This window comes from Allobranchiibius sp. GilTou38 (assembly GCF_017565325.1).
GTDB lineage: Bacteria > Actinomycetota > Actinomycetes > Actinomycetales > Dermatophilaceae > Allobranchiibius > Allobranchiibius huperziae.
On sequence record NZ_JAGEKN010000009.1, the window covers coordinates 1 to 56,736 of the forward strand.

A 56,736-nucleotide genomic window follows, 5' to 3' on the forward strand; every position below is an offset into this window, starting at 1 on the left:
CCTCACTTGTAATGAGGATGTCGCAGGTTCGACTCCTGTCTCCGGCTCCCGTTCTACCGAAGACGCCACGAGGGGCTCGGGTCGCGGCCGCGACCCGAGCCCCTCGTGCGTCCCTGGTCAGCCGGTGGCGCCGGCCGGGGTGGTGGTCACCTTGGTGCCCTCCAGCTTGTTCGCCTTCGTCGCGTACGTGTTGGTGAAGGTGCCGGCGAGCGCGACCTTCGCGACGTCGACACCGAGTTGCTTCTCCATGGCGTAGACCGTCTTGGGGCCGCCGGCGGGCATGATGCCGTCAGGGAGGAACTGGCCCTTGTCGGTGGTCAGGCCCGCGATGTACTGCGCCTTGGTGATGGTGGCATTGGAGACGAAGTCCGCGGGCAGCGCGTTCGCGATGTCGGCCGCCGAGTGGGTGTTGATCCAGTGCATCGTCGCCACGAGAGCATCCACCACATCCTGGGTGGCGGCCTGGTGGGATTTCACCCAGCTCGACTGAGCCAGTACGCCGGCCGCCGGCCACGCGCCGCCGAGCGCCTGGGTGGCGCCGGCCGTCGTCGCGAGGTCGAGCGCGGAGTAGCCCAGCTTCTTGGATTCCAACGCTCCGACGGTGGGCTGGGTCGTCATCACGCACTGCGCCGACTTGCGCTGGATCGCGGCGATGGCGGTGGTCCCGGCGCCGACCGCGAGCGTGTGGTATTCGCTGTGCTTGACGCCCTTCTGCGCGGCGAGGAACTGGGTGAGTTCGTCGGTGCCCGACCCGAGGTCGGTGACCCCCAGCGTCTTGCCCTTGAAGTCGGCGGCGCTGTGAACGCCGCTGGAGTTGCCGCACATCTCACGCTCCCCGGGTGCGCCGGACAGCTGGACGACGTCGATCACGTCCTTGCCCTTGGCCTGGAAGTCGATCGTGTGGATGTACCAGGCGCCGGCCATGTCGACCTGGCCCGAGGCCATCGCCTCTTCGGCGCCGACCCCGCCGTTGGTCTCCGTCGACAGCTCCACCTTCACGCCGTACTTCTTGTAGAAGCCGAGACTCTGGGCGAGCTGGTAGGGCAGGTAGATCTGCTTGTCGATGCCGCCGACCATCAGCTTGACGGTGGGCATCGAGCCGCCGTTCGAGCCGCCGGCCGACGTCGAGCCGGAGGCGCTGCCGGCACCCGAGCTGGAGCTACCGCAGGCAGTGACGCCCAGGGCGAGCGCCCCGGCAGCGGCGATCGCGATCGCGGACTTGTACATGGAATGGGTTCCTTTCGTGGGGGACTGCGGGGAGATGTGAGGGTGCGCTCAGATGGCCTGGATCTCCCATCGGCTCGGCGGCCGCCACGACAGGACGCGCCGTTCCAGGAGAGTGATGAGGTACTCCGCGGTGAGCGTGACGACGGCCATGATCGCCATGGAGGCGAAGACGGTGTCCGGGTCGAAGTTGCCCTGCGCCTGGCTGATGATCAGGCCGATCCCGTGCTGCGCGCCGAGTACCTCGGCCACGAGCGCGCCGATGATGGCGAAGCCGAATGCGGTGTGCAGGCTCGCGATGATCCAGGTCAGCGCCGACGGGATCGTGACGTGCCGGGCGACCTGCAACGGTGATGCCCCGAGCACCCGGATGTTCGCGACGAGGTTCTGATCCACCTCGCGCACGCCCTGGAAGGCGTTGAAGAAGACGATGAAGAACACGAGCACCGATGCCAGCAGCACCTTGGGGAAGGTCCCCAGGCCGAAGGCCACGATGAAGATCGAGCCCAGGATGATCCGGGGGATGGAGTTCAGCACCTTGATGTAGGGACCGAGCACATCGGCGAGGAACCTGTTCTGGCCGAGGATGAGACCGACCACGATCCCCGTCACGGTGCCCAGGAGGAAGCCGTAGAGCGCTTCGGAGATGGTGACCCACAGGTTCAACCAGATGGTGCCGAACGCCGTGCCCTTCGTGAACAGGTGCACCAGGCTGTGCCAGATGCCGGTCGGCTGACCGAAGAAGAACTTGTCGAGCCAACCGACGGAGGTGAGCAGTTGCCATCCGCCGATCACGATGACCGGCACCAGGATTCGTGCGATCCAGAGCTTCCGCGTACGACGGCGTCGGGCCCGCAGCGAGGTCACCTGCACGTCGGATTCGGTCTCGACCAGCCCGGTCCGGCCGGGGATCGTCGAACTCATGCCGCACCTGCCGTCTGGGCGTAGGCCCGCTGGACCTCGTCCTTCAGTGACGACCAGATGCGGTCCTGCAGTTCGAGGAATCGCCGCTCATGGCGGATGGTCTGCACGTCCCCCCGCGGGCGGGGTAGATCGATGTCGAACGACTGCTTGATGGACCCCGGGCTGCTGGTCATGATCAGGACCCGATCGGACAGGGCGACGGCCTCGTCCAGATCGTGGGTGATGAAGAGCACCGAGGGACGCGACTGCTCCCACAGCCCGAGCAGTTCGGTCTGCATGATGGCTTTGGTCTGCACGTCCAGCGCACCGAACGGCTCGTCCATCAGCAGGATCTTCGGCTCGTTGATGAGGGCCGCGGCCATCCCGACCCGCTTGCGCATGCCGCCGGAGAGCTGATGGGGGTAGCGGTCCTCGAAACCGGACAGTCCCACCCGTCGCAGCCAGTCGCGGGCGAGCGAGACGGCCTCCTTCTTGCCCATCCCGCGCAGGGTGGGCCCGGTCATCACGTTGGCGAGCACCGTCTTCCACGGGAAGAGCGCGTCGGCCTGGAACATGAAGCTGACGCCCTGGGTCACACCGTTCACGACCTTGCCGCCGACCTTGACCGTCCCCGCGCTCGGGCGCTCGAGTCCGGAGACCTGGCCCAACGTGGTCGACTTGCCGCACCCCGTCGGGCCGACGATCGCGCAGAACTGCCCCGGTTCGATCACGAGGCTGACGTCGTGGATGGCGGTGAAGGCCTCGCCCTTGGGGGTGAGGAAGCGTTTGGTCAGACCTGAGATCTCGATACGCGCCGCGTCGTCGGCTGTCATGGGCGGCTCCTTTCGTTCTGCCGGTGGAGGTGCTGGGCAGAACGTACGGAGGCGGTGTGAGCCAGGTCACGGTTGTGGTCGAATCCCCTATAAACCCTCGTATTCAAGGGTTTTGCGCATTGTGCGCACCCAGCTTGTCGCGGGGCGTGACCGAGGTCACAATGACGGCGTGCGGTCCCGGATGCGCAGGCTCTCCAGCCAGATCCTGATGGCTCAGCTGGTCATCCTTGCTGCGACCATCGGGGTCGGCTTCGTGCTGTTCGCACACGTCGAGCGCGGTCACCTCGACAAGGAGTACGAGGCGCGCGCGGCCTCGATCGCCTCCACGGTGTCGGGGGTGCCGTCGATCCGCAGCTGCATGGAGCACGACGCGCCGGGCTGCGCCACGACGATCCAGACGATCGCGATGTCCATCGGCCGCGAGACCCACGCGTCGTACGTCGTGGTCATCGACATGCATCGGGTGCGTCACTCACATCCGGATCCGGCGCTGATCGGACAGCCGGTGACGGAGCCGATCGTCACGTCGGACGGCCGTGTCCATCTGGGTGCGGACAACGGGAGCACGGGACGTTCGGCGAACGGCAAAGCGCCGCTCTACGGGCTCGACGGCCGGATGGTCGGCGAGGTGTCCGTGGGCATCAGGGAGAGCTCGGTCTCGAGTGCGCTGCGTCAGGAACTCCCCTCGTACGCAACGTGGTTCGCCATCGCGCTCGCCTTCGGCACGATCGCGTCGTTCGGTCTAGCGGCGCACCTCAAACGCCGGACGTTCGGGCTGGAACTGGACGAGATCTCCCAGCTGCTGCAGGAGCGCGAGGGCATGCTGCACGGTGTGCGCGAAGGCGTCATCGCCTTCGACCGGCGTGACCGCGTCAGCGTCGTGAACGACGAGGCGCAGCGGTTGCTGGGCGTCCAGGTGAGCGCGGTGGGGGAGCACCTCAACGACGTACTGCCCGAGGGGCGCCTGCGTGATGCGCTCGCCGGGAGGGACACCAAAGGGGACGACATCGTCCTCACCGACGACGTGATCCTGGTGATCAACCGGATGCCCGTCACGGTGGCCGGGCGCCCGCACGGCTCGATCGTGACGCTGCGGGATCGCACCGAGGTGGCCGGCCTGCGCAGCGAGCTGGACGGTGAGCGCGGCCTCACCGACTCCTTGCGCGCTCAGCAACACGAGTTCGCGAACCGGCTGCACGCCGTCGCCGGACTGCTGCAGCTGGGGTACTCCGACGAGGCGCTCGACTACGTCCTGCAGATCCAGGGGACCGGGGCGGAGTTCGACAACACGCTGCGCACGCACATCGAGGCGCCGCAGGTCGTCGGACTCCTCCTGGGAAAGGCGGCGGAGGCCAGCGAGCGCGGCATCGAGCTGGTGATCGCCCCGGAGACCTGGCTCGGTGAATCGCCCGACAAGGTGCAGGCGCTCACCAGCATCCTCGGCAACCTGATCGACAACGCGTTCGCCGCGCTCGGCACGGTGCCCGCGCCGCGCAGAGTGGTGGTGGCGATCGTCGAGGACGAGAGCGAGGTGACGATCACCGTCGCCGACAACGGTCCCGGCATCCCCGCCGGGAGCGAGCGGATGATCTTCCGCGACGGCTACAGCACCAACGAGCAGGCCGGCGCCCGTCCCCGCGGGCTCGGCCTCGCGCTGGTCGAACGGCTCGTAACCAAGCTGGGCGGTTCGACCGTCGTCTCCGGCGGCCCCGGCGCCCGCTTCACCGTGCGGCTGCCGGTCGCTTCCCCGTCCGTGCCCATCGGCAGCGGCGCGCCCGAATGAGCGAGGCCGTGCTCGGTGTGGTCATCGTCGACGACGACTTCCGTGTCGCCGACATCCACGGCGCCCTCGTGCAGCGCGTCCCGGGGTACCAGGTCGTCGGAAAGGCGCACACCGCCGAGCAGGCGGTGGACCAGGTCCGGACACTGCGCCCGGATCTGGTGCTCATGGATGTCTACCTGCCGGACGGGAACGGGCTGGACGTGCTGCGGACGCTGCTCGACGAGCCCGATCCTCCCGCCGTCATCGTCATCACCGCGGCGCGCGAGATCGCCTCCGTCCGGGCGGCGTTGCAGCTGGGAGCGGTGCACTATCTGGTGAAGCCGTTCGACTTCAGTCTGCTGATCGAGCGGCTCACGACGTACCGGCAGCTGCGTCATCGCCTCGCCGGTCTGCCGGGTGAGCCGGCGCAGTCCGAGGTCGACGAACTCTTCGGGATGCTTCGCGCGACGCCCTCGCCGATGCCTCGCCCCGCGAAGGGACACTCCGCGCCGACGCTGGAGCTGGTCCGCAACGTCGTCCGGTCCACGACCGGTGACGTGTCGGCCGCCGAGGTCGCGGGCGAGGTCGGGATCAGTCGCGCCACGGCACAGCGCTACCTCAACTACCTCGAGCAGCAGGGCCTCGTGCAGCTACGACTGAAGTACGGCGCCGCCGGCAGGCCCGAACATCGCTACCACCCGCGCGCCTGAGCGACCGGCGACGTGGGCCGCACGCCTGAGCGACCCGGCGACGTGGGCCGCGCGCCTGAGCGACCCGGCGACGTGGGCCGCGCGCCTGAGCGACCCGGCGACGTGGGCCGCGCGCCTGAGCGACCCGGCGACGTGGGCCGCCGGGTCGAGGTCAGCCGCGCGCGGTCTGCAGCCGGGCGCGCAGAACGGCCTGATGTGTCGAGGCCGAGACGAGCCCGATCGGACCGGACAGGTAGGTGTAGTCGTAACCGAGGGCGTCCATCATGGCGAACGAATTGTTGACGGTGGTGCCGACCAGTTGGACGGTGTCACCGCGGACGGCGGCCATCCCCAGCGCGGGGGCGGAGTAGAAGACGCTGTACCCCACGACGCCACGCCCGGAGGAGCACTCCTGCGAGAAGAGCAGCCGCAGCGACGCGCGCGAGCGCACAGTCGACGCCGTGCCGTTCGCGTACTTGTTGCACGTCGCTACGCTCCAGTACGCGGCGGGGTGGGTGGCCGTGTGCTCGTAGAGGTAGACGCGTTCGTCGTCCTGCGGGAAGCCGGGGTCGAAGCGGTTGTCGAGGTTCACATAGTGGTCGTACTTCGAGAGCGGCACCCCGTTCTTGGCGAAGTAGGCGATGAGGTAGGACCAGTGTCCGGAGGCAACGGGATAGCACGACGTGCGCAGCTCCGGCCCGGTGACGCCGGGTGCGGACGCCGCGGGGATCACCACGGCCTGCGACGGGTGGGCCTGCACCAGCTTCACTTCGGCCCGGGCGTGCGCGTCACAGGTGGCGCGGCTGGTGAACTGAGCCTCTCGGGTCGTGCCGTGGTAGTAGACCGAGTTCTTCTCGGTGGCCGCCGACGCACGGACCGGTGAGCCTCCCCACCCGGTGAGCGCACTGCCGGCCGCCACGACGGCGAGGGCCGCTCCCCATGCCTTCTTCATCGATGTGTTCCTCCTGGGTAGTGGGCCGCGTGACCCGGGTGACGGCTGTGGACGACCGAGATGGTCGTCACCGGTGCGAAGTGGGACTGGTGGTGCCCCACACGTACTGCGCCTCGCCGTACACCACGCGATAGTCGCGGGCGGCCGACGAGGTGTAGGAGTACGACGCGACGCCGGCCGCGTTGCTCCGGACATTCTTCAACGCGGTCCACTTCGTCGCACCGGACGCGCGGTACTGGATGACGCCGACCTGGCCGGCCCATGGGATGTTCTCGTCGCGGCCGGTGGAGTAGCGGATCACTCGGGTGCGCAGCGTCACCGTGTTGCCCTTGCGGCTCGTCGACAGCCCGGCCCAGGACCCGACCTTGACCGTCGTACGGGGAGCGTTCTGCGCGTAGCCCGCGTCGTCGCCGGAGCTGCCCCCCGAGGTCGGGTCGGACCCCTCGCCGGGCGCGGACGCGGCGTCGGCGTCGAGGGCCCCGTCGCCCCGCCAGGTGCGAGTGCCGAGCGGCGTGAAGGAGTACAGCTCCCAGGTGGCCCGGTTGGAGAAGTCGAAGAAGATGTAGTCGCTCGGGTTGTCGGACGTGCCGACATACCAGCCCGCGAGCGTGCTGGAGTCGGCGTGCAGGGCGCACCCGCCGGTGACCCGGACGGGCACCGCGGTACCCGGCCGCACGACGCGCGCGGTGGCGGGGACGACGAGGCGGCAGGTGCCGTACGGGGATTGACCGGACGCCTTGTGGCTGTGCAGGTGTGACCGGACCGAAGGACTCGGCACGGAAGGACGCGCCCCGGCAGCGCCCGCAGGAGCGGCGAGGGAGACACCCAGCGCCGCGATGGCTGGAACGGTGGCGATGGCGATGCGACGGATCATGGGTGACTCGGCTCTCTTGTCGGCTTCGCCCCCTGTGAGCGCCGGCGTGAGCCAGATCGTAGGGCTCCCGGTGGCGTGGTGGGGGCTGAACAGCGCGGACACGCTCGGCGTCATCACGCGGCGGGCTCCATCCGCCCTGCGACGGGCCCTCAGCCGCCCGCGTCGCGTCGGGCTGTGTCGTCGAGCGCGGCCTGCAGCAACCGGGCCAGAGTGGCGCGCTCCGATGCCGTCAGCGACGCGAAGTGCTCGTCGCTGACCGTCGTGCGAGCGCGGTCGAGGGTGCGGCGCAAGGCCCTGCCGGCGGGCGTGAGGCGGATGTCGACGGCACGGCGGTCCTGCGCGCTCGGGCTGCGTTCGACGAGGCCGTGCTCCTCCAGGGCATCCACCACGTCGGTCGCCGACCGAGGCGCGATGCCGAGTTGTGCCGCCAGGTCGGACAGGCGCAGGCCCTCGCCGTCCTCCGTGCCCGACCGCACGATGACGCCCATCGCGCGGGACTGGTGGGGTGAGAGACCGTACGGACCGAGCGCCTCCCTGTGCGCCCGTCGCAGCACGCGGGCGGTGCGCAGCACCAGTTCTCCGAGTCCCGCCGCGTCCGTTGTCATCCGGGAATGCTACGCCGAATGCTGTTGTTACTTCATTGTGAGGTAACCTCAGCAATAGGACGAGTCGCCTCCCCATCGGAAGGAGGGTCGTATGACGACACCCACCACAGCTCGTGCCCGCACCGGCATGACCGGTCGCCCCGGACCCGGCCAGCGCGCGTCCCTGCAGGTCAGCGCCGCCGACACCGCGCAGTTGCAGGACTACCCGGTCGGCGCCCGCAGGGTGCTCGGCCTCTTCGCGCCGTACCGCCGTCCCCTGCTCGGCGTCACCTCGATCATCGTGATCAGTGCGCTGCTCGGACTGGCCGGGCCGTTCATACTGCGCGCCCTGATCGACACGGCGATCCCGCAGCAGAACGTGCGGCTGCTCGTCCTGCTCGTCGGGGCGATGCTGGGGATCACCGCGGTCACCCAGCTGCTCGGGGTGGTGCAGACGTACGTCTCCACCCGTATCGGCCAGCAGGTGATGCACACCCTTCGCACGCGCCTCTTCACCCATCTGCAACGGCTGCCGCTGGGCTTCTTCACCCGCACCCGCGGTGGGGAGCTGCAGTCACGGATCACCAACGACGTCAACGCGATGCAGTCGGTCGTCACCGATACCGCCACCTCGATCGCCACCAACGTCACGACCACCGTCGGCGTCACCGTCGCGATGGTCGCCCTGTCGTGGCGCCTGTCCCTGATCAGCCTGGTGATCCTGCCCCCGGCGATCTACCTGACCCGCCGCGTCGCCCGGCTGCGCCGGTCGATCCAGACCCGCGCGCAGCGCTCACTGGCCGACATGCAGACCCAGATCGAGGAGTCGCTGTCGATCTCCGGCGTACAGCTGGCCAAGACCCTGGGCTCCGGCCCGATGCTGTCGCGACGGTTCACCCAGACCTCGCAGGAGCTGACCGAGCAGGAGCTGCAGTCCCAGATGGCCGGCCGCTGGCGGATGGGCTCGATGGCACTGATCTTCTCGGCGATCCCGGCGTTCATCTATCTGGCCGCGGGTCTGCCGGCCACCGGCCGCGGGATGACGATCGGCACGCTCGTCGCCTTCACCGCGCTGCAGACTTCGCTCTTCCGCCCGGTGATGGGTGTGCTCAACGTGGGAATCCAGGTCACCACCTCGATGGCGCTCTTCAGCAGGGTCTTCGAGTTCCTCGACGCGCTCATCGAGATCGACGACCCGGTCGTGCCCGCCGCGGTGCATGCATCGACCTTGAGCGGCGAGGTGCGGTTCGAGGGGGTTGGCTTCCGTTACCCCGGCTCGTCCGAGGATGCACTGCAGGACATCGACCTGCAGTTGCCCGCCGGTGCGCGGGTGGCCGTCGTCGGCAGCACCGGCTCCGGCAAGTCCACGCTGGCCGCGCTCGTCTCGCGCCTCTACGACCCGAGCGTCGGGCGCGTGCTCATCGACGGGCACGACGTACGCGACCTGCCGCTCGCGGCCGTCGCCTCCGCCGTCGGTGTGGTCTCGCAGGACACCTATCTGCTGCATGCCTCGATCGCGGACAACCTGCGCTACGCCAAGCCCGACGCCACCGACGCCGACCTCGTCCGGGCGGCCCGGGCCGCGCAGGTGCACGAGCTGGTCGCAGCACTGCCCGACGGGTACGACACGGTGGTGGGCGCGCGGGGGTACCGCTTCTCCGGTGGTGAGAAGCAGCGGATCGCGCTGGCACGCACCATCCTTCGCAATCCGCCGATCCTGGTGCTCGACGAGGCCACGAGCGCCCTGGACAACACGACCGAACGAGCCGTGCAGGAGGCTCTCGACGAGCTGAGCGTCGGACGGACGACCCTGACGATCGCCCACCGGCTGTCGACCGTGCGGCACGCGGACCAGATCGTGGTGCTGGACCACGGCCGGATCGTGCAGCGCGGCAGGCACGAGGAGCTGCTCGCCGAGGGCGGACGGTACGCCGAGCTGGTCCGCGACGCCGAGGCCGGCGAGCAGGCGAGGGACGACCTCATCGACGCGGCGGGCTGACCGCCGCGGGACAAAGCAGGTCCCCGGTCCGTTATGCGAAGCACGGGGCGGGTACTGCATCTGCAGGCCGTCGGCGAGACGACCGATGCCGGGAGTCGGGCCGCCGTGCGAGATGCCGGGGGCTCGCGGCTTACTGTGAGCACCTGCGGACAGGAAGGACGCACAGATGGCGGTTCGGTCTCGGGTCACACCCCCAGACACTGTGCTGCCCCTGCTGCGCGCCGCCCACCTCGGACCCGGCCTCGCCGTGACCACCCTGACCGCGCTGCTCGGCTCATCGGCCCGGCTGCGTCCGCGCGAGATCGCCGCGAGCACCGCGGCCGTCTTCCTGGGCCAGCTGTCCATCGGCTGGGGCAACGACCTGGTCGACGCCGCACGTGACCGCGCCGTCGCGCGCGCCGACAAACCACTGGCGACCGGCGAGGTCGGGGCGCCCGTGGTCGCAGGAGCGTTGGCGACCGCCCTCCTCGGATGCGTCGCCGCCTCAGCGAGCCTCGGCCGACGCAGTGCGCTGACCCATCTCGCGCTCGGGGTCGGCCCGGCCCATGCCTACAACCTGGGGCTGAAGAGCACCGCCTGGTCGTGGGCGCCGTACGCCGTCGCGTTCGGAGCGCTGCCCTCCGTGGTGAGTCAGGCCGGTGGCGACCGGCGTCGCTCGCCCGCATGGATCACGGCGCCGGCAGCTGCTCTCGGGGTGTGCGCGCACATCCTCAACGCCCTGCCGGATCTCGCGCAGGACGACGCCACCGGTGTCCGCGGTCTGCCGCACCGGCTGGGCGCGGAGCGCGGACGACAGCTGGCGACCGGCCTGCTCGGTCTCGCCTCGGTGGCGATCGTGCTGGGCCCCAACGCAACTCCCTCTCCCGTCGCGTGGTCGGCACTCGCCGCCAACGGCGCCCTCGGCGCAGTGGCGTTGCGAGGGACCGGCCGTACCCCGTTCCGGGCCGCGGTCGCCATCGCCCTGATCGACGCCGGCCTGCTGGTGTCGGGCGCCCGATGACCAGCCACGACCTGGTCGTCGTGGGCGGCGGTCCTGCCGGCGCGGCGGTCGCGCTCGGTGCGCTGCAGGCCAGGCCCGGGATATCCGTCGCCCTGCTCGACCGGGCCGACTTCCCGCGCGACAAGACCTGCGGCGACGGGATCGCACCCGAGGTGTTCGACCTTCTGACGGACGCCGGCGTGCCCGGGGTCGCCGACGGTTGGGCCCCGGTCGACCGCCTGTCCATGCGACGCGGGGAGCGGGTCGTCGAGCGCACGATGGTCCGGTCCACCTGGGTGATTCCGCGGGCCGTCTTCGACGAACGGCTGCACCAGGCCGCCGTGCGCGCCGGGGCGCAACCGCACACGCACCGCGTGTCCCAGGTGACGGTCGGCGCCGACGACGTGCGGGTCGACGACCGCTTCAGCGCGCCGCTCGCGGTCGGCGCCGACGGCGCGCACTCCGTCGTCCGCCGGGCGATCGGGCTGCCGCCGGGGCCGACGGCGTTCGCGCTGCGGGGCTACGCGCCCACCACCGACCGCCGCGTCGGCACCCAGGCCATGGTCTTCGGCACCTCGCGCCAGCCGTCGTACGCGTGGTCCTTCGACCGCGGCGACGGCCTCGCGAACGTCGGATACGGCGAGGTGCAGGCACCCGGTGCGCCGCGGCTCTCGCGGCCTCAACTGCTCGCGCAGATCGAGCAGCTGCTGCCGGGCTCGACCGCCGACGGCACGCAGTGGAAGGGCGCCCACCTGCCGTTGTCGGGGTGGGGCGCGCGGGTCGCCAGCGGGCGGGTGGCGCTGACGGGCGACGCCGCCGGGATGGTGAATCCGATGACCGGAGAAGGCATCTACTACGCCGTGCTGACCGGTCTGCTCGCCGGTCGCGCCGCCGCGGCGGCCCTCGACACCGGTGACCCGCACCTCTTCGGCCGCGACTACACCCGCCGCGTGCGGACCGAGCTGGGACCGCACCTGCGGCACAGCGCTCTGGCCGCGAGACTGTGTCGTAGCGGTCGACTGCTGGACGCCGGGGTCCGGGCCGCGCAGTCGGATCAACGCGTCTTCGACGACCTCGTCGACCTCGGACTGGCGAACGGCAGGATCACCCCGGTGGTCCTGCGGCGCCTTGCTCGCCACCTCCTCGGAACGGCCACCCAGCGGACGGAGCACATCGGATGACGGTGCAGATACTGAGCTCACGGGGTGCGCTGCCACCCCACCGCTACCCCCAGCAGCACATCACCGACACGTTCCTGGAGTCGATGGTGCCGGGCACCGATGAGCGTCTCGTGCGCCGCTTCCACGGCAATGCCGGTGTCGCGTATCGGCATACGGCCGTCCCGTTGGAGGAGTACGCCGGGCTGGCGGACTTCGGCGCGGCCAACGACACCTTCATCCGGGTCGCCGTCGAGCTGGGGTCGCAGGCCGTGCTCGACGCGTTGAAGGCTGCGGGTCTCGAGCCCAGCGACGTCGACGTGATCATCTCCGCGACGGTCACCGGGCTGGCGGTACCTTCGCTGGACGCCCGGATCGCGGCGACCATCGGGCTGCGCCCGGACGTCGTGCGGGTGCCGCTGGTGGGCCTGGGCTGCGTGGCCGGGGCCGCGGGCGTGGCGCGGCTGGACGACTACCTGCGCGGACGGCCGGACGCCGTCGGGGTCCTCGTGGCCGTCGAGCTGTGCTCGCTGACCCTGCAGCGCACCGACCGGTCGCTGCCGAACCTGGTGGCCAGCGGCCTCTTCGGTGACGGCGCGGGCGCCGTGGTCGCGGCCGGCACCCACCGCGCCGCGTCGCTCGCCGACCGGATCACGCGCGAGCCCGTGCAGCCGCGCATCCTCGCCACCCGCAGCCATCTCTACCCCGACTCCGAGCGCACCATGGGCTTCGACGTCACCAGCTCCGGGCTGCGCATCGTGCTCGACGCGGCCGTGCCCGACGTGGTGCGCACCTATCTCGGCGACGATGTCGACGCATTCGTCGCCGACCACGGCCTGACGCGCGCCGACATCGGCTGGTACGTCGCGCACCCCGGCGGACCGAAGGTGCTCGAAGCCATGCAGGACACGCTGGGTGTGTCCGCGGATGCGCTTGCCGTCACCTGGGATTCGCTGTCGCGAGTCGGAAACATGTCGTCGGTCTCGGTGTTGCACGTGCTGACCGACACGCTCGCCGACCGGCCGCCGGAGCCGGGCAGCTACGGGCTGATGATCGCGATGGGCCCAGGGTTCTGCTCCGAGCTGGTGCTGCTGCAGGCGCCGGAGATCGCGGCATGAGCAGCGAGATCGCCTACACCGTCCTGGTGCTGCTCGTCGGCCTGGAGCGCGTGGCCGAGCTCGTGGTGTCCAAGCGCAACGAGGCCTGGTCGATGGGCCGTGGCGGACGTGAGTTCGGTGCGCGGCACTATCCGCCGATGGTCGTGCTGCACACCGGTCTGCTGGCCGGCGCGCTCATCGAGGTGTGGGTGCGACGTCCGCACGTCGACGCCTGGTTCGCCGTGCTCATGGTGCTGGTGCTGCTGGCCTCCCAGGGCCTGCGCTGGTGGTGCATCACGACCCTGGGGCATCGCTGGAACACCCGGGTGATCATCGTGCCCGGGCTGGCACCGGTCACGGCCGGGCCGTACCGCTTCTTGTCCCACCCCAACTACGTGGCGGTCGTCGCGGAGGGCATCGCGCTGCCACTGGTGCACGCCGCCTGGATCACCGCCGTCGCCTTCACCGTCCTCAACGCGTGGCTGCTCACGGTCCGCATCCGCTGCGAGAATGCGGCGCTGGCCCAGCTTCCCTCTCCCGCATCGGTTCCCGTGACGAGCCCATGAGCGATCGCAGAGACCTCCTGATCGCGGGTGGCGGGCCCACCGGTCTGGCCACGGCCCTGTACGCCGCCCGCGCCGGTCTCGACGTCACCATCTGGGAGCCGCGCGCGGGCAGCATCGAGAAGGCGTGCGGCGAGGGCCTGATGCCGGCCGCACTCGCGGCGCTGCTCGACCTCGGCGTAGATCCCTTGGGGCACGACCTGACGGGCATCCGATACATCGCCGGCGGGTCCGCGGCGCAGGCGTCGTTCGCCGCCGGCAGCGGGCGCGGGGTGCGTCGTACGACCTTGCACGACGCCCTGCGCTCGGCCGTTCAGGCGGCGGGCGTGCCGATCGAGCAGCGCGCCGTCAAAGACATCCGCCAGGACGACCGGCAGGTGCTGGTCGACGGTGTGCCGTTCGGGCATCTGATCGCAGCGGACGGACTGCACTCCGGCATCCGGCGGTCGCTGGGCCTGGACCGGCAGGCGCGCGGCCCGGTGCGGTTCGGGTTGCGCACCCACTTCGAGATGGCGCCGTGGAGCTCGTTCGTGGAGGTGCACTGGTCGCCGCGGTGCGAGGCCTACATCACCCCCGTCGCGGACGGTGTCGTCGGCGTCGCTGTGCTCACCTCGGAGCGCGGCCCGTACGCCGATCATCTGGCTCAGTTCCCGCAGATCGCCGAGCGGGTGGCCACCGTCACGCACGACAAGATCAGCGGCGCCGGTCCGCTGCGGCAGCGCAGCACGGCACGGGTCGCGGGGCGGGTGCTGCTGGTCGGGGACGCCTCGGGCTACATCGACGCGCTCACCGGGGAGGGCATCGCCCTCGGGATGGCGCATGCGAAGGCGGCGGTCGAGGCCGTCGCCGCCGGGCGATCGCAGGACTACGAACGCACCTGGCGTATCGCGAGTTGGCGCTACCAGGCGCTCACCGCCGGCCTGCTGCGAGCGACCCGGGTGGGCGTCGTACGCCGCACCATCGTGCCCGCCGCACGACGCGCGCCGTGGCTGTTCGACGCCGCCGTCAACGCCCTGGCGGGCTCCCCGTCCTGACCGCTGGCGACCTGCTCACCACTCCAGAGAACCGGCCGCGCGCACGTTTCCGCCCCAGACGCCGACGCGCTCGAACTCACTGGCCTCCACGCACTGCACCCGCACCGGGCAGGACCGGCAGCGGTAGCCCGCGGCCTCGCGTTCGGAGCGGATGTTGCTCGTCCATAGCTGCGGCGTGACTTCGCACGGCACCTGCCGATCCGCGCTCCGGACGGCGCGCAAGGCGTCGTGCAGTCGCCGTCGTGCGCCTTCTGCCTCGATCGAGTCGCTAGGCATGGGTCCAACTCCCTCCGCGGGTGCCGCCGGGTTCGAGCCCCGGCGCGCGCCGTGCGTGTACCCGGCACGGGCCGGGTTGAATCACGGGGCGGGCATCGGATTCCCGCCGGTGGGCGGACCGTTCGGGGGAGGGCCGGTTCGAGCGGGCGCGTGGGGGATCATGACGGGGTGAATCCCACGGCCGCGTTCGCGAGCACCTTGGTCGATGAGCTGGTCCGCCACGGGATCCGCGACGCCGTCCTGTCGCCAGGGTCGCGCTCCGCACCGCTGGCGTACGCGCTGCAGGAGGCCGACCGTGCCGGACGGCTGCGGCTGCACGTGCGGGTCGACGAGCGGACGGCGGCGTTCCTGGCGCTCGGCCTGGCCAAGACCACCCGCGTGCCCGTGCCTGTCGTCGTCACCAGCGGCACGGCCGTGGCCAACCTGCATCCCGCGGTGCTCGAGGCCTCGCACGCCCAGGTGCCGATGCTGATCCTGTCGGCGGACCGGCCGCCCGAGCTGCGCGGCACCGGCGCCAACCAGACCACCGATCAGGTGCGCATCTTCGGTGGCGCGACACGCTGGTTCCACGACCTGGGGACGCCCGACGAACGACCCGGGCAGGGCGATCTCTGGCGATCCGTCACCTCACGCGCGGTCGCCATCTCTCGCGGCCTGCCGTCCGGGGACGCCGGCCCCGTGCATCTCAACATGCCGCTCCGGGCACCGCTGGTCCCCACCGGCGGCGACGAGTGGATCGACTCCCTGGAGGGCCGTCCCGGCGGCGCGCCGTGGTCCGTGACGACCCCGGCAGCCCCCGACGGCGGCGACACGATCGCGGCGGTGCCGCGCACGTTGGCGGTGCTCGGCCACCTCCCCGATCCCGCGCAGGCCGCACGCTTCACCCGATTCGCCGAATCGGCCGGATGGCCGCTGCTGGCAGAGCCGTTCGGCACCTTCGACAGCTCGCGGACCCTGCCGCACGGACCGCTGCTGTTGCAGGCCACGGACTGGGTGCGAGCGCATCTGCCCGATCGCGTCCTGGTCGGCGGTCGCGTGACCCTGGACCGCGGCGTCGCCCAGTTGCTGCGCCACCCGGACGTCGAGGTGGAGGTGGTCGCACCCGGCGGGGTGTGGGCCGACCCGTCGCACGCCGCGCGTCGCGTGCACGCGTGGGGAGCACTGGACGCCGGTCACGGGTCGGTCGCCGGTTGTGCCGACCGGGTGTGGGCCGACGCCTGGATGTCGGCCGGCGAACTGCTCGCCACAGAAGCGGGACCGGTCATCGACCGATCGTGGCCGAGCGGTCTGGCGGCGGCACGGGTGATCGCCCACGCCCTGCCGGAGGGGTCCGGGTTCTTCGTCGGGTCCTCGAGCGCGGCCCGCTACCTGGACCTGGCCCGAGACTCCCGCGAGGTGGCCCGTGACGTGGTGTCCGTCGCCAACCGCGGACTCGCCGGAATCGACGGATCGGTCTCCAGCGCCATCGGATTCGCACTCACCCGCGGCGGCCGACCGTCGTACGCCGTGCTCGGCGACCTGACCTTCGCCCACGACGCCAACGGGCTGCTCATCGGCCGCGGCGAGCCGCGACCGGACCTGACGATCGTGGTGCTCAACGACGACGGCGGGGGCATCTTCGGCACGCTGGAGCCGGGTGCCGGCGCCTCCGGCGACTCCCTCGCCGGTGTCGACGCGTCGTACGAACGCGTCTTCGGCACGCCTACGGGGGTGTCGATCGCGACGCTCTGCGCGGCGTACGGCGTGCCGTGGGAGCTGGTCGACGACGCGGACGGTCTGGCCGAGCGGATCGGCAACCCCGGCGCAGGGATTCGCGTCGTCGAGGTGCACTTCGATCGTGCGCAGCAACGTGCCCTGCAGGAGCGGCTCTTCGAGGTGGCAGCCGATGTACTCCCCTGAACACAACCGGGTCGACGAGCAGGAGGCGCGCGACTTCGTGGCGGCCGCCGCTGCCGGCACGCTGATCACGGTGGGCGCCGACGGCACGCCCGACGCGACGTTCGTGCCGCTGCTGTGGGAGGGCGACCGGGTGCTCGCGCACCTCGCCCGGGCCGGCGAACAGTGGGCACGGGTGGTCGACGGATCGCAGGCGCTGCTGGTCGTGCAGGGACCGCACCGCTACATCACGCCGAGCTGGTACGTGTCCAAGCGCGAGCACGGCCGCGTGGTGCCGACCTGGAACTACTCCGTCGTGCAGTTGCGCGGCACCGTGCAACTGCACGACGACGCCGCCTGGACCCTCGACATGGTCACCCGGCTCACGCAGGCCCACGAGTCGCCCCGCGAGCGGCCCTGGGCGGTCGACGACGCCCCGGCGAAGTGGGTCGACGGGCGGCTGCGCGCCATCGTCGGCATCGAGATCGCGGTGGAGTCGGTGCAGGCGCGGGCCAAGTGGAGCCAGGATAAGGACGCCGCCGACCGCGCCGGCGTGCTCGAAGGGCTGGCCGGCCAGGGTGACGAGGAGTCAGCCGACCGCGTACGCCGCGGTCGCCTGTGACATCTCGGTTGTCAGCGGATCTCTGGTGTCGGCGCCACGACGACGCTGACAACCGAGGGGGTCAGGCGGGGGTGGCCAGCGCCGCTTCGATGTCGGAGGCGATGTCGGCGGGCTTGGTCGTGGGCCCGTAGCGCTTGATGACCTGGCCGTCGCGACCCACCAGGAACTTGGTGAAGTTCCACTTGATACGGCTGCCGAGCAGGCCGCCCTTCTGTTTGCGCAGCCACTGGTAGAGCGGGTGCGCGCCGTCGCCGTTGACCTCGATCTTGTCGAACATCGGGAAGCTCACGCCGTAGTTGGCCTGGCAGAACTCGCCGATCTGCGCAGCGTCACCGGGATCCTGGGAGTTGAACTGGTTGCAGGGGAAGCCCAGCACGACCAGACCCTCGCTGCCGAACCGCCGCCACAGCGTCTCCAGTCCCTCGAACTGCGGCGTGAAACCGCACTTGCTCGCGGTGTTGACCACCAGCGCCACCTTGCCGTCGTAGAGCGACAGGGGCTGCTCCTGACCGGCGAGGGTGTCGGCGGTGAAGTCGTGCAGTGTGGTCATCGAGGCGTCCTTCGTGAGGGGAGTACAGGGGCTTGTACGACGTTCGGTGCGGGGACGATCCCGGATGCCGCGGGCGGGGGCCGGGTCAGTCCGCGAGAGCCTCGCGCATCGGCAGCAGCTTGGATTCGGACTCGGCCAACTCGGCGTCCGGCTCGGAGCCGGCCACGATCCCGCAGCCTGCGTAGAGCCGCATCCGGGTGGGATCGTCCGGGTCGAGCTGTCCGCTGCGCAGGGCGATGCCCCACTCGCCGTCGCCGCTCGCGTCGAGCCATCCGACCGGCCCGGCGTAGCGGCCGCGGTCGAGGTGCTCCAGCGAAGCGATCACCGCCGCTGCGGCGTCGGTGGGCGTGCCGCAGACCGCGGCCGACGGGTGCAGCGACTCGGCCAGTGTGAGCGAGGTGGTGTAGTCCGCGAGCACCCCGACCACGTCGGTCGCCAGGTGCATGACGTTGGGCAGGTGCAGCACGAACGGCGACTCGGGCACGTTCATCGAGGAACAGTGCGGGCGTAGGGCGTCGGCGACCGACCGCACGGCGTACTCGTGCTCCTCGAGGTCCTTCGAGGAGCGCGCGAGCGAGCCGGCGAGCGCCAGGTCGTGCGTGTCGTTGCCGGTGCGCTGGATCGTGCCGGCCAGGACCCGTGAGGTGACCAGGCCCTTCTCACGGCGTACGAGCATCTCCGGGGTGGCGCCGACGAGACCGTCGACGGCGAAGCTCCAGGTGTTCGCGTAGCGGGCCGCGAGGCGGCCGATCAGCCACCGCGGATCGATCGGCGCCTCGGTCTGCGCGATGACGTCGCGGGCCATCACGACCTTGTCGACCTCGCCGGCGAGAATCCCGCGTACGGCGTGCGCGACCGCCTGCGTCCACTGCTCGCCGCTCAGGGCGCCGTCGGCGAACCGGGCCGCACCCGGTCCGATCGGTGCGGGGGCCACAGCGGGTGCCGGGTTGGGTTCGAGGCGGTCGCTGATCCGGGTGACCCACGCGATGCCGCTGCGCCGTCCGATCACGGTCGAGGGCACGATGAGCGACCCGCCGGACGGGGAGTCGGGTGCGAAGGCGAACGACCCGAACGCCACCAGGCCCGCTCCGGGCAGGTCGACCTCGGAGCGGCAGATCGCACTGGTGGTGACCTCCTGCCACCAGTCGGCCGCGTCCCGGAAGCGCTGCGTCCCGCTGGTGTCGATCTCGGCGGCGCGGCCCCAGCCCACCAGCCCGTCGCCGCTGCGGATCCAGCTGACCACGTCGCGGGATGGCACGCCGTCGGGGATGAGGCGGGCCAGGTCACCGGGGTCCGGGATGCGGGTGGTGCGGACCACCAGATCCGGGATGCCGAAGGGTCCACCGGCCACGAGCGACGTCACGACCGACCACCTTAACCGGGAGGTCGCGCGCGCCTGCAGGCGCCGAGGACGAACGGGCCCCGGCCGTCGCCGCGGGCCCGCTCTCTTCGATCGTGGATCAATTCGCGGTCGGGGCCTGCGGGGTGAGCGGGTTGCCGGCGGGGATGGAACCGCAGCTGCTCGGAGCCTTCAGTCCGGCGAACCGGGCATCCAGCCACGCCAGCGCGGTCGGTGCCCAGAGCGCCGCCGTCGGGATGTGGCTGGTCAGGGGGTACGGCGTCCACTGCACCGAGCTGTTGCCGGTCGAGCAGTACTGGCGCGCGAGGGTGCGCACGTCGCCGGCGATCATCACGCCGTCGCCCTTGCCGATGCCCGGCTTGTCACCGGGGGTGCCCTCCGCCCAGCCGCCCTCGCCCTGCGAGATCGACAGCGGGACGGTCGGCGTGCGCCGCGAGCCCAGGTTGAGCTTGTTGACCACCTTGACGAACTCCGGGATCGAGTTCGGGTCGGCGTACTGCGGCTTGACCAGCTGCTGGTAGGTCAGCCCCGGGTACTGCCCGAGCACGTTCGCGAACGAGGCGTTCTGCAGCTTGGTGAAGACCGCGGCACCGTAGGCACTGAGGTACGGCGACAGGTCCAGCCCGTAGGCCCGCGCAGCGCCGATGATCGCCATCGGTGAGACGCCGGCCCAGAACGACGAGCCACTGACGTACTTCAGGTTGTGCGCGGGGTCCACGAGCAGGCCGCCCTCGGTGGCGCCGATGAGGTTCTTGTTGACGTCGGGGGCGTAGCTGGGTGCGAGCGCAGCCGCCCAGTCGGTGGCGATCGCGCCGCCGGAGTAGCCCAGCAGTCCGACCTCGGCCGACGGGGAGACACCGGTCGCAGAGGAGGCCGTGACCGCCCGGATGGAGTCCAGGGTGTTGGTGCCGTACTCGGGGCCGGCCGCGAAGTCGGCCTTCTGGCCCTGGGTGTCGGCCACGATCACCGGGTACCCCTGGAGCAGCTCCGGGGCTATGAAGAGCGCCTCGGCGTCGTTGACCGCGCCCCCCAGGGAGACGTCGCCCGCGATGGAGCGCGAGGGAGAGTCCTCGGGGTCGAGCGAGTCGTAGAACGACTGATAGGACACGACCTTGTTCGGGTTCGCGGTGACGTCGGGCTCGAGCACGGAGGTCACGTTGGCAGCGGGGCGGCCCTGGGCGTCCGTGGTGCGGTAGAGCAGCTGCACGGCCTTGACGGGGGTGGGAATGCCCGCCACGTGGTAGGAGAGGGTGCGCGTCTTGAGCACGGTTCCCGGTGCGTACGAAGACAACGGCGCCCTGCCGTCGTAGCTGTAGAACCCGTCGGTGCCGCTGGCGTGAGCGCTCGGCATGCTCACGCCGGCCCCTCCCGCGACGGCTGCTGCAGCCACGAGGACGGCGAGGGTTGCTCGGGTCGGACGGCGGGTCTCCATGAACGCTCCAGGTGATCGGTGTCACGCAATGAGCCCGAGGTTACCGCAGGGTAAGTAGACGTGCTACCTGTCGGTAACGTCACGAGGCGCCGTCACAGGACCGGCTCGGCGGTACGGACGACGAGTCGCTCACCGGCGTGCGGAAGGATGCGGGCATGAACCGCGCCAGCCTGGACAAGCAGCCGGCCGACGTCGCCCGGATGTTCGACGACGTCGCCAAGCGCTACGACCTGACCAACGACGTGCTGTCGCTCGGACAGGACCGACGCTGGCGCAAGGTCGTGCTGGGCTCGGTCGATCCGCAGCCGGGCGAGACCGTGCTGGACATCGCCGCCGGGACCGGCACCAGCAGCGTGCCCTTCAAGAACCGCGGCGCCCACGTCGTCCCGGCCGACTTCTCCCTCGGCATGCTGCGCCAGGGGGTGCGCACCTACCCCGATCTCGCGTTCGCCGCCGCCGACGCCATGCGACTGCCCTTCGCGGACGCTGTCTTCGACGCGGTCACGATGTCCTTCGGCCTGCGCAACGTCTCCGACCCGGTCGTCGCGCTGCGGGAGTTCCTGCGGGTGACCAAGCCGGGCGGGCGCCTGGTCGTGTGCGAGTTCTCCACGCCGACCAACCCGGTCTTCCGCAAGGTCTACTCGGAGTACCTGATGCAGGCGCTGCCCAAGATCGCCCGTCGCGTGGGGTCGAACGCCGAGTCCTACGTCTATCTGGCCGAGTCGATCCAGTCCTGGCCGGACCAGGCGGGACTGGCCGGCCTGTTGCAGGACGCGGGCTGGACCAGCGTCGAGTGGCGCAACTCCACCGGCGGCATCGTCGCGATGCACCGCGGGCACAAGACGCCCTGACCGGGTCGTGTACTCCGGTGAGCGCCGTCCTCAGGTGGTTCTTAGGGGGCCCTCAGTTCGCGAACGAACGACGCGGTCGTAGAGTTCAGACGCTCGTGAAAACTGTCACAAGACCTCCCAAGGACGCCCCGTGAGCCAGTCACTGTCGGGCGGCGCGCTCACCACGTCCGCTCCGGAAACCGCCGATGTCATCGTCGTCGGCGCCGGTCCGGGTGGATCGTCGGTCGCCGCCTACCTCGCGATGGCCGGGCTCGACGTCCTGCTGCTGGAGAAGACGCACTTCCCGCGGGAGAAGGTCTGCGGCGACGGACTCACTCCGCGCGCGGTGCGCGAGCTCGTCAGCCTGGGCATCCCGATGCCCGAGGACGACGGCTGGATCAAGAACAAGGGCCTGCGGATCATCGGCGGCGGCATGCGCCTGCAGCTGGACTGGCCCGACAACGCGAGCTTCCCGCCGTACGGCCTGGTGCGCACCCGCCAGGACTTCGACGACATCCTGGCCCGGCACGCGGTCAAGCAGGGCGCGCAGCTGCGACAGGGCGTGAACGTCGTCGCACCGGTCCGCGGCGCGAACGGGCACATCGTCGGGGTCGAGGCCAAGGAGATGGGCGTCGACGGGCGCGCCACCGGCGCCACCATGAGCTACCGCGCGCCGCTGGTCATCGCCGCGGACGGCAACTCCAGCCGCCTCTCGCTGGCAATGGGCCGCGAGAAGCGCGAGGACCGCCCGATGGGCGTGGCCGTCCGCGCGTACTACACCAGCCCCCGGCACGACGACGACTACCTGGAGTCCTGGCTGGAGCTGTGGTCCAAGGACGCGCAGGGCAAGCGCGTGCTGCTGCCCGGTTACGGCTGGATCTTCGGCGTCGGCGACGGCACCTCCAACGTGGGCCTCGGCATCCTCAACACCTCCTCGGCGTTCGGCAAGACCGACTACAAAGAGGTCATGCGGCAGTGGGTCGCCACCATGCCGGAGGAGTGGACCTACAACGAGGAGACCATCACCGGCCCCATCAAGGGGGCCGCGCTGCCGATGGGCTTCAACCGCCAGCCGCACTACGCCGACGGGCTGCTGCTGGTCGGCGACGCCGGCGGGATGGTCAACCCGTTCAACGGCGAGGGCATCGCGTATGCGATGGAATCGGCCCGTCTCGCCGCGGAAGTGGTGGCCCAGGCGTTCGCCCGCACCGACGACGCGAGTCGCGAGCGCGTGCTCCTCAGCTACCCGCAGGTGATGCGTGACGCGCTCGGCGGCTACTACACGCTGGGCCGGATGTTCGCCAAGATGATCGGCAACCCCGACGTCATGCGACTGGCGGTCAAGTACGGCCTGCCGCGCAAGACGATGATGCAGTTCCTGCTGAAGGTGATGGCCAACCTGGGGGACACCACGGGTGGCCGGATCGACGACAGGGCCCTCGCCCTGCTGTCCCGGATGACACCGGCGGCATGATGGACCCCAGTGCGCCCGTCGTCGGGTGGATCGGTCGTAACCTCGGGCTGGCCCGGGACTTGGTGAAGGAGCCCGTATGAACCACTACTCCTACTACCCGCTGCTGATCTTCGCCGCCCTCGGCACCGGCTTCGCGGTCTTCTCCGTGCTCGGCGCCGCGGGACTCGCGGGACCCAAGCGCTACAACCGTGCCAAGGCCGACGCCTACGAGTGCGGCATCCAGCCGAGCCCGCACGCCGACGGCGGCGGCCGAGTGCCGATCAAGTACTACCTGACCGCGATGCTCTTCATTGTCTTCGACATCGAGAGCGTCTTCCTCTACCCGTTCGCGGTGAACTTCGACCGGATGGGTCTGTTCGCGCTGGTCGAGATGGTGCTCTTCGTGATCACCGTCTTCGTGGCCTACGCGTACGTGTGGCGTCGCGGTGGCCTCGAGTGGGACTAGCGGGCGCAGCAGACAGCATCCTTGAGACGTCGGGCACGACAATGCGAATCGAAGTGTGAACATGGGTATCGAAGAGAAGCTCCCAGCCGGGTTCCTGCTCAGCACGGTCGAGCAGGTGGCGGGCTACATGCGCAAGGGCTCGGTGTGGCCGGCGACCTTCGGCCTCGCCTGCTGCGCGATCGAGATGATGGCGGTCGGCACCCCCGACTACGACATCGCCCGATTCGGGATGGAGCGCTTCAGCGCCACCCCGCGCCAGGCCGACCTGATGATCGTGGCGGGCCGGGTGAGCCAGAAGATGGCGCCGGTCGTGCGCCAGGTCTACGACCAGATGCCCGAGCCCAAGTGGGTCATCTCGATGGGTGTCTGCGCGAGCTCTGGCGGCATGTTCAACAACTACGCGATCGTGCAGGGTGTGGACCACATCATTCCGGTCGACATCTTCCTGCCGGGCTGTCCGCCCCGCCCGCAGATGCTGCTCAACGCGATCCTGGAGCTGCACAAGCAGATCCAGGGCATGAAATTCGGTGTCAACCGGGTCGCTGCCGCCCGCGCCGCGGAGGCCGCAGCGCTCGAGGCGACGCCCACGCACGCGATGAAGGGGCTATTGGCGTGATGACAGCGAGCGGGTACGCCGGGTTCGCCGCGCTGGAAGGCGCGAATGGAGTGAGCGCGGAATCGCGCCCAGGGGGTACGGCCTGATGAGTGACGACGCGAAGCCGGTCGCCGGCAACCCCGCGACCGGACCGGTGAAGGAGCCGTCCGGCGGCCCCGTCGACCGGACGACGGCCGACCAGGAGGGCGCGGTCCAGCCGCGCGAGCAGCACGACGACGATCCGGTGGTCGTGGCCCAGCGCGAGGGCATGTTCGGCTCGTCGCTCGGCAACGACACGACCGGGTACGGCGGCCTGCAACGGCCGGTGCTCTTCCCGGGCAACACCGAGCGACCGTTCGGCGGCTACTTCGACCTGGTGGCCGACGCGCTGGGCACAGCGTTGCGGGACGTGGACTCGTCGTACGACGCGGCGGTCGAGCGCACCGTGGTCTCGCACGGCGAACTGACGCTGTACGTACGTCGGGAGCACCTGCCCGCGGTCGCCCGCGCACTGCGCGACGAACCCCGGCTGCGCTTCGAGATGTGCCTCAGCGTCTCCGGGGTGCACTACCCGCAGGAGATCGGCGCCGAGCTGCACGCCGTTTACCACTTCCTGTCGATCACCAACAACAGCAGACGCATCCGTATCGAGGTCGGCGTCGCCGACGGCGACCCGCACATCCCCAGCATCGTCTCGACCTACCCCAGTGCCGACTGGCACGAACGCGAGGCCTGGGACATGTTCGGCATCATCTTCGATGGTCACCCCGCTCTCACCCGGATCCTGATGCCGGACGACTGGCCGGGTCACCCGCAACGCAAGGACTACCCGCTGGGCGGAATCCCGGTGGAGTACAAGGGCGCCACCGTGCCGCCCCCGGACACGCGGAGGTCCTACCGATGAGTACCACCACCGAGCAAGACGCCTTCGGCGCGACGACTCCCGACGACGGAGTCGACGACACCACGCCCGTGCTCAACGCGGTCGGCGGCGACTGGGACGACCTGGTCGACGAGGCCGCGGCGCTGCACGAGGAGCGCATCGTGGTCAACATGGGTCCGCAGCACCCGTCGACCCACGGCGTGCTTCGGCTCATCCTCGAACTGGACGGCGAGACCGTCACCGAGGCGCGGGCCGGCATCGGATACCTGCACACGGGCATCGAGAAGAACATGGAGTTCCGCACCTGGACCCAGGGCGTGACCTTCTGCACCCGGATGGACTACCTGGTGCCGATCCACAACGAGACGGCCTACTGCCTCGCGGTGGAGAAGGCGCTCGGCATCACCGATCAGATCCCGGCCCGGGCCAGCGTCATCCGCGTGATGATGATGGAACTGAACCGGATGGGCTCACACCTCGTGGCCCTCGCGACCGGCGGCATGGAGATGGGCGCGACCACGGTCATGACCATCGGCTTCCGTGAGCGCGAGCGCATCCTGCAGGTCTTCGAGGCCGTCACCGGACTGCGTATGAACCACGCCTACGTCCGCCCCGGCGGCGTGGCACAGGACATCCCCGCCGGCACCACGGACCAGGTGCGGGCGATGATCCCCGACATCCGGCGCGGCATCGGCGAGCTCGAGGCGTTGATCAACGAGAACCCGATCCTCAAGGGCCGCACCGTCGGCGTCGGATACCTCGACCTCACCGGGTGCATCGCCCTGGGCGCCACCGGTCCGATCCTGCGCGCGGCCGGTCTGCCCTACGACCTGCGCAAGGCCGATCCGTACTGCGGCTACGAGACCTACGACTTCGACATCCCGACGCGCGACACCTGCGACGCCTACGGCCGACTGCGGGTGCGTATCGACGAGATGCACCAGTCGCTGCGGATCGTCGAACAGTGCTTGGAACGCCTCGATGCGGAGCCGGGGCCCGTCATGGTCGCGGACAAGAAGATCGCGTGGCCGGCGCAGCTCTCGGTCGGCTCGGACGGCCAGGGCAACAGCCTTGATCACATCCGCGAGATCATGGGCGAGTCGATGGAGTCGCTCATCCACCACTTCAAGCTGGTGACCGAGGGATTCCGCGTCCCGCCGGGTCAGACGTACGCCGCGATCGAGAGCGCCAAGGGCGAGCTCGGCTGCCACATCGTCTCCGACGGCGCGACCCGTCCCTACCGGGCTCACTTCCGCGACCCGTCGTTCAACAACCTGCAGGCGGTCGCCGTGATGGCGGAAGGCGGCTCGGTCGCCGACGTCATCGTGGCCGTCGCCTCCATCGATCCTGTGATGGGAGGCGTGGACAGATGAGAATCACTGCGGTCCAGGCATATCAGGGTCCCCGCGAAGTATCGGGGGAGCGCAGCGGAGGAGAACTTCGTGGGGAATCAGTGATGGGTGGTGTCGATAGATGACCGACGCACATGTGGAGGCTCCGTTCCACGAGCTGACGCCGCTGCACGCCAGTGAGACGCCGTACGACGAGGAGACGCTGCGCTCCCTGCACGCCGACGCCGACCTGGTGGTGGCGCGCTACCCGCAGAAGCGCTCGGCGCTGCTGCCGCTGCTGCACCTGATCCAGAGCGTCGACGGCTACGTGACCGGCCGCGGCGTGACGTTCTGCGCCGAGAAGCTGGAGCTGACCGATGCCGAGGTCAGCGGCGTGGCGACGTTCTACACCCAGTACAAGCGCCACCCGAACGGCGAGTACACCGTAGGCGTCTGCACCAACACGCTCTGCGCGGTGATGGGCGGCGACCTGATCTTCGACACGCTGAGCGAGCACCTCGGGATCGGGCACGACGAGACGACCCCGGACGGCAAGGTCACCCTTGAGCGGGTCGAGTGCAACGCCGCGTGCGACTACGCGCCCGTGGTGATGGCCAACTGGGAGTTCATCGACAACCAGACGCCCGCCTCGGCGACGCAGCTGGTCGACGACCTGCGCGCCGGCAAGGAGGTGCGCCCCACCCGGGGAGCCTCGAAGGTGTGCAGCTTTAAGCACGTCTCCCGGGTGCTGGCAGGCTTCAACGACGGACTGGCCGACGAGGGTGTCGGCGCCGGCGGGCCGTCCCTGGAGGGACTGCGCCTCGCCAAGGCCGACGGCTTCGACCCGTACGCGTCCTCCGGTGAGATCCGGGGCGACTCAGATGCCGAGAGCCCCGCCGACGCACCGGCACCGGGCCTGGCAGGCTCCACCGACACCCCAGCGAACCCCGCCGACAGCAAGGCCGGCGAGAAGGCGGGCGACAAATGAGTACTCCGCTGACACCGATCCTGACCCGCTTCTGGGATGAGCCCCAGAGCTGGACGATGGACACCTACCTGCGCTACGAGGGCTACCAGGCGCTCGACAAGGCCCTGACGATGACCCAGGAGGAGCTGGTCGACGCGACCAAGTCCTCCGGTCTGCGCGGCCGTGGCGGCGCGGGCTTCCCGACCGGCATGAAGTGGGGCTTCCTGCCCAAGCCGGACGGCGGACCCCGCTACCTCGTGGTCAACGCCGACGAGTCAGAGCCGGGCACCTGCAAGGACACCCCGCTGATGCTCGCGGCGCCGCACTTCCTCATCGAGGGTGTCGCGATCACGTCGTTCGCGATCGGCTGCCACCACGCGTTCATCTACCTGCGCGGTGAGCTCGTGCACGTCTACCGCCGGCTGCTGAAGGCGGTCGAGGAGGCGTACGCCGCGGGTCACCTGGGCAAGGACATCCACGGCACCGGTTACGACCTGGACGTCACCGTGCACGCCGGCGCCGGCGCGTACATCTGCGGCGAGGAGACCGCGCTGCTGGACTCCCTGGAGGGCCGGCGCGGTCAGCCGCGTCTCAAGCCGCCGTTCCCCGCCGTCGAGGGCCTCTACGCCCGCCCGACCGTGGTCAACAACGTGGAGTCCATCGCCTCGGTGCCCTCGATCGTGCTGCACGGCGCCGACTGGTTCTCCGCGATGGGCACCGACAAGTCCAAGGGCTACGGCATCTTCAGCCTCTCCGGGCACGTCACCCGGCCGGGCCAGTACGAGGCGCCGCTCGGCATCACGCTGCGCGAGCTGCTCGACATGGCCGGCGGTATGCGGAACGGCGCGAAGCTGAAGTTCTGGACCCCCGGCGGCTCGTCCACGCCGATCTTCACCGACGAGCACCTCGACGTGCCGCTGGACTTCGAGTCGGTCGCGGCCGCGGGCTCCATGCTCGGCACCCGCGCGCTGCAGATCTTCGACGAGTCGGTGTCGGTGGTCCGCGCCGTCAGCCGGTGGATCGACTTCTACGCGCACGAGTCCTGCGGCAAGTGCACGCCGTGCCGTGAGGGCACCTTCTGGCTGAAGCAGATCCTTACGCGCCTGGAGCACGGGCAGGGCACGACCGAGGACATCGACAAGCTGGTCGACATCTGTGACAACATCCTGGGCCGCAGCTTCTGCGCGCTCGGCGACGGTGCCACCAGCCCGGTGACCTCCGCGGTGCACTACTTCCGCGAGGAGTTCGAAGCCGGCACGCACACCCCCTGGTGGGAGGCCTTCCCGCCGGAGCGCTCCGTCCTGTTCGACGTTCCCGCCCGAGAGATCAAGGAGGCCGTGTCCGTATGACGACACTCACCTCGCCCGCCGGCGGCGGCAACGCCGTCGACAAGGGTGGGAACGCCAGCCCTGCGCCCACGGCGCCCGACGCTGTCAGCCTGACGGTCGACGGCGTCCCCGTGAGCGTGCCCAAGGGCACCCTGGTGATCCGCGCGGCGGAGCAGGTCGGCATCCAGGTGCCGCGCTTCTGCGACCACCCGCTGCTGGACCCGGTCGGCGCCTGCCGCCAGTGCCTGGTCGACGTGTCCACCAAGGGCCCGGACGGCTCGATGCGCCCGATGCCCAAGCCGCAGGCCTCCTGCACGCTCGAGGCGACCGAGGGCATGGACGTGCGCACCCAGCACACCTCCCAGGTCGCCGACAAGGCGCAGCAGGGCGTGATGGAGCTGCTGCTCATCAACCACCCGCTGGACTGCCCGGTCTGCGACAAGGGTGGGGAGTGCCCGCTGCAGAACCAGGCCATCAGCAACGGTCGCCCGCGCAGCCGCTTCGACGACGTCAAGCGCACCTACCCCAAGCCGATCAACATCTCCTCCCAGGTGCTGCTGGACCGTGAGCGCTGCGTGCTGTGCGCCCGGTGCACCCGGTTCTCCGACCAGATCGCCGGCGACCCGTTCATCGCGTTGATCGAGCGCGGCGCGCTGCAGCAGGTCGGCATCTACGAGGAGAAGCCGTTCGAGTCCTACTTCTCCGGCAACACCGTCCAGATCTGCCCGGTCGGCGCGCTCACCGGCGCGGCGTACCGCTTCCGGTCCCGCCCGTTCGACCTGGTCTCGACGCCGAGCGTCTGCGAGCACTGCGCCAGCGGTTGCGCGACCCGCACCGACACCCGCCGCGGCCACGTGCTGCGCCGGATGGCGCTGCTCGACCCGGCCGTCAACGAGGAGTGGAACTGCGACAAGGGCCGCTGGGCGTTCACATACGCCGACGCCGCCGACCGTCTGCAGTCGCCGCTCGTGCGTGGAGCCGACGGTGAGCTGCGGGTCGCCGGATGGCCCGAGGCCCTCGAAGCCGCTGCCGCGGGACTGTCCGCGGCACGTGAGCACGGCGGTGTCGGTGTCCTCACCGGCGGCCGCATCAGTGCCGAGGATGCCTATGCCTACGGCAAGTTCGCGCGTCTCGTGCTCGGCACCAACGACGTCGACTTCCGTGCCCGACCGCACTCGGCCGAGGAGGCGGCGTTCCTCGCTCACGGTGTCGCCACTACCGGACCGGGTGCGCCCGGTGCCGTGACGTACGAGGACCTGGAGCACGCGTCGTCCGTCCTCCTGCTCGGGCTGGAGCCCGAGGAGGAGTCGCCGATGATCTTCCTGCGGCTGCGCAAGGCCTCCCGCAAGGGCATGGCCGCCGTGCTGTCGGTGGCGCCGTTCGCGACCCGCGGCCTGGCCAAGATGGGCGGCGTGCTGATCCAGGCCGCCCCCGGCACCGAGGCCGAGGTCGTCGAGGCGCTGAGCGCCACGACCGGTGAGCTCGCCGAGCACGGCGCACAGCTGACTGGTGACTCGATCATCCTGGTGGGTGAACGACTGGCAACCGTCCCAGGTGCCCTCTCGGCCGCACTGCGGCTCGCCGACCGCAAGGGTGCCCGCATCGCATGGGTGCCCCGTCGCGCCGGTGAGCGCGGCGCGCTCGAGGTCGGCGCACTGTCCAACCTGCTCCCCGGCGGTCGCCCGGTCGACGACGAGGCCGCGCGGTCCCAGGTCGGCACGGTGTGGGGCGCCGACCTCCCGGCCGGTGCCGGCCGCGACACGGCCGCCATGCTCGCCGCGGCAGCGTCCGGTGAGCTGGCCGGTCTGGTCATCGGCGGTGTCGACACCGGCGACCTGCCCGACCCGGCCCTCGCGACCGAAGCGGTCCGCCGGGCCTTCACGGTGAGCCTGGAGATCCGCGCCAGCGCGGTGACGCAGGACGCCGACGTGGTCTTCCCGGTCGCTCCGCAGCAGGAGAAGACCGGCATGTACGTCGACTGGGAAGGTCGCGTGCGGCCCTTCGAGCGCGCCATCGAGAGCCTGGCGATGAGCGACTACCGCGTGCTCGACCTGCTCGCCGGCGAGCTGGGGGAGTTCCTCGGCACCCGCACCACCGAGCAGATCCGCGAGGAGATGCAGGAGCTCGGTCCGTGGACCGGCGCCCGCCCCGCAGCCCCGCGCGTCCGCGCCGCCGGCGTGCCGCGACCGCTCGTCGGACAGGCCGTGCTCGCGACCTGGTCGCACCTGCTGGACCGCGGCCGGATGCAGGACGGTGAGCCGTTCCTGGCCGGCACCGCGCCCATCGCGACGGCGCGCCTGTCCGCGGCCACCGCGGAGGCGGTCGGCGTACACGAGGGTGACCAGCTCACGGTGAGCACCCGCGCGGGCGCGATCAGCGCCCCCGTCGCCGTGACCGACATGCCCGACCACGTCGTCTGGCTGCCCACCAACTCGGCCGGCAGCGCCGTGCGTGCAACGCTGCACGCCGATGCGGGCGACCTGGTCTCCCTCGGACGCCGCACGGAGGTGCAGGTATGACGCAGCTGGGTCATCTCTCGGGTCTGGCGGCCGCCACCGGCACGCCGGCCGCGGACTTCAGCGACACGCCCTGGTGGCTGTCGCTGATCAAGGCGGTGCTCCTCTTCGTCTTCCTGCTCGTCCAGACGCTGCTGGTGATCTGGTTCGAACGACGCGTCATCGGCCGCATGCAGCAGCGCCCCGGCCCCAACCGGGTCGGCCCGTTCGGGTTGCTGCAGACGCTGGCGGACGGGGTGAAGCTGGCCCTCAAGGAGGACCTGACCCCCAAGAACGCCGACAAGCTGATGTTCATCATCGCGCCGATCATCGCCGGCGCCATGGCGTTCGTCTCGTTCGCGATCATCCCCGTCTCGGGCAACGTGTGGATGTTCGGCCACTACACGCCGCTGCAGCTGACCGACACCCCCGTCGCGGTGCTGCTGGTGCTCGCGGTCGCCGGCGTCGGCGTCTACGGCATCGTGCTCGCCGGCTGGTCCAGCGGCTCGACCTACCCCCTGCTCGGCGGGCTGCGCTCCAGCGCCCAGGTGATCTCATACGAGATCGCCATGGGCCTCGCGCTCGTCGCGGTCTTCCTCTACGCGGGCTCGATGTCGACCAGCCAGATCGTGCTGGCCCAGGGCCACGGGGTCTGGTACATCATCCCGGCGTTCTTCTCCTTCATCATCTACGTGGTGACGATGGTCGGCGAGACCAACCGACTGCCGTTCGACCTCGCCGAGGGCGAGGGCGAGCTCACCGGTGGTTTCCACACCGAGTACTCCTCGCTGAAGTTCGCGATGTTCTTCCTCGGCGAGTACGTCAACATGTTCACCGTCTCCGCGCTCGCCACCACCCTCTTCCTGGGCGGCTGGCAGGCCCCTCCGGGGATCGCGGCCATCGACGGCGGCCTGTTCAACCACGGCTGGTGGGGCGTCCTCTGGTTCGTCATCAAGCTGTGGATCTTCATGTTCTTCTTCGTGTGGCTGCGCGGCTCCCTGCCGCGGGTGCGCTACGACCAGTTCATGAAGCTGGGCTGGAAACTGATGATCCCGAGCACCCTGGTCTGGGTGGTCGTCATCGCCTTCATCCGCGCCTCGAACGCCGGTTTCCTCGGTGAGACGCAGGTGAGCCTGTTCGGCCGCAACATCCACCGCGCGACCCTGATCGTGATCGCGGCGACCGCCGTGCTCGTGCTCGCGGCGGCGTGGATCTGGGACGCCGGCGCCGCACGACGGCAGGAAGCCGCCGACCGTACGCAGGTGCCCGACGAGGTCGACCCGTTCGCGGGTGGGCACCCGGTGCCACCGCTCCCCGGGCAGCGCCTGGTCGAGCCGATGCCTGTCCTCACCGCCGCGTCCGGCCCCCGGGTGACGCGCGAGTCCAGCCGAGAAGACGACGTACGTCAGAAGGAACCCCGTGGCTGACAAGAAGACCCACGGCGCGCACGCGAGCGCGCCGCCCTCCAAGCCCGAACGGCCCGGCATCTTCGCCGGGGTCGCCGGTTTCGGTGTCACCTTCTCGACGATGTTCCGCAAGGTGGCGACCGAGGAGTACCCCGAGGAGAAGCGGCCCACCCAGCCGCGCTTCCACGGCCGCCATCAGCTGAACAGGCACCCGGACGGGCTGGAGAAGTGCGTCGGCTGCGAGCTGTGCGCCTGGGCCTGCCCGGCGGACGCGATCCTCGTCGAGGGCGCGAACAACGTGGACGCCACGGGGGAGCGCTTCTCACCCGGTGAGCGGTACGGCCGCCTCTACCAGATCAACTACCTGCGCTGCATCTTCTGCGGGCTGTGCATCGAGGCGTGCCCGACGCGCGCGCTCACGATGACCAACGAGTACGAACTGGCCGACAACAACCGCGCCGACCTGATCTTCACCAAGGACCAGCTTCTCGCCCCGATCCAGCAGGGGATGCTGCCCGCGCCCCACCCGATGGTCGAAGGCATGGAGGAGCGCGACTACTACCAGGGCAAGGTCGACGGGGCCACCCCCGCGCAGCGCGACTGGGTCGAGCAGAACGCCGACCACCACGCCGCCGCCCGGCAGGACGAGTTCGACCCGGCGACGCGCGACGAGGGCACCCCGTCGGAGTCCGGCTCCGTCACCGGCGAGCCCAACGTCGCGTTCGAGGACCGCGGCCCCGACCAGACCCACGGTCCGGGGGGCGGACCGCGTCGGCCGGTGGCTCAGGGCGGACCCGACAAGGGACCGGACGGCGACGGTCCGATGGACCGCGCCCTGCTCGACTCGGAGACCAAGAAATGATGCACCTGGGCGGGGCTGAGTCCACGCTGTTCTTCTTCGGCGCACCGCTGTCCGTGGTCGGCGCCCTCGCACTGCTCTTCGCGCGCAAGGCTGTGCACGCAGCCATGGGCATGGCGCTGTGCATGATCATGCTCGGCGTCTTCTACATCGCCGAGCAGGCCGAGTTCCTGGGGATCATCCAGATCTTCGTCTACTCCGGCGCGGTGATGATGCTCTTCCTCTTCGTCGTCATGCTCGTCGGCGTCGACTCCTCCGACTCCCTCGTGGAGACCATCCGAGGACAGAAAGCGGCCGGGCTGCTGCTGTCCCTCGCGCTCATCGCGCTGCTGGTCTCCGGTGTCAGCAGGGCGACGTTCGCCAGTAGCAAGGGCCTGGACGCCGCGAACGCCGCGCAGGGCGGCAACGTCGGCGGTATCGCGCAACTGATCTTCGGCCGGTACGTGTGGGCCTTCGAGGTCACCTCCGCGCTGCTCATCACCGCGGCGATCGGCGCGATGCTGCTCGCCCACCGCGAGCGGCTCACCCCGAAGGCCAGCCAGGCCGACTGGTCGCGCCGACGCGTCCGCGAGGGCGTCAACGTGGCCGGTCTGCCGGCGCCCGGTGTCTACGCGCAGCACAACGCCGTGGACACCCCGGCGCTGCTGCCCGACGGCAGCCCCAGCGACCTGTCGATCAACCGGGTGCTCAAGGCCCGCGGCCAGGTCCTCGGCGCCGGCAAGCAGGTCGCGGTCAGCAAGGAGATCGCGACCGAGGCCGGCGACATGTCCGAGGCCAACCGAGGGGAGCAGCGATGAGTGTCGAGGTCTACCTGTACCTGTCGGTGGTGCTCTTCAGCATCGGCTCCGCAACGGTGCTGCTGCGGCGTAACGCCATCATCGTCTTCATGGGCGTTGAGCTGATGCTCAACGCCGCCAACCTGATGTTCGTGACCTTCGCCCGGATGTACGGCTCGCTGGAGGGTCAGGTCATCGCGTTGTTCGTGATGGTCGTGGCCGCCGCCGAGGTCGTCGTCGGTCTGGCGATCATCATGTCCATCTTCCGTGCTCGCCGGTCGGCCTCGGTCGACGACGCGAACCTGTTGAAGTTGTAAGGGAGCCTGCTCTTGCTGTCCTTGGTGGGGAGTCTTCCCTCGTCCGATCCCGGCGCGGTCACAACCGCCGCCACCGGGATCAACCAGTACGCGTGGCTGGTCATCGCGCTGCCGCTGCTCGGTGCCGCTCTGCTGATGGTCGGCGGCAAGGCGCTGGACAAGGTCGGACCGCTGCTCGCGGTCTGCCTGTCCGGGGCCTCGTTCGTGCTCGGCCTGATCATGCTGCTGCACACCCGCGGCATGTCGACGCAGGACCGCGGGCTGAAGAGCGACGTGCACCTCTTCGACTGGATCGACACCAGCTCGCTGCACCTCGCGGCCGGGCTGCGCGTCGACCAGCTGTCGCTGACCTTCGTCATGCTGATCACCTTCGTCGGCACGTTGATCCACGTGTACTCCCTGGGTTACATGGAGCACGATCCGGATCGCCGCAGGTTCTTCGCCTACCTGAACCTGTTCGTCGCCGCGATGCTGACGCTGGTGCTGGCGGACTCCTTCGTGGGCCTCTTCGTCGGCTGGGAGGGTGTCGGCCTCGCGTCGTACCTGCTCATCGGCTTCTGGAACTGGAACCCGGCCTACGCGACGGCCGCCAACAAGGCGTTCGTGGTCAACCGCGTCGGCGACCTCGGCATGCTGCTGGCGCTCTTCACCATGTACCTGACCTTCGGTCGGCTCGACTTCAACGGCGTCTTCGCCGCGGCGCCGCACGCCAGCCAGACCTCGCTGACCTGGATGGGCCTCTTCCTGCTCGTCGGGGCCTGCGGCAAGTCCGCGCAGTTCCCGCTGCAGTCCTGGCTGGGCGACGCGATGGCGGGCCCCACGCCGGTGTCCGCGCTGATCCACGCCGCGACGATGGTCACCGCCGGCGTCTACCTGATCGTGCGCAGCCACGTCATCTTCGACGCGGCGCCGAACGCGCGCCTCGCGGTCTGCATCGTCGGGGCGATCACGCTGATGTTCGGTGCGATCGTCGGGTGCGCCAAGGACGACATGAAGAAGGCGCTCGCCGCCTCCACGATGAGCCAGATCGGCTACATGATCCTGGCCGCCGGGCTCGGCCCGGTCGGCTACGTCTTCGCGATCTTCCACCTGTTGACCCACGGCTTCTTCAAGGCCGGCATGTTCCTCGGCGCCGGATCGGTGATGCACGGGATGAACGACCAGGTCGACATGCGCCGCTTCGGCGGACTTTCAGCGGTCATGAGGATCACCTGGGTGACCTTCGGGCTCGGCTTTCTCGCGATCATCGGCTTCCCGCTGCTGTCGGGGTTCTGGTCGAAGGACAAGATCATCGAAGCGGCATTCGTCGGAGACGGCTGGCGCCCCTGGGTGTTCGGCCTCACAGCGTTGATCGCCGCCGGCATCACCGCGTTCTACATGTCGCGGCTGTTCTTCATGGTCTTCCACGGCAAGCGCCGCTGGACCGACGACGTGCACCCGCATGAGTCCCCGCTGACGATGACCGTCCCGATGATGATTCTGGCCGTCGGGTCGGCGTTCCTCGGCCTCATCCTCGGTCCGACCGGCATCATCCAGCACTGGCTGGAGCCGGTCACCGGCCACACCGAAGGAGACCCCAAGATCCCCTCCGCCCTGTTGATGGTGATCACCTTCCTGCTGGTCGCCGCCGGTGTCGCGCTCGCCTGGTTGCGCTACTGGCGTGACGAGGTGCCGGTCACTCCACCGGTCGGGTCGCTCGTGACCCAGGCCGCGCGGCGCGACCTCGGACAGGACGACCTCAACGAGGCGGTGTTCCAGCGCCCGGGCCTGTACCTGACGCGCGCCCTGGTCTTCGCCGACAACCGCGGCGTCGACGGCGCCTCGGGTGGTCTGGCGGCCGCGATCGGCGGTACGTCGGCCCGGGTCAAGCGGGCACAGAACGGTTTCGTGCGGTCGTACGCCCTCACCATGCTGGTGGGCGTCGTCGCGATCCTCGGCGTGGTCTGGGTGGTGCAGTGATGACTTCGAGCTTTCCCTGGCTGACGGTGCTCGGCCTGATCCCGCTGGTGACCGCGGTCGTCGTGTTCGCGCTGCCCACGGGCGTCGCGGGTCGGGCGGCTCGTCCGGTCGCCCTGGTCGGCTCGCTGGCCGCGCTCGTGGTCGGCATCGCGATGTGGACGCAGTTCAAGACCGGGACTACCGACCACCAGTTCCAGTTCGTCGAGACGCACGAGTGGATCCGCCAGTTCGGTGTCTCCTACCAGGTCGGCATCGACGGGCTCGCGCTCGCGCTGATCCTGATGAGCCTGGTGCTCGTGCCCGTCTCGCTGCTCGCGGCGTGGCGCGACGTGCCCGCCGACGGCACCCGCCGGATGCAGAACTACTTCGCGCTGATGCTGGTGCTGGAGACGTTCATGGTCGGGGTCTTCTCCGCTACCGACGTCTTCCTCTTCTACGTCTTCTTCGAGGCGATGCTGATCCCGGTCTACTTCCTGATCGGGTCCTACGGCGGCGCCCGCCGGCAGTACGCCGCGGTGAAGTTCCTGCTCTTCAGCCTGCTCGGCGGCTTCGTGATGCTGATCGCCGTCATCGCGCTCTACAACTACGGTCCGGGCGGGCACCAGGGCTTCCTGCTGTCCAACCTCACCGGGCTGCACCTCGGCACCTGGCCCGGTCGCTGGCTCTTCCTCGGCTTCTTCTTCGCGTTCGCGGTGAAGGCGCCGATGTGGCCGGTGCACACCTGGCTGCCCGACGCCGCGTCCGAGAGCCGCCCCGCGACCGCCGTACTCCTCGTCGGCGTGCTCGACAAGGTCGGCACCTTCGGGATGATCCGGTTCTGCCTGCAGCTGTTCCCCGAGGCCAGCAAGTGGGCCACGCCGGTGATCATCGTGCTGGCGCTGATCTCGATCATCTACGGCGCGCTGGTCGCGATCGGGCAGACCGACATCATGCGGTTGATCGCCTACACCTCGATCAGCCACTTCGGCTTCATCGTGCTCGGCATCTTCGCGATGACGAGCACGTCCGAGGCCGGGTCGGACCTCTACATGGTCAACCACGGCTTCACCACCGCGGCGCTCTTCCTCTTCGGCGGCTTCCTCGTCGTGCGCGGCAAGAGCCGCGACATCCGCGACTACGGCGGCTGGCAGCGGGTCACCCCGGTGCTCGCCGGCGTGATGCTGATCGCCGGACTGTCCGCGCTGTCGCTGCCCGGTATGAACTCGTTCATCTCCGAGTTCCTGGTGATGGTCGGCACCTTCCAGCGCTACAAGGTCGCCGGTGGTGTCGCCGCCGTCGGCGTCATCCTGGCCGCGCTCTACGTGCTGCTGCTCTACAAGAACATCTTCACCGGACCGGCGCCGCTGGCGCACGAGGCGGGAGAGGGTGAGCCTGGAGAACACGGCGGAGGCGACGGTCGCTCAGGCGAACTCGTGCCCGCCGGTGGCGGCAGCGTCGCGACCCAGGCCGGTCAGGCCGACGGCCCGCACGCCTCGGTGCACAGTGAGCACGGCGAGTACGCCGCGTCCGACGAGGGCGACGACCAGCACGGTGCCCACGCCGCCGGCCACGCGTCGACGGGTCACACCGCTGCGCGTGGGCGGGTGCTCGTCGTACCCGACCTCGACCTGCGGGAGCGGGTCGTCGCGGGTGTCCTCGTGGCGATCATCGTCGCGCTGGGCTTCTACCCCAAGCCGGTGCTCGACGTGCTGCGTCCCGCCACGAACGCCACGATGAATCTGGTCCAGATGCACGACCCGGCGCCCAGCGTCCCGACTAGTCAGGTGAACTCGAAGTGATCGCCGCCGCCACCGGCTTCTCCCAGACCAAGATCGAGTACGCCGCCGTCGTACCGATGCTGGTGATCTTCGGCGTCGCCATGCTCGGCGTGGTCATCGAGGCGTTCGTGCCGCGCAGGTCGCGGTACGTCGTCCAGGTGGCCGTCACGCTGCTCGGGCTGCTTGCCGCGTTCCTCACGCTGATCTTCAGCGCGCGCGACCACAAGGCGATCACCGCCGGGGGATCGGTCGTCATCGACGGCCCGGCCCTGATGTTCCAGGGCACCGTCCTGGTGCTGTCCTTCCTCGCCGTGCTGGTGATGGCGGAGCGCTTCGACGGTTCCTCGATCGACGCCTTCACCCAGTCCGGTGCGTCCGTGCCCGGGTCGCCCATGGAGACCAACGCGGTGCGCCTCGGCGCGACCTCCACCGAGGTCTTTCCGCTGGTGCTCTTCGCGGTCGGCGGCATGATGCTCTTCCCCGCCGCAGGTGACCTCCTGACGGTCTTCATCGCGCTCGAGGTGCTCTCGCTGCCGCTCTACATCCTCACCGGGCTCGCCCGGCGCCGCCGCCTGCTGTCGCAGGAGGCGTCCATGAAGTACTTCCTGCTCGGCGCGTTCTCCTCGGCGTTCTTCCTGTTCGGTGCCGCCCTCGTCTTCGGGTACGCGGGGTCGCTGAACTTCAGCACGATCGCGTCGGCCGTCTCGACCGGTAGCGGCCGGGACGGGATCCTGATCCCCGGCATCTTCCTCGTCGCGGTCGGCCTGCTCTTCAAGATCGGCGCGGTGCCCTTCCACTCCTGGACCCCGGACGCCTACCAGGGCGCGCCGACCCCGGTGGCCGGTTTCATGGCCGCCTGCACCAAGGTCGCGGCGTTCGGCGCGTTCCTGCGTGTCTTCTACGTGGCGTTCCCCGGGATGAAGTGGAACTGGCAGCCGATCGTCGTGGTCGTCGCCATCCTGACGATGGTCGTCGGCGCGGTGCTCTCGGTGACCCAGACCGACATCAAGCGACTGCTCGCGTACAGCTCGATCACCCAGGCGGGCTTCATCCTCGTCGGTGTCGTCGCGCTCGACCGGCAGGCGGTGTCCGGCACGATCGTCTACGTCATCACCTACGGGTTCGCCACGATCGCCGCCTTCGCCCTGGTCGCGATGGTGCGCTCGGGCGGTAACGAGGCGACTCACCTGTCGCAGTGGGCCGGCCTGGGCAAGACGAGTCCGGTCGTCGCGGCGCTGATGGCGCTGATGATGATCGCCTTCGCCGGAATCCCGCTGACCTCGCTCTTCACCGCGAAGTACGCGATCTTCTCCGCTGCCGTCGGCCACGGCGGCACCTGGCTGGCGCTGATCGGTGTGATCTTCAGCGCCGTCGCCGCCTTCGTCTACGTGCGGGTCATCGTGCTCATGTACTTCTCCGAGCCCACCGGCGACACCGTCGTGCTCACCCCGTCGGCGCTCACCGGCATCGCCGTGACCGTCGCGGCCGTGCTCACCGTGGCCCTCGGCGTCTTCCCGACGCCGCTGCTCGACATGGCGCACAACTACTCGCAGTTCATGCGATGAGGTCATCGGAGTGACCGTCGTACCCGGCCTCGACAGCGCCTTCGACCAACGGTTGAGCGACGGGCTGGAGCTGGTCGACCAACGACTGCGCGAGGTGCTGCGGCACGACGAGCCTTTCATCGCCGGCGCTTCCCGGCACCTGCTGGACGCGGGGGGCAAGCGGTTCCGGCCGTTGCTGACCCTGCTCGTGAGCGAGCTCGGCACCGGGTGCAACGAGCGCGTTATCGACGCCGCTGCCGGGGTCGAGCTGACCCACCTCGCCTCGCTGTACCACGACGACGTGATGGACGAGGCGACGCTGCGGCGCGGGGTGACCGCGGCCAATGTCGTCTACGACAACTCCACCGCGATCCTCATCGGCGACCTGCTCTTCGGGCGGGCCTCCCAGCTGGTCGCCGGTCTCGGTGCCGAAGCCGTGCGGATCCAGGCCGACACCTTCGTGCGGCTGTGCGCAGGACAGATCGAGGACGACCGGCAGGCGCCCGAGGGTCAGGACCCGATGGCCTACTACCTGCGGGTGCTGGAGGACAAGACGGGCTCGTTGATCTCCCTGGCAGCGCGCTACGGCGGGATCTTCAGCGGCCTCCCGGCCGCGACGATCGAGCGTGTGGTGCGGTACGGCGAGCTGCTCGGCATGGTCTTCCAACTGTCCGACGACCTGATCGACATCACCTCCGACCAGGAGGAGTCCGGCAAGAAGGCCGGCACCGACCTGCGCGAGGGCGTCACCACGCTGCCGGTCCTCTACGTGCGATCCTCGGCCGACCCCGACGACGCGCGCCTGCAGCAGCTGCTGTCGCGCCCGATCGCCGATCCCGCCGAGTTGGACGAGGCGCTGGGTCTGCTGCGGGCGCACAAGGCCATGCAGCAGGCACGCGACCACACGATGTCCGTCGCGAACCAGGCGGCCGACCTGCTCGCGGACCTGCCCGACGGCGACGCCGTACAGGCCCTGCGGGCCCTGCCGATCTCCGTGGCCGAGCGCACGGTCTGACCCGGTGTCCACGCACGAACCCTCCCGACCGCGGGTGGGCCGTGTCCGGACGGAGTCGGGCGTGCCGGGCGGCGACCTGTGGTCGTCGGTGCCGGTGCCCGCGGCTCCGACCGCGGTGGTCGACCTCGACGCGTTCGACGCCAACCTCGCCGCCATGGTGGCGAGGGCGCAAGGGCGGCCGCTGCGGCTGGCCTCCAAGTCGGTGCGCTGCCGTGCGCTGATCGAGCGGGCGCTGGAGTCGCCCGGCTTCTCCGGGGTGCTCGCCTACTCCGCCGCCGAGGCCGCCTGGCTGGTGTCGTGCGGTGTGCGCGACGTGGTGGTCGGCTATCCCACGGTCGACACCGAGACCATCGCCGATACGGCGGCGGCGCCGTCGCTGGCGGAACAGGTCACCTTCATGGTGGATCTGCCCGAGCACGTGGCGATGCTCGCGGCCGCCGCGGGCACGACCCCGTTGCGGGTGTGCATCGACGTGGACGCCTCGCTGCGGATCGGTCGCCTGCACCTCGGCGTGCACCGCTCCAGCGTGCACACCACGCAGGAGGTGTGCCGAATGGCCCGGCTGGTGGCGAACACCCCCGGAGTGACGCTGGTCGGGCTGATGTTCTACGAGGCCCAGGTGGCGGGCGTGCCCGACAGCAGCCGTGTCGTCCGCGCGATGAAGCTCCGCTCGATGGCGCAGTTGCTGCCGCGGCGCACGGAGATCGTGCGGGCCGTCGCAGAGATCTCGTCGCTGGAGTTCGTCAACGGCGGGGGAACCGGCAGCATCGCCGCCACCCGGCGAGACCCGTCGGTGACCGAGATCGCCGCGGGGTCGGGCCTCTTCACGCCGACCCTCTTCGACTCGTACGACGACAGCGGCCTGACGCCGGCCGCGTACTTCGTGTCGCCCGTGGTGCGCAAGCCGTCGCCCGCCGTCGCCGTCACCTTCGCGGGCGGGTACGTCGCGTCCGGTCCGGCGTCGAAGTCTCGCGTACCGAAACCGGTGCACCCGCAGGGTCTCTCGTACTTCGGGCAGGAGGGCGCGGGGGAGGTGCAGACCCCGCTGCGCGGGCCGGGCGCCCGGTCGCTGCGGGTGGGCGATCCCGTGTGGTTCCGCTACGCCAAGGCCGGTGAGATGTGCGAGCGGTTCGACGAGCTGCTGCTGGTGCGCGCCGGTGCTGTGGTGCAGCGCGCGCCGACCTACCGAGGTGAGGGGCGCACTTTCGGCTGACAGCTGTCGCCCCCGGGGTGCACGCTGACGGCGTTCGCGTTCATCGACGGCGTTCGAACGGCGTCAATGAACGCGAACACCGTCAGCTCAGCCGGGTCAGCAGGTCCGGGACGGGTCGAGGAGCACAGGAGGTACCGGTGGCGGAGTGGACGAACTGGGCGGGCACCGTGCGTGCAACGCCGCGTGCCGAGGTGATGGTGCGCGACGTGCCGCACGCGCAGGAGCTGTGCCGGACGACGGCGGCCTCCGGGGGCGCACTCAAGGTGGTCGGCTCGGGCCACTCCTTCACCGCGATCGCCGAGGCGACGGACGTGCTCGTGCGGGTAGACCGCCTGAGCGGAGTGCGGGCGGTCGACCGCGAGACGGCGCGGGTGTGGGTCGGTGCCGGTACGCCGCTGCACGTGCTCGGGCAGCTGCTCGCCAGGGAGGGCCTCGCGCTCACGAACATGGGCGACATCGACCGACAGACCGTCGCCGGGGCGGTCTCGACCGGCACTCACGGGACCGGGGCGGCGTACACCGGGCTGGCCGGTCAGCTCACCGGAGTGGAGCTGGTGACGGCCGACGGTGAGGTGCGGCGATACGACCACGACGACCCCGAGTGGGGCGGTGTCGCGCTGTCGCTCGGCGCGCTCGGGATCGTGACGGCGTTGCAGATCCAATGCGTCCCGTCGTTCCTGTTGCAGGCACACGAGCAGCCGGATGTGCTCGACTGCGTGTTGGCGTCACTGGACGAGACCGTCGATGCCGCCGACCATTTCGAGTTCTACTGGTTCCCGCATACCGATCGGGTGCAGACCAAGACCAACACCAGGGTCGCCGACGTCGCGCGCCGCGACCCCCTGCCCGCGTGGCGCGCGCGGCTGGACGACGACCTGCTGTCCAACACCGTCTTCGAGGGCGTCAACCGCCTGCTCACCCGCGTGCCGCGGCTGACCCCGGCCGCCAACCAGGTCGCCGCCCGGGCGCTCTCGGCGCGCACCTACACCGACACCTCGTACGACGTCTTCGTGACCCGCCGCACGGTGCGCTTCCGGGAGAGTGAGTACAGCGTGCCGCGCGCTGCGGTGCCGGACCTGCTGCGGCAGCTGCGCACCTGGTGCGACCGGCACGACGCGCGGATCCCGTTCCCCGTCGAGGTGCGGTTCACGGCGGCCGACGACCTGTGGCTGTCGACGGCGTACGGGCGGGAGACGGGGTACGTCGCGGTGCACCAGTACCACCGACGTGACCACCGCGCGTACTTCGAGGCGTTCTGGTCGATGCTGCGCGACCACGACGCGCGGCCGCACTGGGGCAAGATGCACGACTTGGATGTTGCTGAACTGCGTTCGCGCTACGAACGATTCGATGACTTCGTCGCGCTGCGCGACGCGCTCGATCCGAGTCGCGTCTTCGGCAACCCCTACCTCGAGCGCGTCCTCGGCTGAGTCTTCAACGTCCGCCGATCGGTGGACGCCGAGTAGACCGTTCGGGTGTCGCGCGGGCATCGGACGGATCGCGATGCTGACGATATGGCTGACCCGACGGCGCCGGCAAGACCACGACCGTGAGAGATGCTGGAGGGGTACACGACGCCGGACGGCGGGCAGACGGCGGTCCTGGGCGCCGTCCCGATCTCCCGCCGGTCCTGGCGGGCTCGACTGACCGCACGATCGTCAGCATCCTGGTGGTGCCGGCGCCACAGATCCGCTGACAACCGGGGTTTCGGCGAGGCGCTCGCGCAGGCCCGCCGCCATGACCGCGATGGTCGACGCGTCGAAGAATCCTCCGGCGGTCTGCATCAGACGCTTCCTGCGCAGCCGCGCGTTCGGCGTCAGTGGGAGTAGTGCTCGCGAACACGTCGGCCCCTACGTCGAGGAGTAGGACGGGCGAGCAACCCTGTGCCTCAACGCGATTCCTGCAGGCCGTCCCAGGTCCACTGCGGAATCTCCAAACCGTCGGGGACGTCGTCCGCGCTGCGCGGGTATTTCGCCATGGACGTGGTGGTGGCCCACGCGAAGTAGTCGTGCAAGGCACCGGCGAGGCGCGGGTCCCCGGCGAGACCGGTGTCGGCGAGTGCCTGATCGAAGCAGGCGATCGCTCGCTGGTCCATGTCTTCGTGCTCGCCCTCGCCCGCGTGCAGGCGGACGACGGAGGTCTCGTCGCCGTACGTCCCGGTGTACGCACGGGGGCCACCGAGCGCCTCCACCCAGTACGCCGCGAGTCGCTCGCTGTGGTCGGGCCGGAATCCGTGGTGGAAGGCATGCGCCACGACCTCGTCGGCCATCACGCGCTCGTGCCAGGCATGTGCCAACCGGGTCAGCCCCACCGTCCCGCCGGCGGCGTCGTACAGAGTCTCCATCGCCACAGGGTGCCACCGCACCTGGGCGGGGACCACCCCCATTCAGCGGGTCGAAGACGGGTCAGCTCGCGCGGTGCCGGGCCGGGCGTAGTCGGGCGGGCAGCCACCAGTTCGCGGCGCCCAGACCCGCCACCAGAGCCGGCGCCAGCACCCCGCGCACGATGGTCGCGTCGATGATGATGCCGAGTGCGAGGGCAGTGGCCATGATCTTCACATCGGTCGTGGGCACTCGCGAGAGCGAGATGAACGCCAGGAAGAGGATGAGCGCCGCCGAGGAGACGAGACGCCCGGTGCGCGCCACGCCGTAGACCGTCGCGGCGTCCGTGTCATGCCCCGCGTCGTACTCCTCGCGGATCCGTGAGAGGAGGAACACCTCGTAGTCCATCGACAGGCCGAAGAGGAATGCGAACACGGCGATGGGCACCCACACGGTGATCGCCCCGGACGCCTGCTGGTCGAAGAGCAGGTGCACACCCACCCCTCGCTGCCAGATCAGGACGGTGACGCCGTACGCCGCGCCGAGCGAGATCACGTTGAGCAGCAACGCTTTCAGCGGGAGGACGATGGAGCGCAGCGCCCTCGCGAGCAGCAGGAACGTGACGACCACGATGATGAGCACGATCCACCAGGCGTTGCCGTAGACGGCGTCGATGAAGTCGGCGTTCTGCGCAGGCTGACCCCCGACCCGCGCGCCAGCACCCCGCGCTGCGGAGCGGATGTCGTGCGCCACCGACGATCCGCCGGTCGATGCGTCGGCACGGGTCCACGCGTCGACGACGGTGACGTCGCCTCGCGTCCAGGACGACGGTGAGACCACTCCGGCGACCCCGTCGACATCGGACACCGCTGCGCGCACCCCGGCGGCCCCGCCCGGCGTGGTGAGGATCTCGACCGGTTGGGTGAGTCCGGCGCCGAGCCCAGCAGCTTCGAGGCGGCTGACGGCCGCGCCCGCGGGCCCGCCTGTGGAGGCCAGCGAGTCGTTGGTGGGCGAGCCCAGATGCAGCCCGAGCACGGGCGCGGCCAGCGCGAGCAGCACGACGACCGCGCCGAGGGCGCTCCACCAGCGGTGGCGTACGACGCCCGCTCCGACGGTGTGCCACAGCCGGCTCGCCGGGTCCGTGCTCGCACGGTGCGGCCAGGTGAGTCGCGACCCCGCGACCAGCAGCACCGCCGGCAGCAGGGTGAGCGCCGCAGCGACGCTGATGACAGGGATGAGCAGACCGGTGAATCCCACACTGCGCAGGAACGGCACCGGCAGAGCGATCAGCGCGGCCAGGCTCACCGCCACCGTCACGCCCGAGAAGAGCACCGACCGTCCCGCGGTCTGCAGCGCTCGCTGCACCGCCTCGTCGTTGGACAGCCCGTTGCCGGTCTCCTCGCGCCACCGGGTGACGATGAGCAGCGCGTAATCGATGGCCACACCGAGCCCGATCAACGCCAGCAGGTACTGCACGATGAACGAGACCTCGGTGAACTGGGTCAGCCCCCACACGATCAGGAATGTCGTGAGGATCGACCCCGCCGCAATGATGAGCGGCGTGAGGGCGAGTAACGACCGGAACACGAGCACCAGCACGATCAGCGCGCCGACCGCACCGAAGAGGGTCTCGGCGAGTACGCCGGCGCCTCCGCCCCCACCGCCCTGGCTGAGCGCGTCCTGGCCCGTGACGGTCACCCTCACGGCGGACGTGGAGGTCTTCGCGGCGACGCCCTGCAGGGTGGGCAGCGCCGCGACGTACGGCTCGGGCGCCCCGATCCGCGGGCGGGGATAGGCGAGGACGACGCCGGTGTGCCCGTCGCGCGAGAGCAGACGGGGCGACTCGGCGAATGAGGTGAGGCGCACGCCGGGGCTCGCCGCGCGTACGGCGCTCGCGACCCGTTGAGCGTCAGCTGCGGTCAACCTCTGCGAATCTCCTTGCAGCACCAACAGGATCGGCGCGTTGTCACCACCGTTGCCGACCGTCTGCACGATCTGCTCGTTCGTCTGGTAACCCGCCTGACCCGGCAGCCCGAAGTCGAAACTGAGATTGGCGGTCGCCCTCGAGGCGCCGAACCCGCCGGCGATCACCAGCAGGATCCAGGCTCCGATGACCCACCATCGTCGAGCGATCACCACGCGCGCCAGAGTCACCACGGGACCATCCTGCAGTGCCTGCTCGAGCGCTGGTGCCGCCGCCGTCTGCCCGAGCGGTCCAGGATGGGGTGGTGGACATCCGGCCGGCGACCGCCGGCGACGTGGCGGCGGCGCCTGACTGGCTGGCGGGCATCGACCTGCGCGCGGACCGGTGGCGCGACGATGCCACGCGGGCGGTCGTGGGGACGGAGGACGGCATGGTCGTGGCCGCGGGTCGTCTCTTCACCAGCCGTGTCCACGACGATCGGTACTGGGTGGAGGTCATGGTCGCGCCGCAGCGCCGCCGCCGTGGCCACGGTCGCAGCATCGCGAGGTACCTGGCGGACCTGCGAACCGATCCCAAGCCGATGTGCTCACGCGGCTTCGTCTCTTCCGAGGCTGTGCAATTCGCACGAGGCCTGGGCGCGCACGCGTACCAGACCTGCCCGCCGGAACGGGTGCAGACGGTCGATGCAGCGCGGCTCACGAAATCGCCCGTCGCGACCGTCGCGGGCACCGCCGTGGACCTTTCCGAGTTGCAGCGTGCCTGGACCGACATCTACGAGTGGATGCACGCCGACTGGGCTCCCGTGGCACCAGGGTCCGAAGAGCCCCTGCTCGAGGACTTCGCCGATGAGCTCGATCTCGTGCACACCAGGGTCGTCGGTGAGGGTCGTGTCAGGGCCGCGGCGTTCGTCTTCGCCGATGCGCCGGAGCCGGTGGTGGTGGCCGAGTGTCGTGAGCGTGATGAGACTGACGGGCTCGCACTCCTGCGCGCGTGCGTGCGGGACAGTCTGCTGTCGCTCGCCGAGGACGGCATCGCCGCCATCAGCTTCGACGGGCACGACACCGACCCGCACTTCCGGCCGCTGCTGGACGAGTTGCCGGTCAGCGGCGAGGCTTCCGAACTCCTGGAGTGGGGGTGACGGAGGGCGGCGCTAGCCGGTCGCTGCCGCGAGCGACGCGCGGCTCCAGGTGGGTTGCACACCGGGGCAGTCGAGCAGGTAGCCGCAGATCTGCTCCGCCGACCAGCCGTGCGCCTCGCGCAGACCGTCCGCGATCCGGCGCAGGTATGCCGCGCTGGGTGCGTTGAGCGGTGCGGTCTCGATCGTCCAGGGCGCGGAGAACGTCACGACCGCCAACCCCTCGAGTTCGCCGACCTGGTGCAACGTCTCGTACCGGCCGGGGCCGAGCGTCGCCATCGGTGCGTGCGCGAGCAGGCCGGCGACGTCCACCTCGTCCCCGGGCGGTCTGTGCATCTCCTGGGCGGCGACATCGCTGAACTGCTGCACCGTGAGCAGGTACGCGCGTGCCGCGACCGTCGGCGCCCCTTCCCGTACCGTCGGGTCGTAGAACGCGACACCGCCGGTCCAGGTCGGGGACTTCCACGCGAAGTAGAGCCGGCCGGGTAACAGCAGCGGGTGGTCTCCGGTGGGTGGCGTACGGTCGCGGGCGCCAGGGTAGGTGCGGGCGGCACCGTCCGGCCGGCCACCGGACAGGTAGTGCTCGAAACGGTCCCGCGACAGATTGGAGCCGTACGCGGCGTACCAGACCCGCTCCATCAGGCGGCGAGACCGGCCGCCGACCGACTCGGACGCCGCCCGCGGCTCGCGCTCACGACCGAGTCGATCACGAGCAGCACCAGCGCGATCCACACGATCCCGAAGCCGATCCAGCGCGCCGACGACATGTGCTCGCCCAGCAGGGCGACCCCGCAGATGAGCTGCAGGATCGGGGTGAGGAACTGCAGCAGCCCGATCGTCACGAGCGGCACCCGACGTGCGGCGGCGGCGAAGAGCAGGAGCGGCACCGCGGTGACGATGCCGGACACCGCGAGGAGAACGGCGTGGCCGGTGCCTTCCGTGGTGAAGGTCGAATCACCGCGGATCGTCAGCACCGCCAACAGGATCACGGCGATCGGCGCGAGCACCGCCGTCTCGAACGACAGGCTCTCCAACGCGGTCAGGCGGCCGCCGACGCGCTTCTTCATCAACCCGTAGCCGGCGAACGACAGAGCGAGGCTGACGGCGATCCACGGCGGTTTGCCGTAGTCGACGGCGAGGTAGACGCACGCGGCGACACCGATCGCGACGGCCACCCACTGCAGCACCCGCAACCGTTCCTTCAACACCACGACACCGAGCGCGACGGTGACCAGTGGATTCAGGAAGTAACCGAGGGCTGCCTCGGTGACGTGGCCGGTGACGACCGCCTGCACGTAGATCGTCCAGTTCGCGGCGATCAGCAGGCTGGCGATGCTCAGTGCGACGAGGCGGCGCGGCTCGGCCAGCACCTCGCGTACGAAGCCCATCCGCCGACGCACCGCCAGGATCACCGCGCACACGAGCAGCGTCCACAGCACCCGGTGCGCCAGGACCTCCCACGCGCCGACGGGCTCGATGGCGTGGAAGTAGAGCGGGAACACGCCCCACAGCAGGTAGGCGACGAACCCGTACGCCGTGCCCGTGCTCGTCTCGGAGCGGGCCGGCTTGCCGTTCGCCATCGGGCGGTCCCTCGATCGGTCGGTGGAGGCTTTGAAATCGAAGGCTATCGGGCCGACGGACGCCGCCGAACGGGGTGGGGGTTGTGCGTCCGTGGCCAGTGCTGCAGCCCTGGCCACGGACGCAAACCGGCCACCTGGCCGCGCACGACCCACGGCCGGGCGGAGATCAGTTGGAGACGGTCCAGGTGTCGTGGCCGTGCAGCAGCTGCTCCAGTGCCCGGTCGTCGGCGGGACCACCGGCCGTGTCGATCGCGGCGGCGACCTGGCTGCGGACCCCGTCGTCGTACGTCGGGCGCGACACCGATCGGAAGACCCCCATCGGCAGCTGCGCGAACGACGGATCGTCCAGGCGGCTCAGTGCGAACGCCTGGCTCGGGTCGTTGTCGTTCACCCGGTGCCGCACGACGCGTGCCGGATCCGCGGTGGCCTCCGGCTCGACGGCCAGGTGGCCTTCGGGGCCGCGTACGACGACGCGCGCCGTCTCGCCCTCGCCGGCCCGGATCGGTTCGCCGTCGACCAGCTGCATGATGCGCGCGCTGGCCTCGTCACGGTCCTTGACCAGCTGGAAGGCGCCGTCGTTGAAGATCGGGCAGTTCTGATAGATCTCGACCAGGGCGCTGCCCCGGTGCTCGGCGGCCGCGCGCAGAGTCGCGGTCAGGTGCTTTCGGTCCGAATCCATGGTGCGGGCAACGAAACTGGCCTCCGCGCCGAGCGCCAGCGACACCGGGTCGAACGGCTGATCCACCGATCCCAGCGGCGAGGACTTGGTCACCGCGCCGATATCGGAGGTGGGGGAGTACTGGCCCTTGGTGAGGCCGTAGATCTTGTTGTTGAAGAGCAGGATCTTGATGTTGACGTTGCGGCGCAGGGCGTGGATCAGGTGGTTGCCGCCGATCGACAGCGCGTCGCCGTCACCGGTCACGACCCACACCGACAGGTCCTCGCGGGACGTGGCGAGGCCGGTCGCGATCGCGGGCGCGCGCCCGTGGATCGAGTGCATGCCGAAGGTGTCCAGGTAGTACGGGAAGCGAGCAGCGCAGCCGATGCCGGAGATGAAGACGATGTTCTCGCGGCGCAGCCCCAGGTCGGGCAGGAAGCCCTGCATCGCGGCGAGGATCGCGTAGTCGCCGCACCCGGGGCACCAGCGCACCTCCTGGTCGGAGGTGAAGTCCTTCTTCGTCTGCGCTTCGTCGTCGCCGAGCCGGGGGACTCCGGAGGTGCCGAGCGTCGGCATACCGAGGTCGAGGCTCATCGAAGTTCCTCCAGGTGCTCGTGGATGACGGCTGCGATCTCCGTCGAGGTGAAGGGCAGGCCGCGGACGGCGGTGTGGCTGCGCACGTCGACCAGGTACTTCCCGCGCAACAGCAGTGCGAGCTGGCCGAGGTTCATCTCCGGCAGCACCACGCGGTCGTACGCGCGCAGCACCTCGCCGAGATTCCCAGGGAACGGCGCCAGGTGGCGCAGGTGGGCCCGCGCGACCTTGGAACCTGCGGAGCGGCACAGTCGGGTGGCCTCCGCGATCGGGCCGTACGTCGAACCCCACCCCAGGATCAGCACGCGGGCGTCGCCGGACGGGTCGTCGACCACGACGTCGGGCACGTCGATGCCGTCGATCTTGGCTTGGCGGGTGCGGACCATGTGGTCGTGGTTGTCCGGGTCGTAGCTGATGTTGCCGGTGACGTCGGCCTTCTCGATGCCGCCGACGCGATGCTCCAGCCCCGGCGTGCCCGGCACGGCCCACGGCCGCGCCAGCGTGTTCGGATCGCGCAGGTAGGGCGCGAATACCGGGTTGCCCTTGTCGTCGACGGAATTGGGCTCGGTCGGGGCATCGACGTGGAGATTTGGCAGGTCGCCGATCTGCGGCAGCCGCCACGGCTCGGAGCCGTTCGCGAGCGAGCCGTCCGAGAGCACGATCACCGGCGTCCGGTAGGTCGTCGCGATGCGCACTGCCTCGAGCGCCGCGTCGAAGCAGTCGACCGGTGTCGCAGGGGCGATCACGGCGACCGGCGATTCGCCGTTGCGGCCGTACATCGCCTGCAGCAGATCGGACTGCTCGGTCTTGGTGGGCAACCCGGTGGACGGACCGCCGCGCTGCACGTCGACGATCACGAGTGGCAGCTCCAGGGAGACGGCGAGCCCGATGGTCTCCGCCTTGAGGGCGAGGCCCGGCCCCGACGTCGTGGTGAGGCCGATCGCGCCACCGAACGCCGCGCCGAGCGCGGCACCCACGCCGGCGATCTCGTCCTCGGCCTGGATGGTCGTCACGCCGAACCGCTTCAGGCCGGACAGCGTGTGCAGGATGTCCGAGGCCGGGGTGATCGGGTAGCTGCCCAGCACCAGGGGTCGGTCCGCGCGGTGTGCCGCGGCCACGAAACCGTAGGCGATGGCGAGGTTTCCGGTGATGTTGCGGTAGGTGCCGGTTGCCTTGGGCGCACGCCGCACGGTGTAGGAGACCGCGAACGACTCGGTCGTCTCGCCGTACGCGTGTCCCGCGTGCAGAGCCGCCAGGTTGGCGGCGAGGATGGCGGGCTTGCCCGCGAACTTGCGCTTGAGGAACGACTCGGTGCCGCTGGTCGGGCGGGAGTACATCCACGACAGCAGCCCGAGCGCGAACATGTTCTTCGCGCGTTCCTTCTCCTTGCGGGTGAGCTCGAAGTCGGCCAGCGCCGCGACCGTGATGGAGGTGAGCGGGACGGCGTGCAGCGCCCACGACTCGAGGCTGTCGTCCTCGAGCGGGTTGCTGGGATAGCCGACCTTGGCCAGGTTGCGCTTCGTGAACTCGTCGGCGTCGGCGATGATTACGCCGCCACGAGGCAGGTCGCCGAGGTTGGCACGCAGGGCGGCCGGGTTCATCGCGACCAGCACGTCGGGCGCGTCGCCGGGGGTCAGCACCTCGTGGTCGGCGAAGTGCAGCTGGAACGAGGAGACGCCCGGCAGTGTGCCCTGGGGCGCTCTGATCTCGGCGGGGAAGTTGGGCAGCGTCGACAGGTCGTTGCCGAGACTCGCGGTCTCGGCGGTGAACCTGTCACCGGTCAACTGCATCCCGTCGCCGGAATCGCCGGCGAATCGGATGACGACACGATCGAGGGTCTGCTGGGACTTGCTGCTCATGTGGCGAGTGCTCCCGTGGGGTCGGTCTAACCTCCTCCAACCTAGGCCGCGGGCGATTTCGTCCCGCCCGTACCCCCCGGTTTCACAGGATTTCCTGCTGCTTCGCGACAGCACGCTTTCAGAATGTGCTCGTGCGAGAAGGAGCAATCGCCCAGACGGGCGGCATACGCTCGCGGTTGTGACCTGGTGGCAGGACCGGATCGTGGAGGCCGGCAAGGAGCCCGTGGCGCTGTGCCTCGTGGCGTTCATCGCGACGTTCCTGCTGACCCGCCTCGTGACCCGGACCATCCGCAGCGGCCGTGGCCCGTTCCGAAACAACGTCAGCTCCACCGGACTGCACATCCACCACGCCGTGCCGGGGCTCTTCCTGCTCCTCGCGGGCGCTCTCACCTCGCTCGCGTCGTACGACTCGACGTCGCTCAACATCGCGGGGCTCTGCGTGGGTGCGGGCGCCTCGCTCGTACTCGACGAGTTCGCGCTGATCCTGCACCTGCGCGACGTGTACTGGGCGCGTCAGGGACGGGCGTCTGTGCAGGCCGTTGCGCTCGCGGGGATGGTGATGGGGTTGACGCTGCTCGGTTTCACCCCCGAGAACGTCGACGAGCTCACCGACCGCAACGCGCCCGTGCGCTGGGCCACCGTCGTGATCCTGCTGACCAGCTTCGTCTGCTGCCTGATCTGCGCGGCGAAGGGGAAGTACCGCCTGGTCGTGCTCGCCGCCATCGTGCCGATCGTCGCGTACGTCGGTGCGGTGCGCCTCGCGCGACCCGGCTCGCCCTGGTACCGGCGCTACCCCGAGGGCTCGCGCAAGCAGGTGCGCGCGCGGGGCAGGGCCGGCGGTTTCGACCGGCACATCGCGCACGGGCTGACCTGGTTCGGCGACCTGGTCGCCGGTGCGCCCACTCGCGAGGACGCCGCCGCGGAGTCCGCCGAGCGTGCGGCCGTCCTGGTCGCCCCATCCCAAGAGGAGGACGATCCGGTCCGCAGCGGGCACGAGTCGCGTACGTCCTGACCCGTCCGACCTTCCGGGCGAAGCGCCCGGAAGCGAGCCCAGGTTCATCGCTCCAGGTGCGAGCTCCAGCGGGACCAGATCGCGTCCACGTCAGAGGTGTGGGCCTCCCGGGTGAGGCGGCGGGCCATCGCGCCGAGCGCGGCCAGTTCGAAGTGGTCGGCTGCTGCGGTAGGTCGCCAGCCGAGGGCCGTGATCGTGTCGATGATCCGGGCATCTGCCAGCATCCCTGGTAGCGAACGCGATTCGGGTGACAGATCGAGATCCTCCGCGACGGCGGGCGTTCCGTCGTACGTCATGCGGGTGCGACAGCGCAGCGCTCCACCTGCCTGTCCGGACCGGCCGATGCCGACGGTGTCGCGCATCAGCAACCGGCCGCCCTCGGCCACCTCGGCCCGGGTCGAGCGGCGTACGTCGGCGCCGTCGCTCACGACGAACGGCTCGGCCTGCCACACGAGCACACCGCCCTTCTCGACCTCGATGACGTTGTCCCACAACGCTGTCCCACCTCGCCCGTCGTACGCAACGGTCGCTGCGACATCGCGTACGACGAGTCGGCACCCTGCGCCGACCTCGAGGCGCACGCGCGCATGATCGCCGCCGAGCAGGGTGGCGGTCGTCGCGACTAGTGCCACCTCGACGGCGTCCGCGGTCCGCGCGATCAGCCGCGGAGCCAGCACCCCGGTCCGCAGCTGCACCCTCGCCCGCTCGGAGCCGCAGGACTCGACGCGGACGACGGTCTCCCGGTCGGTCAAGGAGTGCGCGCCCCGTGCTCATGCGAGTGCACCGTGCCGTCGGTGTGGGCGTGCGGCGCCATCGGACCCGGATCGACCGGGTGATGGGTGCCCTCGCGGTGGGCGGCGATCATCGCCACGACCCAGTCGGCCAGGGCGGCGACGGTCTCCGGGCGTTTGCGGGAGAGCCCGAGCACCGGTCGGCCGTCCCGGGCGTCGCGGCCCTGCTCGACCATGAGCTCGTGGTCGACCTCGACCTGCTCGGCCAGGTCGATCTTGTTGACGACCAGCAGGTCGGCGCGGGCGATCCCGGGGCCGCCCTTGCGGACCACGTCGCCGCCGCCCGCGACGTCGAGCACGAAGATCTGCGCGTCGACCAGCGCGGGGGAGAAGGTCGCGGTGAGGTTGTCGCCGCCGGACTCCACGAGCACCAGGTCCAGCGGCGCGAAGTCGGCTTCCAGATCTTCCACCGCGATCGCGTTGGCGGTGATGTCGTCACGGATCGCGGTGTGCGGGCATGCACCGGTCTCGACGGCGCGGATGCGAGCCGGGTCCAACACCCCTGCCGCACGCAGCATCTGAGCGTCCTCGTCGGTGTAGATGTCGTTGGTGACCACGCCGATCTCCAGCCGGCCCGCGAGCGTCCGGCACAGCGTCGCGATCAGCGAGGACTTCCCGGTGCCGACCGGGCCGGCGATGCCGAGACGCAGCGCGCGAGTGGCGTGGTGGGGCGAGTCGGGCGAATGAGGCGAGTCAGGCACGGAAGAGTCTCCTTCGGGCGGTGGCGTGGGCGTGCTGCCAGATCTCGGCAGCGGGTGCGGCCGGTGCCGGTATGTCGGCCGGCGTGCGCAGGTCGGCGACCTGCACGACGATCTGCTCCACGAGCGGGGCCACCTCGAGCGCCCACACGACGGTGTCGACCGGATCCAGCGGCGCGAGTTTGAGCGCTGCGGCGCACGCGGACTGCACATCGTCGTGGCAGATCACTCGGGCGAGGTCGGCGGCCGGCACGTCGAGTCGGGCGGCGATCCGGGCGATGGCGATCGGCCGCGGCTCACCCCGCCGTACCGGTCGGCCGCGCACGTCGCGCTCCTCAGTGAGGCGGGCGAGGAGGCGCTCGTACCCGCGACCCAGCTCCACCGACGCCTGCCGCACGACGTGACTCGGCGTCCGCGCGGCCCACGCCTGCTCGACCGGCTCGAGCGGACCACCCGCGAGCAGCACCCGCAGCGCGACCACCCCCGTCGCCGCGTCGACGAGGGTCGCGGTGCGCAGGCGCGTCGTGAGGTACGCCGGGATGTCGCCACTCGGCATACCCGCCAGCAACGCGGGTTCCAGACCGCCGGACTGCGTGTGCCCGCCGGTGGGCAGCCGCGCGTCGCCGAGCAGCAACGTCGCGAGCGAGCCTGTGGCGGAGGACATCTCAGAACATCGAGTAGAGCTGCGCCAACGGCAGTTCCGCCGCGGGCGCCGGCTGCACGACCTCGCCGTCGATGGCGATCGCGAAGGTCTCGGCGTCGATGTCGATGCGCGGCGTGGCGGAGTTGTTGACCATCTGCGCCTTGCCGACGTCGCGGGTGCCGCGCACGGCGACCAGTGCGCGCCGCAGCCCGAGCCGGTCCGCGAGCCCGCCGTCCAGCGCGAGCGGCGACACGAACGACATCGAGAGGTCCGCTCCGGACGACGCCACGAGCGCCGGCCGCATCAGCACCGGTTGCGGGGTCGGGATCGAGGCGTTCGGGTCGCCGAGGGCGGCCCACACGATCGCGCCGCCCTTGACGACGACGGACGGCCGGATCCCGAAGAACCTCGGCTCCCACAACACCAGGTCCGCCAGCTTGCCGACCTCGATCGATCCGACCTCGTGCTCGATGCCGTGCGCGATCGCGGGGTTGATCGTGTACTTCGCGACGTAGCGCCGTGCGCGTTCGTTGTCCGCGGGCAGCGACGTGCCGAGCGATCCGCGGCGGGCTTTCATCACGTGCGCGACCTGCCAGGTGCGGGTGATGACCTCGCCGATCCGGCCCATCGCCTGCGCGTCCGAGGAGGTGATCGAGAGCGCGCCCATGTCGTGCAGCAGGTCCTCGGCCGCGATCGTGGTGGCGCGGATGCGCGACTCGGCGAACGCCAGATCCTCCGGCACCGAGGGGTTCAGGTGGTGGCAGACGATGAGCATGTCCAAGTGCTCGGCGACGGTGTTGACGGTGTGCGGGAGTGTCGGATTCGTAGATCCGGGAAGGACGTTCGGCTCAGAGGCGATCGACAGGATGTCCGGTGCGTGACCGCCGCCCGCGCCCTCGGTGTGGAACGCGTGGATCGACCGGCCGCCGATCGCGCGCAGCGTCGACTCGACGTAGCCGGCCTCGTTGAGACTGTCCGAGTGCAGCGCGACCTGCATCTCGTACGTGTCGGCCGCGCGCAGCGCCGCATCGATCGCGGCCGGGGTGGAGCCCCAGTCCTCGTGCACCTTGTACGCCGCCGCCCCGGCCAGCGCCTGCTCGCGCAGACCCTCGGCGCTGACGGTGTTGCCCTTGCCCATCAGCAGCAGGTTCACCGGCAGGTGATCCAGGCCGCGGTGCACCGACTGCAGGTGCCACGGCCCGGGCGTGACGGTGGTCGCCTTCGACCCCTCGGACGGACCGGTGCCCCCGCCGCCCAGGGTGGTCAGCCCGGTCGCCAGCGCCTCGTGCACCTGACTGGTCGACAGGAAGTGCACGTGCATGTCGATGCCGCCGGCGGTGAGGACGCGTCCTTCGCCCGAGATGACGTCGGTGCCCGGCCCGATCTCCAGCTCCGGCGTGATGCCGTCGGTGATGTCGGGGTTGCCGGCGCGCCCGATCCCGACGATGCGCCCGTCGCGGATGCCGACATCGGCGCGTACGACACCCCAGTGATCGAGCACGATGGCACCGGTGATCACGGTGTCGAGCGCTGCCTGGGCGCTGGTGCGGGTGCCCTGCGCC

General features: G+C 70.2%; 51 protein-coding genes (1 of these 51 only partly in view). 31 read left to right on the top strand and 20 right to left on the bottom strand.

Going from position 1 to position 56,736, the window contains the following annotated elements:
* Window positions 1-117 precede the first annotated feature (117 nt).
* The 3 genes from JOB34_RS12860 to JOB34_RS12870 are packed head-to-tail and all read right to left on the bottom strand — an operon-like array spanning window position 118 to window position 2,960.
* A complete protein-coding gene (locus tag JOB34_RS12860; protein WP_208053096.1) occupies window positions 118-1,227 on the bottom strand; it encodes an ABC transporter substrate-binding protein in 1,110 nt (369 codons plus the stop codon).
* A gap of 48 nt (window positions 1,228-1,275) precedes the next feature.
* Window positions 1,276-2,148, bottom strand: coding sequence for an ABC transporter permease (locus JOB34_RS12865; protein WP_208053097.1), 873 nt, complete (start codon window positions 2,146-2,148; stop codon window positions 1,276-1,278).
* Complete coding sequence (locus JOB34_RS12870) at window positions 2,145-2,960, bottom strand: ABC transporter ATP-binding protein (protein ID WP_179482835.1); 816 nt, start codon at window positions 2,958-2,960, stop codon at window positions 2,145-2,147. The genes JOB34_RS12865 and JOB34_RS12870 overlap by 4 nt, the downstream gene beginning before the upstream one ends.
* A gap of 169 nt (window positions 2,961-3,129) precedes the next feature.
* Between JOB34_RS12870 and JOB34_RS12875 the strand changes: the two genes are divergently transcribed.
* Both JOB34_RS12875 and JOB34_RS12880 read left to right on the top strand, forming a co-directional pair.
* Window positions 3,130-4,743 carry a sensor histidine kinase gene (locus JOB34_RS12875; protein ID WP_208053098.1) on the top strand — a complete coding sequence of 538 codons (1,614 nt, stop codon included), beginning with the start codon at window positions 3,130-3,132 and terminating at the stop codon, window positions 4,741-4,743.
* Window positions 4,740-5,432: a response regulator gene (locus tag JOB34_RS12880; RefSeq protein WP_243758088.1), complete on the top strand. Its 693-nt coding sequence runs from the start codon at window positions 4,740-4,742 to the stop codon at window positions 5,430-5,432. Before JOB34_RS12875 ends, JOB34_RS12880 begins: the two co-directional genes overlap by 4 nt.
* A gap of 151 nt (window positions 5,433-5,583) precedes the next feature.
* Here JOB34_RS12880 and JOB34_RS12885 read toward each other — a convergent pair whose 3' ends face one another.
* The 3 genes from JOB34_RS12885 to JOB34_RS12895 form a co-directional block, all read right to left on the bottom strand.
* Complete coding sequence (locus tag JOB34_RS12885; protein WP_208053099.1) at window positions 5,584-6,363, bottom strand: hypothetical protein; 780 nt, start codon at window positions 6,361-6,363, stop codon at window positions 5,584-5,586.
* A gap of 67 nt (window positions 6,364-6,430) precedes the next feature.
* The gene (locus tag JOB34_RS12890; protein WP_208053100.1) at window positions 6,431-7,237 is read right to left on the bottom strand and encodes a hypothetical protein; all 807 of its coding nucleotides are present in this window, start codon (window positions 7,235-7,237) and stop codon (window positions 6,431-6,433) included.
* A 149-nt stretch (window positions 7,238-7,386) separates the two neighbouring features.
* Window positions 7,387-7,842 carry a MarR family transcriptional regulator gene (locus tag JOB34_RS12895; RefSeq protein WP_208053101.1) on the bottom strand — a complete coding sequence of 152 codons (456 nt, stop codon included), beginning with the start codon at window positions 7,840-7,842 and terminating at the stop codon, window positions 7,387-7,389.
* Window positions 7,843-7,933: 91 nt separating this feature from the next.
* Here JOB34_RS12895 and JOB34_RS12900 point away from each other — a divergent pair, with 91 nt between their 5' ends.
* The 6 genes from JOB34_RS12900 to JOB34_RS12925 all read left to right on the top strand — a co-directional run bounded on the left by JOB34_RS12900 (window position 7,934) and on the right by JOB34_RS12925 (window position 14,650).
* Complete coding sequence (locus JOB34_RS12900; RefSeq protein WP_243758089.1) at window positions 7,934-9,820, top strand: ABC transporter ATP-binding protein; 1,887 nt, start codon at window positions 7,934-7,936, stop codon at window positions 9,818-9,820.
* A gap of 166 nt (window positions 9,821-9,986) precedes the next feature.
* Complete coding sequence (locus JOB34_RS12905; protein ID WP_208053102.1) at window positions 9,987-10,820, top strand: UbiA family prenyltransferase; 834 nt, start codon at window positions 9,987-9,989, stop codon at window positions 10,818-10,820.
* The gene (locus tag JOB34_RS12910) at window positions 10,817-11,980 is read left to right on the top strand and encodes a geranylgeranyl reductase family protein (RefSeq protein WP_208053103.1); all 1,164 of its coding nucleotides are present in this window, start codon (window positions 10,817-10,819) and stop codon (window positions 11,978-11,980) included. Before JOB34_RS12905 ends, JOB34_RS12910 begins: the two co-directional genes overlap by 4 nt.
* A complete protein-coding gene (locus JOB34_RS12915; protein WP_179482823.1) occupies window positions 11,977-13,074 on the top strand; it encodes a 3-oxoacyl-[acyl-carrier-protein] synthase III C-terminal domain-containing protein in 1,098 nt (365 codons plus the stop codon). Before JOB34_RS12910 ends, JOB34_RS12915 begins: the two co-directional genes overlap by 4 nt.
* Window positions 13,071-13,619, top strand: coding sequence for an isoprenylcysteine carboxylmethyltransferase family protein (locus tag JOB34_RS12920; protein WP_208053104.1), 549 nt, complete (start codon window positions 13,071-13,073; stop codon window positions 13,617-13,619). Before JOB34_RS12915 ends, JOB34_RS12920 begins: the two co-directional genes overlap by 4 nt.
* Complete coding sequence (locus tag JOB34_RS12925; protein WP_208053105.1) at window positions 13,616-14,650, top strand: FAD-dependent monooxygenase; 1,035 nt, start codon at window positions 13,616-13,618, stop codon at window positions 14,648-14,650. The genes JOB34_RS12920 and JOB34_RS12925 overlap by 4 nt, the downstream gene beginning before the upstream one ends.
* A gap of 15 nt (window positions 14,651-14,665) precedes the next feature.
* Here the strand turns inward: JOB34_RS12925 and JOB34_RS12930 are convergent, their stop codons facing one another.
* Window positions 14,666-14,926: a WhiB family transcriptional regulator gene (locus tag JOB34_RS12930; protein WP_208053106.1), complete on the bottom strand. Its 261-nt coding sequence runs from the start codon at window positions 14,924-14,926 to the stop codon at window positions 14,666-14,668.
* A gap of 168 nt (window positions 14,927-15,094) precedes the next feature.
* Here JOB34_RS12930 and menD point away from each other — a divergent pair, with 168 nt between their 5' ends.
* Both menD and JOB34_RS12940 read left to right on the top strand, forming a co-directional pair.
* Window positions 15,095-16,825, top strand: a complete 1,731-nt coding sequence (gene menD / locus JOB34_RS12935) for a 2-succinyl-5-enolpyruvyl-6-hydroxy-3-cyclohexene-1-carboxylic-acid synthase (protein WP_208053107.1) — start codon at window positions 15,095-15,097, stop codon at window positions 16,823-16,825.
* The gene (locus JOB34_RS12940) at window positions 16,812-17,423 is read left to right on the top strand and encodes an FMN-binding negative transcriptional regulator (RefSeq protein WP_208053108.1); all 612 of its coding nucleotides are present in this window, start codon (window positions 16,812-16,814) and stop codon (window positions 17,421-17,423) included. Before menD ends, JOB34_RS12940 begins: the two co-directional genes overlap by 14 nt.
* 61 nt (window positions 17,424-17,484) lie before the next feature.
* Here JOB34_RS12940 and JOB34_RS12945 read toward each other — a convergent pair whose 3' ends face one another.
* From JOB34_RS12945 to JOB34_RS12955, 3 genes are all read right to left on the bottom strand, one after another.
* Window positions 17,485-17,973: a glutathione peroxidase gene (locus JOB34_RS12945; protein ID WP_208053109.1), complete on the bottom strand. Its 489-nt coding sequence runs from the start codon at window positions 17,971-17,973 to the stop codon at window positions 17,485-17,487.
* Window positions 17,974-18,058: 85 nt separating this feature from the next.
* Entirely contained in the window at window positions 18,059-19,336 is a 1,278-nt protein-coding gene (locus JOB34_RS12950) for an isochorismate synthase (protein ID WP_208053110.1), read from the bottom strand.
* A gap of 97 nt (window positions 19,337-19,433) precedes the next feature.
* On the bottom strand, window positions 19,434-20,765 hold the full coding sequence (locus JOB34_RS12955) for a lipase family protein (protein ID WP_243758090.1): 1,332 nt from the start codon (window positions 20,763-20,765) through the stop codon (window positions 19,434-19,436).
* A gap of 155 nt (window positions 20,766-20,920) precedes the next feature.
* On the opposite strand from JOB34_RS12955, the gene JOB34_RS12960 reads away from it, so the two are divergent.
* The 19 genes from JOB34_RS12960 to JOB34_RS13050 all read left to right on the top strand — a co-directional run bounded on the left by JOB34_RS12960 (window position 20,921) and on the right by JOB34_RS13050 (window position 43,389).
* Window positions 20,921-21,616, top strand: coding sequence for a demethylmenaquinone methyltransferase (locus tag JOB34_RS12960; protein ID WP_208053111.1), 696 nt, complete (start codon window positions 20,921-20,923; stop codon window positions 21,614-21,616).
* Window positions 21,617-21,746: 130 nt separating this feature from the next.
* Window positions 21,747-23,069, top strand: a complete 1,323-nt coding sequence (locus JOB34_RS12965; protein ID WP_343048544.1) for a geranylgeranyl reductase family protein — start codon at window positions 21,747-21,749, stop codon at window positions 23,067-23,069.
* Window positions 23,070-23,145: 76 nt separating this feature from the next.
* The gene (locus JOB34_RS12970) at window positions 23,146-23,514 is read left to right on the top strand and encodes an NADH-quinone oxidoreductase subunit A (protein WP_179482807.1); all 369 of its coding nucleotides are present in this window, start codon (window positions 23,146-23,148) and stop codon (window positions 23,512-23,514) included.
* A 61-nt stretch (window positions 23,515-23,575) separates the two neighbouring features.
* The gene (locus JOB34_RS12975; protein WP_179482805.1) at window positions 23,576-24,130 is read left to right on the top strand and encodes an NADH-quinone oxidoreductase subunit B; all 555 of its coding nucleotides are present in this window, start codon (window positions 23,576-23,578) and stop codon (window positions 24,128-24,130) included.
* Between the two features lie 85 nt (window positions 24,131-24,215).
* Window positions 24,216-25,013, top strand: a complete 798-nt coding sequence (locus JOB34_RS12980) for an NADH-quinone oxidoreductase subunit C (protein ID WP_208053112.1) — start codon at window positions 24,216-24,218, stop codon at window positions 25,011-25,013.
* Window positions 25,010-26,365 (top strand): NADH-quinone oxidoreductase subunit D, encoded by a 1,356-nt coding sequence (locus JOB34_RS12985; RefSeq protein WP_208053113.1) that lies wholly within the window; start codon window positions 25,010-25,012, stop codon window positions 26,363-26,365. The genes JOB34_RS12980 and JOB34_RS12985 overlap by 4 nt, the downstream gene beginning before the upstream one ends.
* A 100-nt stretch (window positions 26,366-26,465) precedes the next feature.
* Window positions 26,466-27,311, top strand: coding sequence for an NADH-quinone oxidoreductase subunit NuoE (gene nuoE, locus JOB34_RS12990; RefSeq protein ID WP_208053114.1), 846 nt, complete (start codon window positions 26,466-26,468; stop codon window positions 27,309-27,311).
* Entirely contained in the window at window positions 27,308-28,639 is a 1,332-nt protein-coding gene (gene nuoF / locus JOB34_RS12995; protein WP_179482798.1) for an NADH-quinone oxidoreductase subunit NuoF, read from the top strand. The genes nuoE and nuoF overlap by 4 nt, the downstream gene beginning before the upstream one ends.
* Window positions 28,636-31,137, top strand: a complete 2,502-nt coding sequence (locus tag JOB34_RS13000; protein ID WP_208053115.1) for an NADH-quinone oxidoreductase subunit G — start codon at window positions 28,636-28,638, stop codon at window positions 31,135-31,137. The genes nuoF and JOB34_RS13000 overlap by 4 nt, the downstream gene beginning before the upstream one ends.
* Complete coding sequence (gene nuoH, locus JOB34_RS13005) at window positions 31,134-32,540, top strand: NADH-quinone oxidoreductase subunit NuoH (protein WP_208053116.1); 1,407 nt, start codon at window positions 31,134-31,136, stop codon at window positions 32,538-32,540. The genes JOB34_RS13000 and nuoH overlap by 4 nt, the downstream gene beginning before the upstream one ends.
* Before the next feature lie 58 nt (window positions 32,541-32,598).
* Window positions 32,599-33,381 (top strand): NADH-quinone oxidoreductase subunit NuoI, encoded by a 783-nt coding sequence (gene nuoI / locus JOB34_RS17645; protein WP_347813873.1) that lies wholly within the window; start codon window positions 32,599-32,601, stop codon window positions 33,379-33,381.
* Complete coding sequence (locus JOB34_RS13015) at window positions 33,378-34,175, top strand: NADH-quinone oxidoreductase subunit J (RefSeq protein ID WP_208053117.1); 798 nt, start codon at window positions 33,378-33,380, stop codon at window positions 34,173-34,175. Before nuoI ends, JOB34_RS13015 begins: the two co-directional genes overlap by 4 nt.
* Window positions 34,172-34,471 carry an NADH-quinone oxidoreductase subunit NuoK gene (nuoK, locus tag JOB34_RS13020; protein WP_179482790.1) on the top strand — a complete coding sequence of 100 codons (300 nt, stop codon included), beginning with the start codon at window positions 34,172-34,174 and terminating at the stop codon, window positions 34,469-34,471. Before JOB34_RS13015 ends, nuoK begins: the two co-directional genes overlap by 4 nt.
* Window positions 34,472-34,492: 21 nt before the next feature.
* Window positions 34,493-36,430 carry an NADH-quinone oxidoreductase subunit L gene (nuoL, locus tag JOB34_RS13025; protein WP_218884375.1) on the top strand — a complete coding sequence of 646 codons (1,938 nt, stop codon included), beginning with the start codon at window positions 34,493-34,495 and terminating at the stop codon, window positions 36,428-36,430.
* Window positions 36,430-38,208 carry an NADH-quinone oxidoreductase subunit M gene (locus JOB34_RS13030; protein WP_208053118.1) on the top strand — a complete coding sequence of 593 codons (1,779 nt, stop codon included), beginning with the start codon at window positions 36,430-36,432 and terminating at the stop codon, window positions 38,206-38,208. The genes nuoL and JOB34_RS13030 overlap by 1 nt, the downstream gene beginning before the upstream one ends.
* Entirely contained in the window at window positions 38,205-39,752 is a 1,548-nt protein-coding gene (gene nuoN, locus JOB34_RS13035; RefSeq protein WP_208053119.1) for an NADH-quinone oxidoreductase subunit NuoN, read from the top strand. The genes JOB34_RS13030 and nuoN overlap by 4 nt, the downstream gene beginning before the upstream one ends.
* Before the next feature lie 10 nt (window positions 39,753-39,762).
* Entirely contained in the window at window positions 39,763-40,746 is a 984-nt protein-coding gene (locus JOB34_RS13040; protein WP_347813860.1) for a polyprenyl synthetase family protein, read from the top strand.
* Between the two features lie 61 nt (window positions 40,747-40,807).
* Entirely contained in the window at window positions 40,808-41,959 is a 1,152-nt protein-coding gene (locus tag JOB34_RS13045; protein WP_347813861.1) for an amino acid deaminase/aldolase, read from the top strand.
* A gap of 137 nt (window positions 41,960-42,096) precedes the next feature.
* Window positions 42,097-43,389, top strand: a complete 1,293-nt coding sequence (locus JOB34_RS13050) for a D-arabinono-1,4-lactone oxidase (protein WP_208053120.1) — start codon at window positions 42,097-42,099, stop codon at window positions 43,387-43,389.
* A 458-nt stretch (window positions 43,390-43,847) separates the two neighbouring features.
* On the opposite strand, the gene JOB34_RS13055 is transcribed toward JOB34_RS13050, so the two are convergent.
* Window positions 43,848-44,303 carry a group II truncated hemoglobin gene (locus tag JOB34_RS13055; RefSeq protein WP_208053121.1) on the bottom strand — a complete coding sequence of 152 codons (456 nt, stop codon included), beginning with the start codon at window positions 44,301-44,303 and terminating at the stop codon, window positions 43,848-43,850.
* 61 nt (window positions 44,304-44,364) lie between these two features.
* Entirely contained in the window at window positions 44,365-46,437 is a 2,073-nt protein-coding gene (locus JOB34_RS13060) for an MMPL family transporter (RefSeq protein WP_208053122.1), read from the bottom strand.
* A gap of 71 nt (window positions 46,438-46,508) precedes the next feature.
* Here JOB34_RS13060 and JOB34_RS13065 point away from each other — a divergent pair, with 71 nt between their 5' ends.
* A complete protein-coding gene (locus JOB34_RS13065; protein WP_208053123.1) occupies window positions 46,509-47,342 on the top strand; it encodes a GNAT family N-acetyltransferase in 834 nt (277 codons plus the stop codon).
* A 12-nt stretch (window positions 47,343-47,354) separates the two neighbouring features.
* On the opposite strand, the gene JOB34_RS13070 is transcribed toward JOB34_RS13065, so the two are convergent.
* The 4 genes from JOB34_RS13070 to JOB34_RS13085 form a co-directional block, all read right to left on the bottom strand.
* Window positions 47,355-47,978 (bottom strand): histone deacetylase, encoded by a 624-nt coding sequence (locus tag JOB34_RS13070; protein WP_208053124.1) that lies wholly within the window; start codon window positions 47,976-47,978, stop codon window positions 47,355-47,357.
* Entirely contained in the window at window positions 47,978-48,919 is a 942-nt protein-coding gene (rarD, locus tag JOB34_RS13075; RefSeq protein WP_208053125.1) for an EamA family transporter RarD, read from the bottom strand. The genes JOB34_RS13070 and rarD overlap by 1 nt, the downstream gene beginning before the upstream one ends.
* Window positions 48,920-49,085: 166 nt before the next feature.
* A complete protein-coding gene (locus tag JOB34_RS13080; protein WP_208053126.1) occupies window positions 49,086-50,171 on the bottom strand; it encodes a 2-oxoacid:ferredoxin oxidoreductase subunit beta in 1,086 nt (361 codons plus the stop codon).
* Window positions 50,168-52,030 (bottom strand): 2-oxoacid:acceptor oxidoreductase subunit alpha, encoded by a 1,863-nt coding sequence (locus JOB34_RS13085; RefSeq protein WP_208053127.1) that lies wholly within the window; start codon window positions 52,028-52,030, stop codon window positions 50,168-50,170. Before JOB34_RS13085 ends, JOB34_RS13080 begins: the two co-directional genes overlap by 4 nt.
* Before the next feature lie 178 nt (window positions 52,031-52,208).
* Between JOB34_RS13085 and JOB34_RS13090 the strand changes: the two genes are divergently transcribed.
* The gene (locus JOB34_RS13090) at window positions 52,209-53,042 is read left to right on the top strand and encodes a hypothetical protein (protein ID WP_208053128.1); all 834 of its coding nucleotides are present in this window, start codon (window positions 52,209-52,211) and stop codon (window positions 53,040-53,042) included.
* Between the two features lie 44 nt (window positions 53,043-53,086).
* Here the strand turns inward: JOB34_RS13090 and JOB34_RS13095 are convergent, their stop codons facing one another.
* The 4 genes in view from JOB34_RS13095 to JOB34_RS13105 are tightly spaced (at most 1 nt apart) and all read right to left on the bottom strand, a layout consistent with a single transcriptional unit that may run on beyond the window.
* Window positions 53,087-53,794 carry an urease accessory protein UreD gene (locus JOB34_RS13095; protein ID WP_208053129.1) on the bottom strand — a complete coding sequence of 236 codons (708 nt, stop codon included), beginning with the start codon at window positions 53,792-53,794 and terminating at the stop codon, window positions 53,087-53,089.
* On the bottom strand, window positions 53,791-54,534 hold the full coding sequence (gene ureG / locus JOB34_RS13100; RefSeq protein WP_347813862.1) for an urease accessory protein UreG: 744 nt from the start codon (window positions 54,532-54,534) through the stop codon (window positions 53,791-53,793). Before ureG ends, JOB34_RS13095 begins: the two co-directional genes overlap by 4 nt.
* A complete protein-coding gene (locus JOB34_RS17650) occupies window positions 54,527-55,195 on the bottom strand; it encodes an urease accessory UreF family protein (protein WP_243758091.1) in 669 nt (222 codons plus the stop codon). Before JOB34_RS17650 ends, ureG begins: the two co-directional genes overlap by 8 nt.
* Window position 55,196: 1 nt before the next feature.
* A protein-coding gene (locus JOB34_RS13105; protein WP_208053131.1) for an urease subunit alpha crosses the window boundary here: on the bottom strand, window positions 55,197-56,736 show its 3' portion. The gene runs 188 nt beyond the window's last position; the window shows 1,540 of its 1,728 coding nt (coding positions 189-1,728); its start codon lies beyond the right edge, outside the window; the stop codon is at window positions 55,197-55,199.

Bases quoted from the DNA above. Each gene is read 5' to 3' on its own strand.
- JOB34_RS12975 (WP_179482805.1), top strand. From the start codon at position 23,576: ATGGGTATCGAAGAGAAGCTCCCAGCCGGGTTCCTGCTCAGCACGGTC.
- rarD (WP_208053125.1), bottom strand. From the start codon at position 48,919: ATGGCGAACGGCAAGCCGGCCCGCTCCGAGACGAGCACGGGCACGGCG.
- JOB34_RS12915 (WP_179482823.1), top strand. From the start codon at position 11,977: ATGACGGTGCAGATACTGAGCTCACGGGGTGCGCTGCCACCCCACCGC.
- JOB34_RS12980 (WP_208053112.1), top strand. From the start codon at position 24,216: ATGAGTGACGACGCGAAGCCGGTCGCCGGCAACCCCGCGACCGGACCG.
- JOB34_RS12955 (WP_243758090.1), bottom strand. From the start codon at position 20,765: ATGGAGACCCGCCGTCCGACCCGAGCAACCCTCGCCGTCCTCGTGGCT.
- JOB34_RS13015 (WP_208053117.1), top strand. From the start codon at position 33,378: ATGATGCACCTGGGCGGGGCTGAGTCCACGCTGTTCTTCTTCGGCGCA.
- nuoK (WP_179482790.1), top strand. From the start codon at position 34,172: ATGAGTGTCGAGGTCTACCTGTACCTGTCGGTGGTGCTCTTCAGCATC.
- JOB34_RS12945 (WP_208053109.1), bottom strand. From the start codon at position 17,973: ATGACCACACTGCACGACTTCACCGCCGACACCCTCGCCGGTCAGGAG.
- JOB34_RS12895 (WP_208053101.1), bottom strand. From the start codon at position 7,842: ATGACAACGGACGCGGCGGGACTCGGAGAACTGGTGCTGCGCACCGCC.
- JOB34_RS12910 (WP_208053103.1), top strand. From the start codon at position 10,817: ATGACCAGCCACGACCTGGTCGTCGTGGGCGGCGGTCCTGCCGGCGCG.
- JOB34_RS12925 (WP_208053105.1), top strand. From the start codon at position 13,616: ATGAGCGATCGCAGAGACCTCCTGATCGCGGGTGGCGGGCCCACCGGT.
- JOB34_RS12905 (WP_208053102.1), top strand. From the start codon at position 9,987: ATGGCGGTTCGGTCTCGGGTCACACCCCCAGACACTGTGCTGCCCCTG.
- JOB34_RS12860 (WP_208053096.1), bottom strand. From the start codon at position 1,227: ATGTACAAGTCCGCGATCGCGATCGCCGCTGCCGGGGCGCTCGCCCTG.
- JOB34_RS12885 (WP_208053099.1), bottom strand. From the start codon at position 6,363: ATGAAGAAGGCATGGGGAGCGGCCCTCGCCGTCGTGGCGGCCGGCAGT.
- nuoE (WP_208053114.1), top strand. From the start codon at position 26,466: ATGACCGACGCACATGTGGAGGCTCCGTTCCACGAGCTGACGCCGCTG.
- JOB34_RS13085 (WP_208053127.1), bottom strand. From the start codon at position 52,030: ATGAGCAGCAAGTCCCAGCAGACCCTCGATCGTGTCGTCATCCGATTC.
- JOB34_RS12865 (WP_208053097.1), bottom strand. From the start codon at position 2,148: ATGAGTTCGACGATCCCCGGCCGGACCGGGCTGGTCGAGACCGAATCC.
- JOB34_RS12890 (WP_208053100.1), bottom strand. From the start codon at position 7,237: ATGATCCGTCGCATCGCCATCGCCACCGTTCCAGCCATCGCGGCGCTG.
- JOB34_RS13000 (WP_208053115.1), top strand. From the start codon at position 28,636: ATGACGACACTCACCTCGCCCGCCGGCGGCGGCAACGCCGTCGACAAG.
- JOB34_RS12960 (WP_208053111.1), top strand. From the start codon at position 20,921: ATGAACCGCGCCAGCCTGGACAAGCAGCCGGCCGACGTCGCCCGGATG.
- nuoH (WP_208053116.1), top strand. From the start codon at position 31,134: ATGACGCAGCTGGGTCATCTCTCGGGTCTGGCGGCCGCCACCGGCACG.
- JOB34_RS12930 (WP_208053106.1), bottom strand. From the start codon at position 14,926: ATGCCTAGCGACTCGATCGAGGCAGAAGGCGCACGACGGCGACTGCAC.
- JOB34_RS12920 (WP_208053104.1), top strand. From the start codon at position 13,071: ATGAGCAGCGAGATCGCCTACACCGTCCTGGTGCTGCTCGTCGGCCTG.
- JOB34_RS13080 (WP_208053126.1), bottom strand. From the start codon at position 50,171: ATGAGCCTCGACCTCGGTATGCCGACGCTCGGCACCTCCGGAGTCCCC.
- JOB34_RS12970 (WP_179482807.1), top strand. From the start codon at position 23,146: ATGAACCACTACTCCTACTACCCGCTGCTGATCTTCGCCGCCCTCGGC.
- JOB34_RS13030 (WP_208053118.1), top strand. From the start codon at position 36,430: ATGACTTCGAGCTTTCCCTGGCTGACGGTGCTCGGCCTGATCCCGCTG.
- nuoF (WP_179482798.1), top strand. From the start codon at position 27,308: ATGAGTACTCCGCTGACACCGATCCTGACCCGCTTCTGGGATGAGCCC.
- JOB34_RS12880 (WP_243758088.1), top strand. From the start codon at position 4,740: ATGAGCGAGGCCGTGCTCGGTGTGGTCATCGTCGACGACGACTTCCGT.
- JOB34_RS13070 (WP_208053124.1), bottom strand. From the start codon at position 47,978: ATGGAGCGGGTCTGGTACGCCGCGTACGGCTCCAATCTGTCGCGGGAC.
- JOB34_RS13055 (WP_208053121.1), bottom strand. From the start codon at position 44,303: ATGGAGACTCTGTACGACGCCGCCGGCGGGACGGTGGGGCTGACCCGG.
- JOB34_RS17650 (WP_243758091.1), bottom strand. From the start codon at position 55,195: ATGTCCTCCGCCACAGGCTCGCTCGCGACGTTGCTGCTCGGCGACGCG.
- JOB34_RS12940 (WP_208053108.1), top strand. From the start codon at position 16,812: ATGTACTCCCCTGAACACAACCGGGTCGACGAGCAGGAGGCGCGCGAC.
- JOB34_RS12985 (WP_208053113.1), top strand. From the start codon at position 25,010: ATGAGTACCACCACCGAGCAAGACGCCTTCGGCGCGACGACTCCCGAC.
- JOB34_RS12900 (WP_243758089.1), top strand. From the start codon at position 7,934: ATGACGACACCCACCACAGCTCGTGCCCGCACCGGCATGACCGGTCGC.
- JOB34_RS12870 (WP_179482835.1), bottom strand. From the start codon at position 2,960: ATGACAGCCGACGACGCGGCGCGTATCGAGATCTCAGGTCTGACCAAA.